At 63.6% G+C, this 42725-nt stretch carries 32 protein-coding genes; 6 read left to right on the top strand and 26 right to left on the bottom strand.

Features of this window, described 5'->3' with window-relative positions:
• Nucleotides 1-146 precede the first annotated feature (146 nt).
• The 3 genes from AC1Q6I_RS30315 to AC1Q6I_RS30305 form a co-directional block, all read right to left on the bottom strand.
• On the bottom strand, nucleotides 147-1106 hold the full coding sequence (locus AC1Q6I_RS30315; protein ID WP_102625153.1) for a quinone oxidoreductase family protein: 960 nt from the start codon (nucleotides 1104-1106) through the stop codon (nucleotides 147-149).
• A 30-nt stretch (nucleotides 1107-1136) separates the two neighbouring features.
• Nucleotides 1137-1310, bottom strand: coding sequence for a DUF1427 family protein (locus AC1Q6I_RS30310; protein ID WP_024074843.1), 174 nt, complete (start codon nucleotides 1308-1310; stop codon nucleotides 1137-1139).
• Nucleotides 1311-1399: 89 nt separating this feature from the next.
• The gene (locus AC1Q6I_RS30305; RefSeq protein WP_102625159.1) at nucleotides 1400-2164 is read right to left on the bottom strand and encodes an AraC family transcriptional regulator; all 765 of its coding nucleotides are present in this window, start codon (nucleotides 2162-2164) and stop codon (nucleotides 1400-1402) included.
• A gap of 116 nt (nucleotides 2165-2280) precedes the next feature.
• Here AC1Q6I_RS30305 and AC1Q6I_RS30300 point away from each other — a divergent pair, with 116 nt between their 5' ends.
• Both AC1Q6I_RS30300 and AC1Q6I_RS30295 read left to right on the top strand, forming a co-directional pair.
• Nucleotides 2281-2523 carry a DUF6555 family protein gene (locus AC1Q6I_RS30300; RefSeq protein ID WP_024074841.1) on the top strand — a complete coding sequence of 81 codons (243 nt, stop codon included), beginning with the start codon at nucleotides 2281-2283 and terminating at the stop codon, nucleotides 2521-2523.
• 16 nt (nucleotides 2524-2539) lie between these two features.
• Nucleotides 2540-2812 carry a hypothetical protein gene (locus tag AC1Q6I_RS30295; RefSeq protein ID WP_024074840.1) on the top strand — a complete coding sequence of 91 codons (273 nt, stop codon included), beginning with the start codon at nucleotides 2540-2542 and terminating at the stop codon, nucleotides 2810-2812.
• 61 nt (nucleotides 2813-2873) lie between these two features.
• Here the strand turns inward: AC1Q6I_RS30295 and AC1Q6I_RS30290 are convergent, their stop codons facing one another.
• The 3 genes from AC1Q6I_RS30290 to AC1Q6I_RS30280 all read right to left on the bottom strand — a co-directional run bounded on the left by AC1Q6I_RS30290 (nucleotide 2874) and on the right by AC1Q6I_RS30280 (nucleotide 4078).
• Nucleotides 2874-3044 (bottom strand): metallothionein, encoded by a 171-nt coding sequence (locus tag AC1Q6I_RS30290; protein ID WP_081329179.1) that lies wholly within the window; start codon nucleotides 3042-3044, stop codon nucleotides 2874-2876.
• Between the two features lie 88 nt (nucleotides 3045-3132).
• Nucleotides 3133-3585: a DMT family transporter gene (locus AC1Q6I_RS30285; RefSeq protein ID WP_024074839.1), complete on the bottom strand. Its 453-nt coding sequence runs from the start codon at nucleotides 3583-3585 to the stop codon at nucleotides 3133-3135.
• A gap of 4 nt (nucleotides 3586-3589) precedes the next feature.
• Nucleotides 3590-4078 (bottom strand): DMT family transporter, encoded by a 489-nt coding sequence (locus tag AC1Q6I_RS30280; RefSeq protein WP_024074838.1) that lies wholly within the window; start codon nucleotides 4076-4078, stop codon nucleotides 3590-3592.
• Nucleotides 4079-4196: 118 nt separating this feature from the next.
• Between AC1Q6I_RS30280 and AC1Q6I_RS30275 the strand changes: the two genes are divergently transcribed.
• On the top strand, nucleotides 4197-5147 hold the full coding sequence (locus AC1Q6I_RS30275) for a LysR family transcriptional regulator (RefSeq protein WP_102625160.1): 951 nt from the start codon (nucleotides 4197-4199) through the stop codon (nucleotides 5145-5147).
• Between the two features lie 23 nt (nucleotides 5148-5170).
• Here AC1Q6I_RS30275 and AC1Q6I_RS30270 read toward each other — a convergent pair whose 3' ends face one another.
• Both AC1Q6I_RS30270 and AC1Q6I_RS30265 read right to left on the bottom strand, forming a co-directional pair.
• Nucleotides 5171-6490: an Nramp family divalent metal transporter gene (locus AC1Q6I_RS30270; RefSeq protein ID WP_102625154.1), complete on the bottom strand. Its 1320-nt coding sequence runs from the start codon at nucleotides 6488-6490 to the stop codon at nucleotides 5171-5173.
• A 41-nt stretch (nucleotides 6491-6531) separates the two neighbouring features.
• On the bottom strand, nucleotides 6532-8085 hold the full coding sequence (locus tag AC1Q6I_RS30265) for a DUF726 domain-containing protein (protein ID WP_102625155.1): 1554 nt from the start codon (nucleotides 8083-8085) through the stop codon (nucleotides 6532-6534).
• Between the two features lie 460 nt (nucleotides 8086-8545).
• Here AC1Q6I_RS30265 and AC1Q6I_RS30260 point away from each other — a divergent pair, with 460 nt between their 5' ends.
• Together AC1Q6I_RS30260 and AC1Q6I_RS30255 are read left to right on the top strand one after the other, a co-directional pair.
• Nucleotides 8546-10354, top strand: a complete 1809-nt coding sequence (locus AC1Q6I_RS30260; RefSeq protein WP_102625157.1) for a monovalent cation:proton antiporter-2 (CPA2) family protein — start codon at nucleotides 8546-8548, stop codon at nucleotides 10352-10354.
• A 75-nt stretch (nucleotides 10355-10429) separates the two neighbouring features.
• Nucleotides 10430-10984 carry a DcrB/PsbP domain-containing protein gene (locus AC1Q6I_RS30255; protein ID WP_024074833.1) on the top strand — a complete coding sequence of 185 codons (555 nt, stop codon included), beginning with the start codon at nucleotides 10430-10432 and terminating at the stop codon, nucleotides 10982-10984.
• Nucleotides 10985-11240: 256 nt separating this feature from the next.
• Here AC1Q6I_RS30255 and AC1Q6I_RS30250 read toward each other — a convergent pair whose 3' ends face one another.
• Genes AC1Q6I_RS30250 through AC1Q6I_RS30235 form a run of 4 tightly spaced genes read right to left on the bottom strand, consistent with a single transcriptional unit; the run spans nucleotide 11241 to nucleotide 13938 of the window.
• Nucleotides 11241-11960: an alpha/beta hydrolase gene (locus AC1Q6I_RS30250; protein WP_102625573.1), complete on the bottom strand. Its 720-nt coding sequence runs from the start codon at nucleotides 11958-11960 to the stop codon at nucleotides 11241-11243.
• Nucleotides 11961-11971: 11 nt separating this feature from the next.
• A complete protein-coding gene (gene cobF / locus AC1Q6I_RS30245; RefSeq protein WP_024074831.1) occupies nucleotides 11972-12727 on the bottom strand; it encodes a precorrin-6A synthase (deacetylating) in 756 nt (251 codons plus the stop codon).
• Between the two features lie 9 nt (nucleotides 12728-12736).
• Nucleotides 12737-13327 (bottom strand): histidine phosphatase family protein, encoded by a 591-nt coding sequence (locus tag AC1Q6I_RS30240; RefSeq protein WP_069075765.1) that lies wholly within the window; start codon nucleotides 13325-13327, stop codon nucleotides 12737-12739.
• 47 nt (nucleotides 13328-13374) lie between these two features.
• The gene (locus AC1Q6I_RS30235; protein WP_069075764.1) at nucleotides 13375-13938 is read right to left on the bottom strand and encodes a DUF4865 family protein; all 564 of its coding nucleotides are present in this window, start codon (nucleotides 13936-13938) and stop codon (nucleotides 13375-13377) included.
• 93 nt (nucleotides 13939-14031) lie between these two features.
• On the opposite strand from AC1Q6I_RS30235, the gene AC1Q6I_RS30230 reads away from it, so the two are divergent.
• Nucleotides 14032-14898 carry a LysR family transcriptional regulator gene (locus AC1Q6I_RS30230; protein ID WP_024074828.1) on the top strand — a complete coding sequence of 289 codons (867 nt, stop codon included), beginning with the start codon at nucleotides 14032-14034 and terminating at the stop codon, nucleotides 14896-14898.
• Here AC1Q6I_RS30230 and AC1Q6I_RS30225 read toward each other — a convergent pair.
• From AC1Q6I_RS30225 to gspE, 14 genes are all read right to left on the bottom strand, one after another.
• Nucleotides 14895-15872 carry a LysR family transcriptional regulator gene (locus tag AC1Q6I_RS30225; RefSeq protein ID WP_102625574.1) on the bottom strand — a complete coding sequence of 326 codons (978 nt, stop codon included), beginning with the start codon at nucleotides 15870-15872 and terminating at the stop codon, nucleotides 14895-14897. The genes AC1Q6I_RS30230 and AC1Q6I_RS30225 overlap by 4 nt on opposite strands.
• A 51-nt stretch (nucleotides 15873-15923) precedes the next feature.
• The gene (locus AC1Q6I_RS30220; RefSeq protein WP_102625575.1) at nucleotides 15924-16865 is read right to left on the bottom strand and encodes a peptidylprolyl isomerase; all 942 of its coding nucleotides are present in this window, start codon (nucleotides 16863-16865) and stop codon (nucleotides 15924-15926) included.
• On the bottom strand, nucleotides 16862-17332 hold the full coding sequence (locus AC1Q6I_RS30215) for a YbjN domain-containing protein (protein WP_102625576.1): 471 nt from the start codon (nucleotides 17330-17332) through the stop codon (nucleotides 16862-16864). Before AC1Q6I_RS30215 ends, AC1Q6I_RS30220 begins: the two co-directional genes overlap by 4 nt.
• 20 nt (nucleotides 17333-17352) lie before the next feature.
• Nucleotides 17353-17979, bottom strand: a complete 627-nt coding sequence (locus AC1Q6I_RS30210; protein ID WP_024074824.1) for a hypothetical protein — start codon at nucleotides 17977-17979, stop codon at nucleotides 17353-17355.
• 18 nt (nucleotides 17980-17997) lie between these two features.
• A complete protein-coding gene (locus AC1Q6I_RS30205; RefSeq protein WP_069075759.1) occupies nucleotides 17998-19698 on the bottom strand; it encodes a putative porin in 1701 nt (566 codons plus the stop codon).
• 43 nt (nucleotides 19699-19741) lie between these two features.
• Complete coding sequence (locus AC1Q6I_RS30200; RefSeq protein ID WP_102625577.1) at nucleotides 19742-20446, bottom strand: energy transducer TonB family protein; 705 nt, start codon at nucleotides 20444-20446, stop codon at nucleotides 19742-19744.
• Nucleotides 20447-20449: 3 nt separating this feature from the next.
• Entirely contained in the window at nucleotides 20450-20875 is a 426-nt protein-coding gene (locus tag AC1Q6I_RS30195; protein WP_102625578.1) for an ExbD/TolR family protein, read from the bottom strand.
• Between the two features lie 11 nt (nucleotides 20876-20886).
• Nucleotides 20887-22686, bottom strand: coding sequence for a DUF2341 domain-containing protein (locus AC1Q6I_RS30190; RefSeq protein ID WP_102625579.1), 1800 nt, complete (start codon nucleotides 22684-22686; stop codon nucleotides 20887-20889).
• 24 nt (nucleotides 22687-22710) lie between these two features.
• Nucleotides 22711-24297 (bottom strand): ShlB/FhaC/HecB family hemolysin secretion/activation protein, encoded by a 1587-nt coding sequence (locus tag AC1Q6I_RS30185; RefSeq protein ID WP_102625580.1) that lies wholly within the window; start codon nucleotides 24295-24297, stop codon nucleotides 22711-22713.
• A 59-nt stretch (nucleotides 24298-24356) separates the two neighbouring features.
• Nucleotides 24357-24950, bottom strand: coding sequence for a transposase (locus AC1Q6I_RS30180; protein WP_102625581.1), 594 nt, complete (start codon nucleotides 24948-24950; stop codon nucleotides 24357-24359).
• 977 nt (nucleotides 24951-25927) lie between these two features.
• Nucleotides 25928-37975 carry a filamentous hemagglutinin family protein gene (locus tag AC1Q6I_RS30175; RefSeq protein WP_102642590.1) on the bottom strand — a complete coding sequence of 4016 codons (12048 nt, stop codon included), beginning with the start codon at nucleotides 37973-37975 and terminating at the stop codon, nucleotides 25928-25930.
• Between the two features lie 325 nt (nucleotides 37976-38300).
• Nucleotides 38301-39503: a substrate-binding domain-containing protein gene (locus AC1Q6I_RS30170; RefSeq protein ID WP_024074816.1), complete on the bottom strand. Its 1203-nt coding sequence runs from the start codon at nucleotides 39501-39503 to the stop codon at nucleotides 38301-38303.
• Nucleotides 39504-39914: 411 nt separating this feature from the next.
• Nucleotides 39915-41126 (bottom strand): type II secretion system inner membrane protein GspF, encoded by a 1212-nt coding sequence (gene gspF, locus AC1Q6I_RS30165; RefSeq protein ID WP_024074815.1) that lies wholly within the window; start codon nucleotides 41124-41126, stop codon nucleotides 39915-39917.
• On the bottom strand, nucleotides 41126-42544 hold the full coding sequence (gene gspE, locus AC1Q6I_RS30160; RefSeq protein ID WP_024074814.1) for a type II secretion system ATPase GspE: 1419 nt from the start codon (nucleotides 42542-42544) through the stop codon (nucleotides 41126-41128). The genes gspF and gspE overlap by 1 nt, the downstream gene beginning before the upstream one ends.
• Between the last annotated feature and the right edge of the window lie 181 nt (nucleotides 42545-42725).

Raw genomic sequence — 42725 nt, 5'->3', positions numbered from 1 at the left:
CGAGGGGGACGCCTAGTTCTTGCTCGCGAAAAACTCACAGGCGCCGCGTTCATTCAGGAAGCGCGCGTTATCGTTGAGGTTTTTCGCGAGCAAGAACTAGGCGTCCCCCTCGCTCCTACAGAAAGGCCTTAACTGCCCCGATCGTGTCAGGGCAGCAAGATGATTTTGTCGGCGCTGCCTAGATTCACGTCCTCATAGCACTGCACGCCATCGGCCAGCGCCACTTCGCGCAGGCCAGTCGGCAATGGCAGTTGCCCTTCATCGAAAAAGCGTCCGAACTGCTCCAGCATCACCGCGCATTGCTCGCAGTTGTAGAGCAATGAATTGATGCCCACCACCGAGCCACCCTTGCGGTACAGGGCCAGGGCCGGCAGTTGTACGTGGCCGTCCACCGGTGCGGCAATGATCGCGATGCGGCCAAACGGAGCCAGGCCGGCCACGGCGGCTGGCAGCCAGAAACCGGTGGTGTCGAAGATCACATCGGCGCCGCCCTTGAACACCGCATGAACCTGCGCGCCCAGTTCTTCGGGCTTGCCCAACGCAATGGCGTCGAACCCTTGCCCCTGCAACACCTCGACCTGGTCAGCCTTACGCACCGCCGCCAACACGTGGGCGCCGCGGATGTTCGCCAAGGCCAATGCCGCACTGCCCACAGCACCATTGGCGCCGATCACCAGCAACCGCGTGCCTTTGCCCACGCCACTGCGCTCCAGCGCATCCCAGGCCGTGGTGTACGGCACTCCCAGGCTGGCGGCCTGGGAAAAACTCAGGTGCGCAGGTTTATGCGCGACACCTTTGGCCGACACGGTGAGGTACTGGGCGTGGGAGCCGTCAGCGAAAAAGCCCAGGTCGCGGCCGGTACCCCAGACTTCCTGGCCCACCAGTGCCTGCGGACCTTGCACGACCACGCCGGCAAAGTCGCGCCCAGGTATGCGCGGCACTGTGGTGTAGGGGAAACGCCCGAGTACGTTCTTCACGTCGCTGGGGTTAAGGCCCGCGGCCTTGATCTGGACCAGCACCTCATCGGCGGCGGGCACCGGGGTGGCAACCTCGACGAAGCGCAGGGCAGCGAGGTCGCCGGTGGCGGAAAATTGCAGTGCATTCATGGCCAATATCCATCGAGGGGAAGAAAGGGATCAGGACAACCAACCGGCGACCAACTGCCGGCCCATGGGCCAGAGCTGCTCACCGAGCAGCATGCCCATCAGGCCCACCAGCGCGATGGCCGGCGGTGCGGGCGAACGAAAGTCCAGGGCGCCGTAGATCAAGCCGACGAACAGGCCGATAGCCAGGGAAATCAGATAGTTCATGGTGGTGAGTGCCTGATGGGTAGATGGGCCCAGTGTAGAGAGCCCATCGCTGAAGCATCGGCCAAGTGCTTCAGGATTTCGGCCAACCCTCAGCCGTTGTACTGCGACGGTGCCACACCGAGCTCGCGGCGGAACATGTCGCTGAAACTGCTCGGCGAATAGCCCAGGGAGCGCGCGATAGCACTCACCGACTGGCCCTGGATCAACTCAGCCACCGCCGTGGCCAGTTGCACCTGGCGACGCCATTCGGCGAAGCCCATGCCCAGGTGGTTCTGGAACAGTCGCGCCAGCGTCCGCACACTGGCGCCGGCCGCTTCGGCGTGTTGCTCGAAGGGAATCTCCAGGGACGGCGCCGCCATGACCGCCTGGCAGGCATTGATCAGCCGCCGGTCGACGCCCACCGGCATGGCGATGCGAATGGGCGAGCGGCGCGCACGTTGCAGCTCCAGCAAGGCCAGGCCGACCACCGCGTCGTAATAGCCTGCATCGCCAGTGTCCCCCTGCTCCACCAGCGTGACGATCAACTCGCGCAGCAACCCACCGACTTCGATGACCTGCACCTGGCTGTCCAGCGTCGTCGCCAAGGCTGGACGCAAGTAGATATTGCGCATCTGCAAATCCGAGACCACGCGGATGCCGTGCTCCACCCCCGGTGGCAACCACACCGCCCGCTGGGGCGGCACCACCAGCGCCTCCTGGGGTATCTCGACCCACATCACGCCGCTCATGGCGTAGAGCAACTGGCCCCAGTCGTGGCTATGGGGCTCCACGTACAAACCGCGCGGGTAGGTGCGCGCCAGGGGCAGTACGGGGACGGCGTGGTCACTGAGGTCGGGGGGCGCGGCCTGGGCCATGGGAAACACATCGTTCAAGGGTGAGCCGCCATGGTAATGACCACCGCTCGACAATCCGAGTGAATTTTTGCGGCCCACGAGGATCACTTGCTTACACCTGAAAGTTTGATGGGCCCATGAATAACGCAAAACTGTTTGTAATCGACTACACCCTGCATGGCGAACCCAAGTCATTCATCATTCGCCTGGAACAGCTCGATGCCGCTCAAGCCTGGCATTGGGCGAGCTGTGACGCCGGCGTGGGGCGCATCGGTCGCTTTGCCCGTGAGCAAGTGAAGAAAACCAGCCAGGAGCAGGCCGAGAAATTCGGCATTGAAAACGTACAATGGCGCCGCTCGGATGCGCGCGCCCAGGCTTGATCAAGGAGCGATACCCATGGATTCAACCCGGCAAGTCAACGGCAAGGCCCGGATTGACTACACCCAGGACACGCTGTTCGGGCCACTGGCCAAGCATGTCGAATGCCAAGTGAGTGTGCAGCAAAGGGCCGGATGGCTGGTGTTGAAGGTGTTCCAGCCACTGCCCGATGATCTACATGCCGCGCAAACCGTAGTGTTTGCATTGGAGGGGCGGCGCACCAGCGCCGTGGTGAAAGACAGCCACCGCCTGGCCGATCACAGCCTGCGCCTGGAACTGGAAACCCAATAGCCCAAATCGAACCGCTGAAGCGTGGGAGGAAGCAGGCCCCCTCCCACCGTCATAACTGCGCTCAGCCTTTGGCCGACTTGGCGCACTCACACCCCGTCGGCGCTGCACAGGGTTCGCCATGGGCATGGTGCTCGGCACAGCCCTGGCAGCAATAACCCTTACCGTCTTTCATTACTGCATCAGCCCCCAACACGCACTTGCAGTGTGGGCAGGCACAGGTTGCATCTGGCATGGTCAGACTCCTTCTTCATGGTCGTCCGGTGCGGCGAGCGCCAGCACCTTAAGCAGTGACTGCGGGCCGGCGCGGATGGTTCCAACCATCAATCGGTGCGGGTATTGCTGCGGTACATGAACACCAGCGCCAGGGCCAGGCAGGCCATGGCCACGATGCGGCTGCCCGACAATTCGATCGCCGGGTTGCCCAGCCAGCCGAAGTTATCGATCAACATACCCATGCCCAACTGCCCGACGATCACCGCGACAGTGGCGACCGCCGTGCCGACCACCGGTACCGCGCCGACCATGACCATCATGTACACCACGCCGAACAGCGCGCCGGTCAGTTGCCATTTCGGTACGTCCAGCAGGCTCAAGGCCTGGGCCGGCTCGAAGAAGAAAATCAACAGCGCAGTGGTCAATGCGCCCACCGCAAAGGTCAGCAGGCTGCTGCGCAATACCCCCACCGCCTGGCCCAGGCGACCATTGATCGCCGCCTGCACACTCAACACCGCACCCGCGGCAATCACCAGCACCAATAACAGAATCAGGTTCATTGCCTTACCCTCGTGCAATCAAAACAAGTGCCGCCACAATCAACGCCAAGGCGATCCAACGCTCGCCATTGACCCGCTTGCGCGCGGTGCCGAACCAACCGAAATGGTCAATCAGCACGCTCTTGCCGACCTGGCCCGACAGAATCGCGATCATCGTCATCGCGATACCGATATGCGGCGTGGCCAGGGTCAACACCACCACATACATCGGCCCCAGGAAGCCGCCAATCAACTGCCAGCGCGGCAAGTCGGTCAACGCCGGGCCCTTTTGCGGGCCGCTGAACAACAGCAGCAAATACAGGATGGCCGAGCCGACGCCGAAGATGCTCAAGGTCGCCCACAAGTGGCCCACCTGCACACCCAACGGCCCGAGCAAACCGGCTTCCACGGACAAGCCCATGCCCGCCAGGATCACCAGTGGCAACAACAGCAACCTGAGCGCATTTTTTTTCGTGGTGGCCCGCGCCACACCCTCGATAGAACTGGCCTGCATACATCACCTGCGCTTTAACAAAAGATTGGATGGCGCGCATTATCCGGTGGCCGTGCTGTGCGATAAATGGGAGAATACAGACAACACCTTTGCGCATTACGCACAACACGGGGGCACGATGCAGGGTTTGAATGAATTGAGTTTCAAGGCGCTGCGCCTGTTCGTCGCGGTGCTGGACCATGGCAGCTTTTCTGAAGTGGCGCGTCGCGAAAGCCTGGCGCCCTCCTCCATTTCGCGGCAGATCCAATTGATGGAACAGGCCCTCGGCCAGCAGTTGCTCTACCGCCACACCCGCGCAGTGACCCCCACCGAGGCCGGGCGTCTGCTTGGACGGCATGCACGCGTGATGCTCGAGCAGTTGGAAGTCGCCAGCCAGGCCCTGCAGGAACAGGACAGCGAACCCAGCGGGCTGGTGCGGATCAACGCGCCGATGGTGTTCGGCCAGCGCCACCTGTCACCGTGGCTGGGGGCGTTATGCCGGCGCTACCCGAAGCTGCAACTGGATATCCAGCAAACCGACACCTACGTTGACCCGCTGCAAGATGGCACCGACTTGCTGTTCCGCATCGGCGTGCTCAACGACTCCAGCATGCAGGCGCGCATCTTCGCCCCCCAGCGCTTTCGCATCGCCGCCAGCCCCGCCTACCTGGCCCGGCACGGCACGCCCAGGCACCCGGACGAACTGCTCAATCACCAGTGCCTGGCCTATAAAGGCATCACCGGCCAGCAGCGCTGGTTCTTCCGCCGTGACCAGGGCGACTGGACGCCCTACAGCGTCAAGGGCCCGATCACCGGCAACCACGCCGACACCCTGACCCACGCCGCCGAACAGGGCCTGGGGCTGGTGGTGTTTCCTTCCTGGCTGATCGGCGAAAGCCTGCGGGCCGGAACCTTACAGGCGGTACTGACAGAGTACGAAGTGGCAACCACCCTGGAGCCCCAGCAGATTGCGGCGTTGTGGCCCGGGAGCCGGCGTTTGTCGCTGAAGGTGCGGACGGTGATCGATTACTTCGTGGAGTGTTTTGGGGCCGTGCCGTACTGGGATCGAGGGGAGGTACCGGTTGTGTAGACCGCCCGAGCTACCCTGTTGATTCAAAACAACCACTGCCCAAGCAACCACGCATTCGCCCCGCTGATCACCGCAAACAGAAACCACGCCAGCCACCGCGTCGGCAGCCGATTGACGAACGGCCCCATCAATTGCGGGTCGCCGGTCATGCGGATCAGCGGGTACAGCGCAAACGGCAATTGCAGGCTGAGCACCACCTGGCTGAGGATCAGCAGCTTGCCAATCGCGTCATCGCCCATCAGCCACACGCCAAGGAACGCCGGGATCAGCGCCAGCCCACGGGTGATCAGGCGGCGTTGCCAGCACGGAATACGCAGGTTGAGGTAACCCTCCATGATCACCTGGCCGGCGATGGTGCCGGTAAAGGTCGAACTCTGCCCGGACGCCAGCAAGGCGACACCAAAGAGGATGCTGGCAAAGGCGCCGCCCACCAGCGGGTCAAGCAGGTGGTAGGCGTCCTGGATTTCCACCACATCGGTATGACCGGTCTTGTAGAAGGCAGCGGCGGCGAGTATCAGGATCGCGGCGTTGACCAGCAACGCCAGGGCCAGGGAGCCGATGGTATCGATGCGTGCCAGTTTGACCGCGTCCTGTTTGCTGGCGAGGTCCTTGCCGATCAGGCGGGTTTGCACGATCGAGGTATGCAGGTAAAGGTTATGGGGCATCACCGTGGCGCCGAGGATCCCAATAGCCAGGTACAGCGGTGCGGCATCGCTGATGACCGACAGTGACGGGGTGAAGCCGCTGAGCACGTCCGGCCAATAGGGTTTGATCAGCACCAGCTCGATAAAGAAGCACACGCCGATGGTCGCCACCAGCGCCAGCATGATCGCTTCCAGGCGGCGGAACCCACGGTTTTGCAGGGCCAGGATCAGCAGTGTGTCGAATGCGGTAATGACAATGCCGGTGGTCAGGGATACGCCGAGCAGCAGGTGGAACGCCAGGGCGCAGCCGAGTACTTCGGCGAGGTCGGTGGCAATGATGGAGATTTCCGCCAGCGCCCACTGGGTGCGCGCAGAGCGTGGGCTGTAGCGCTCGCGGCACAGTTGCGCCAGGTCCTTGCCGGTGGCGATACCCAGGCGCGAGCACAAGCACTGCACCGCCATGCCTGCCAGGCTGGCCAGCAGCACCACAAACAGCAGGTTGTAGCCGTAGCGTGAACCGGCCTCGATGGCCGTGGCCCAGTTGCCTGGGTCCATGTAGCCGATGGAGATCAGCAAGCCGGGGCCGGCGAACATCAGCACCCGTTTGAAAAACGAGGCCTTGGGGTCAACGATGATAGAGCCGGCAACTTCCGGCGGGCAGAACGGGGCGGTAGCGACTTTCGGCAGACTGAATTTCACGCGGTATCCCAGGCAAACACACAAGACAGAGGCGCAGCTTATCAGTCGGACGCGACCGTGCGCATTACCGTCTCCCGAGGCAAATCGAATGCCTCGACCACCTGCACCACCAGGTCCATCTCCTGATTCAGCGCCTCGCGCTCCATGCGTTGGCGAATCACGCCGATCACCAGCACCGCCAAGGTGGTAATGGAGTACGCCGGGCCGGAGAACGCACGCACACCGCTTACCACCAGCATCGCCGCCGCCAGCGCCTGGCCCACTACCGGAATCGCCGAGGCCGCCCCCCGGCGCAGGATAAACCCGGTCAGCCCCGCCAAGGCGGTGCCGCTGAGGGCCGTGGCGGCCGAACGGCCGACATCGAAACGATTGAACAGCCCCTGTTCCTTTTGCGCGGCGGCCTGGAGTTCGGCGTCGAATACTTGCCGGTCGGCGTTGCTGAGTTTGTGCTTGTACTGCTCGATCAGTTTTTCCGCGACCTGAGCTTCAATGTCGGCCAATGTAACGGTGTCCACTGGATCATCGAACGTGATCCCCAACCGCTGCGCCACGTCCTCGGCAATCTGGCGATAACTCACGCCATGGCCACGGGCCAGGTTCATGAAGCTGTCACCGCCCATGCGCTGTAGCTCGATCGCCAGCTTCAGCGGCTCGCGCACACTGGCGTCAATCGAGGCGCTGCGTTTTTGCGCCATCAACTCGGCGAGGAATTTCAGCTCTTCCGCGCGTGCCTGTACCAACGCCGGAAACAGGTCCACGTCTTCCTCGGCAAAGCGCACCTGCGCACTGCGCTGGTCGGCGCGGATCATGCCGCGCCGCTCCTGCAACAGGTCGGTGTACTGCACCACCGTACGCAACTGCGGCCAATACGCGGCATGATCGAAGCTGGCCAGGTGCACATTCGTCACCTTGGCCTTGAGCGCCGGCGTGACGGGAATCGCATATCGACCGATGCAGCGCTCGGTGTCGGGTTTCAGCGCCAGGGCCCAGTCCTTGCTGGAGTGGCAGTTGATCACCCGCCCCTTGAGCGGCGCCGCTATTTCATCCCACGGGCTCGACGTACAGATCGCGCCGCCCATCAACAGCAAATTGTCCAACGGCAGTTCGCGGGCGGTGTCGGGGTTGGCCAGCACGCTCTTGACCAGGATCCGTGCGCCGAGGGAATGGCCGATCAGGTTGATGCGCCGCACGTCCAGCGATTCGCCGTGCAGGTAGCTGGCCAGCTCCGGCAATAAGGTCTTGGCCACTTCATCGACGCGCGCCTCGACGCTTTTGTAGTGATCGAGAAAATACGCGATCGCCTTGCCCACTCCCACCGTTGCCGCTCCCAGGCCACCCCCGCCGAGCATCGAGGTAATCACGTCCTTGAAGGGCGCAAACACATTTTCCAGGAAATGCCCCGCTGGCCAGAACAGCATCAGGTTGGTCGAACCTTCGATTGCCGCCAGCTGTTCCTTGAAGTTGCCCAGTTGTTGCCGGTTGAAGAATGCCGAATAACCGTGAACGTAGAGATTGAGCACATCCCCCTGGGGCTCGCCACACAGAACGAACGTGGGCTTGCGGGTGCGGTGCATTTCATCCCACTGGTGTTGCATGGGCCGGTGACTCCTGGTGACAAGGGAGAGCGATAGTAACAAAGGGCGGGCCGCTGGAAGGTGAATCCTGACCGACGCGGCAGCGGCACGCCGCCTTGCCCCTGGCATTTTTCATTGCACGCCCCGCCGTGCGGTTCCGCTACGTGGCCGCCTTCGGCTTTATTTCCGGGCTGGCCTGGCGGTGGGGTTATACCGCAGGCCCACCCCGGCGCACGGCAAGACGCGCCGTCAGCGAAAGGAGCGATCTTGCGCTGAACGTCGGGAAACCACGGGATAATGTCCCGGTTCGCGTACATCGCACGGATGCAGCCAGGCAGCGTATTCAGGACCGACCTTCGGCGGTTTCTTCAAATGCTTCCCCCACCTTCAAGCAAACACCTCTCAAAAACACAATTTTGAAGCGGTAAAAAGCGCTCTAATAGCCGCCTGTCGATTGGTTTTAAAGATTTTGGAGTTCGCAATGCCCCATGAAGGCAACCTGTTACAAGCAGCCGTGGTGTTCCTGCTCGCCGCCGTGCTGACCGTGCCCCTGGCCAAGCGCCTGCAATTGGGCGCGGTGCTCGGGTATCTGTTCGCCGGCGTCATCATCGGCCCGTCAGTGCTTGGGCTGATCGGCAACCCGCAAAGCGTTGCGCAGTTCTCTGAACTGGGCGTGGTGTTGCTGCTGTTCATCATCGGGCTGGAGTTGTCGCCAAAGCGTCTCTGGGTAATGCGCAAGGCGGTGTTCGGTGTCGGCCTGGCCCAGGTGCTGCTCACTGGCTTGGTGATGGGCGCGGTGGCGCTGTGGCTGTTTGGCCAGGCGTGGAACAGCGCAATCGTGCTGGGGCTGGGCCTGGCGTTGTCCTCCACCGCCTTCGGCCTGCAAAGCCTGGCCGAGCGCAAGGAGCTGAACCAGCCCCACGGGCGCCTGGCCTTTGCCATCCTGCTGTTCCAGGACATCGCCGCGATCCCGCTGATCGCCATGGTGCCGCTGCTTGCCGGCGGCGACCACCCGACCAACGAAGCGCAAGGCGTGCAGCACGTGTTGCAGATCCTCGGCAGCATCGCCGTGGTGATCATCGGCGGGCGCTACCTGTTGCGCCCGGTGTTTCGCATTGTCGCCAAGACCGGCCTGCGCGAAGTGTCCACCGCCACGGCCCTGCTGGTGGTGATCGGCACGGCGTGGCTGATGGAGCTGGTCGGCGTGTCCATGGCCCTCGGCGCGTTCCTCGCCGGCCTGCTGCTGGCGGACTCGGAATACCGCCATGAGCTGGAGTCCCAGATCGAACCGTTCAAGGGCCTGCTGCTGGGTCTGTTTTTTATCAGCGTAGGCATGGGCGCCAACCTCAGCCTGCTGCTCAGCTCGCCACTGGTGGTGATCGGCCTGACCCTGTTGCTGATCGGTCTCAAGCTGCCGCTGCTGTATGCCGTGGGCCGCCTGGTGGGCGACCTCAATCGCGAAAGTGCCCTGCGCCTGGGCGTGGTGCTGGCGGCCGGCGGTGAATTTGCCTTTGTGGTGTTCAAGATCGGCCGCGACCAGGGCCTGTTCGAACCGCACCTGTACGACATCCTGGTGTTGACCATCACCCTGTCCATGGCCGTTACGCCGCTGCTGTTGCTGGTGTGCCCGAAGCTGTTCAAGCCCAGGGTCAAACCGGTGGAAGTGCCCGAGGAGTACCGCGCCATCGAAAGCGATGCACCGCGCGTGGTGATCGCCGGGATGGGCCGCATGGGCCAGATCGTCGCGCGGATCCTGCGCGCGCAGAACATCTCGTTCATCGCCCTCGACACCTCGGTGGAAACCATCGAGCTGACCCGCAGTTTCGGCGGTATGCCGGTGTTTTACGGCGACCCGCAGCGCCCGGAAATCCTGCACGCGGCCAAGGTCGACCAGGCCGAGTTCTTCGTGATCGCCATGGACGACCCGGAGATCAATATCAAGACCGCCGAACTGGTGCGCAGCCTCTTCCCGCACATGAAAATCATCGCCCGCGCCCGTAACCGCCAGCACGTTCACCGCCTGGTGGACCTGGACGCATCACCGGTGCGCGAGACCTTCTATTCCAGCCTGGAAATGAGCCGCCGCACCTTGGTGGGCCTCGGTTTGAGCCAGGCCCAGGCCGATGCGCGCATCAACCGCTTCAAGAACCACGACCTGCAAGTCCTCGCCGCCCAGCACGCGGTGTATGACGACGCGGCCAAGGTGATGCAAACCGCCCAGGAAGCCCGTGCGGAACTGGCGCGACTGTTTGAAATGGACCGACTTGAGGAAGAGTCCGACAAGGTGTAAGGCAGTGGACGAACGATCTTGCGAAATTTCTGACAGAATACCGCGCAATTTCGTTCACCACTGGAGCGCTTCCCCATGGCCACTTTCACCAAGACCGCCGTCCTGCTGGCCCTTGCGCTCAGCGCCGGCAGCGCCTTCGCCGCGGCCAAGCCGGCCACGCAGACCATCTCCACCTTGGGCGGCAAGTTCACCTTCAGCCTGCCCAAGGCCTATGCGGCCGATACCTTGCCGGCCGGCAAGGCCGAGGATGGCACCGCCGATACCCAAGGCACGATGTACGCGAACCAGACCACGAAAAGTGTGGTGATCGTCGCCGAAACCGTGCGTAACGATGGGGTGACCATCCAGGATAACGACCCGCAGTTCCTCGACGGCGCGGTCGCCGGTTTCGTCAAGGACCAAAGCGCGGCCCTGCCCGATTTCAAGAAGCAAAACGAAAAGAAACTGACCTTCAAGGGCCTGGGTCTGCGCCAGGTGGACAGCACCGCCACCCAGGGCGGCGGCAAGACCTTGAACTCCACCTTCCTCGGTGGTTCGGGCAACCACCTGCTGGTGATCCAGGCCATTTCGCGGGCGGATGATGTGAAGGGGCATGCGGAGTTGGTGAAGCAGATTACCGGCGGTAAGTAAGCCGAGCGGGCTGTTGTGGCGAGCGGGCTTGCCCTAATGCCGTTCAGTTAAGGCTTTTTTGTAGGAGCGAGCTTGCTCGCGAAGAACTCACAGGCGCCGCGTTGATTCAGGAAACACGCGTGATCGTTGACGTTTTTCGCGAGCAAGCTCGCTCCTACAGAAGGCGATGTACGCTTAACTGAACGGCATTAGGGCTTGCCACAACAAGCCTGCTCGCCACATTAAGGGGCCTTCCCTCCCACCCTTTTGACCGCGTTTACTTCAAGCTTTTTTCCAACCAGGCTTTCAGGTCCTGGATTTCCGCTGCGCTGACGGTGTGGTTCATGCCCGGATACGTATGGAACTCCGGCTTCAGCCCGATCTTCTCCAATACCTCATTCGCCCGCGTTGCCGACTCATACGGCAGTGCCTGGTCCAGGGTGCCGTGGCCAATAAAGATCGCCAGTTTGTTCAAGCGCTCATCCGGCTTGAGCTCAGCCTTGAGCACCGGCAGCAAGCTGCCACTGAGCGCTGCGATGCCGCGCACCAGCTCCGGATCACGCAATGCCACTTCGTAAGACATGATCGCGCCCTGGCTGAACCCCACCAGGAACACCCGGTCAGGCTGGGTGTGGTACTTGGCGGTGGCCTTGGCGACAAAGTCCTTGATCAGCCTGGCGCTGCTCTGCAGATCCTCAGTCACCCCATCGTAATCGCCCTCACCCGGCGTCTTGGTAAACCAGCGAAACCCGTGGGGGTCCACGGGCATGGGCGCGCGGGCTGACAGGTAGGTCCAGGTCGACGGCAGCGCATCCTTGATGCCAAACAAGTCTTCCTCGTTGCTGCCGAACCCGTGCAGGAAAATCACCAACGGCTGGTTACGCGCATCGCCCTGGGTCTGTTCCAGGTAGGACAACGGCAAGTCGGTGTGCAGGGTAGCATCGGCCTGGGCGGCGCCGGCCACCAGGGTCAGCGCCAGGGCAAACAGTTTGAGCATGGGAAATGACCTCAGGGTTTGCGCAATAAATAAGTGTCCATGATCCAGCCGTTGTCCAGGCGCGCGGCCTTGCGCACCCGTTCGATCTGTTCAGCCACGTCACTGACTTTGCCACTGATCAGGATTTCATCCGGCGTGCCCAGGTAGGCGCCCCAGTAGATATCCAGGTCCTGGTCGGCCACCGTACGGTAGGAATCTTCCGCGTCGAGCATCACCACCAGGGTATCGGCATCACTCGCCTGCCCCGCCGCCAAGCGGCGCCCGGTGGTGATCTCGATGGACTTGCCGATGCGGTTCAGCGGGACTTTGTGTTGCGCGGCCAGGGCCTGCACGCTGGTGATGCCGGGGATCACCTCGAACTCAAAGGCACAGCGGCCGCTGGCCAGGATCGCCTGCAAGATACGAATGGTGCTGTCGTACAACGCTGGGTCGCCCCACGCCAGGAAAGCCCCCACCTCACCGTCCGCCAGGTGCTCGTTGATCATGCGCTCGAACGTCTGCTGCTTGTCGCGATTGAGGTCCTGCACGGCGGTGGTGTAGTCGATGTCACCGCGCACCCGCTCGGGGCAATCGGCCTCGACGAAGCGATAGCCAGGCTCGGTGATATAGGTCTCGCAGATCTCGCGGCGCAGGTCGATCAGCTTGTCTTTGCTCTGGCCCTTGTCCATCAGGAAAAACACATCCGTGCGATTCAGTGCTTTCACGGCCTGCATCGTGATGTAGTCAGGGTTGCCGGCGCCAATGCCGATGATCAGGATGCGTTTCATGGGTTGCTCTCATTGCGGGGCGGCGATTTTGCCATGTTCGGGGGGCCAGGCGTGAGTTTCCAGGCGCAGGCGCCAGACACCGTTGAAGCGCAGCTCGGTGGCGGACAACGGCTCGACATCAATGCGGTGGAACAGCGCGATGGGATAGCGCATGACGTACAGCATCGCCGCGCGGATAACAAACGGATGGGTGACGGCCAACACATGGCCAGGCTGGCTTTCCAGGGATTCCATCCACAGCGCCACCCGCGTGCAGATCTGGTCCACCGACTCGCCGCCATGGGGAGCGCTGGCACTGTCGGTGAGCCAGGTCGTCAAGGCATCGCTGTCCAGTTGACCGATGTCCTGGCCTTTCCACTGGCCGAAATCGCCATCGCGCAGCGCCGGCTCGATCACCGCGTCGGTGCCGAACAGACGCGCGGTCTCGCGGGTCCGGGCCTCAGGCCCACACAGCAGGCGCCGGCCTTTCTTGAAGCCACCGGCCAGGGACAGCGTTGCACCTGGCCCATTCAGCGCCAGCGATTCGTCATCGGGGAAGCGCCCGCGCTTTTGCAGCGGGGTGAGGGCATGGCAAATCAATGTCAAACGGGTGGCATGCATTGCAAGTCGCTGCGACAGGAAAGATCAAGCCACCAAGACTGGCGCACTTAGCCCTGTGACGCAACGCCTTGCGCCAGATAGAGCACCTGGTAGCCCGTGCCCGGACGCTCCGCCGCCACCGGCTGGGCCGATACGGTGATGCGCACCAGGCGCCAGGCCTGCACATCCAGGGCCAGGAGCACCGCGAACGTATCGCGGCGGTCCGCCACCTGCCGGTTGCGCACTTTCTCCTCGGCCAGCCTCGCGGCCCGGTCTGCGCCCGGTTCCAGCGCCCACTCCTCTCGATACAGGCTCAAGGCGCCCTGCGCCGGCCCGCGCTGCACGTCCAGCGGCAGCCAGCTTTCAATGTGCGGTCGACCAAAGCTGTCGAGCACTTTTTGAAAGCGTTCGCCCAGCAGAAAATCGGCGGCCTGCAACGGGTCCGACCACAGGTACACCGAGGCATACAGGTTGCCCACGCCCGCTCCCTGCCCGTGCTCCTGAGCAATGAAGGCCTTGAAAATCAAACCCTCGGTGCCGTCCCATAACGGCCCCAATTGCGTCGCGCGCTGGCGAATCACGCCCATGTCGTAGTCGGCAGGCAAGCGATGTGAATACTGTTTGGCAAACATGGAAAAGCTCCCGTGCAAATTGAGGGTCCAGCTTGCGCAGCGGCGATGATTTCAACAAGATATCACCCAATATAAGTGCGATAAGGATTCGATATGACCGATGCGCCCAAACCCCTGGATATCGACACCGTGCAGGCGTTTGTGCTGGTCGCCGATTTCGCCAGTTTCACCCGCGCCGCCGAAGCCCTCGACACCTCCCAGGCCGCCATCAGCCTCAAGCTCAAGCGCCTTGAAGAGCGCCTGGGTTATCGCCTGCTGGAGCGCACCCCCCGCCATGTGCGGCTGTCGCCCCAGGGCGAACGCTTTATCGTCGCGGCCCGCGCCCTGCTCAATGCCCATGAACGCGCCCTGGCCGACCTCGGCAGTCACGCCTCCCGGCGCCTGGTGATCGGCATCAGCGACCACGTGGCGGGGCCGGACTTGCCCACCTGGCTAAGCCGTCTCGCCGCCTACGACCCGCTGGTGATCCTGGAAGTGCGCATCGCCTCCTCCCGCGACCTGGTCGGCGCGTTCGACCGCAACGAACTGGACGCCGTGATCGTGCGCAACGAAGGCGATCGCCAGGACGGCGAAGTCTTGGCGGTGGAACGTTTTGGCTGGTTTGCCGCGCCCGGCTGGCAACACAGCCCAGGCACGCCGTTGCGCATGGCGACCATGGCCGCGCCCTGCGGCGTTCGCCAGTTGGCGACACAGGCACTGGATGCCGCGCGCATCGACTGGGCCGAAGTGTTTGTCGGCGGCGGCGTGATGGCGGTGGGGGCAGCGGTCAGCGCCGGGTTGGGCGTGGCCGCCCTCGCCCACCGCGTGGCACCGGCCGGCGCCGTGGAGGTGAGTGGGCAATACGGTTTGCCCACCTTGCCCGTGAGTGAAGTGGTGCTCTACAGCCGCATCAGTGACACACGCTCCCGTGAAACATTGCGGGCCCTGAGCGCGACGTTTCGTGGGGTGTTGCAGCGTTAATCAAACCACTCGCGCCGCCCGTCGAACGTACTGACGATCAACTCGACAATCATCTGCACGGCCTCGGCGTGCTGCACCTGTGCGTTCACCGCCAGCCACACCTGGCGCTGCATGCTCTCGGCGAGCAAGCCCGGCAAGGCCACCAGCCCACGGTCGAAGCTGCTCATGTAATGCGGCAACAAGCCGATGCACGCGCCGCAGCGAATCATCTCCAGCATCAGCGAATAGGCCTGCACCTGCACCACTGCCGCCAGGCGTTGTTCCACCACGCGGTTCCAGGGCTGCAAGGCGTCGACCTGTATGTCGGGTCGCCACTGCACCAGCATGTAGTCGGCGAGGTCGTCGACACTGTCGGGGCGCGTCGTCAGTCGCGAGTAGCGCTTGGCGATATGCGGCAAGTAGTGCAAGCGCGCCAGGCGCTTCGGTGGCTCGGTGGGGAAACTCGGGCCCGGCGCGGGGCCATCCGCGTCGGAGAGCCACAGCACCACATCCACGTCCACCGCTTGCAGTGACAGTTGGCTGTCCAGGGAGATGATCTCCAGGCGCACGCTGGCGTTACGGCGCAGCAAGGCGATCAGGTCGCGGCCAAGGATGTCGTGCAGGATCGGTTCGGCCACCGCCAGGCGGATCAACGGCTGCTCCAGCACCGGCAGGCGCCGCTCATGGGCCAGGGCGACCAATTGCGCTTGCAGTTGCTGGCCGTCGCGACTGAGGACCAGGCCATTGCCCTGGTAGCTGAACAGCGAATGGTGCAGCTGTTCCTCCAGCTGCGCCAGGCGTTTGCGCAGCAGGGTCGCCTTGATATTCAGGCTGCGCGCGGCCTGCATGAAACAGCCGCAACGCGCACTGACCAGGAAGTAGCGCACCACCTCCGGCTCGATCTCGCTGGCTAATGCCAGCCAGGCGCCGCGCACCGGGTTCGGCTCGCGATAGGGTGCAGGCCCCTGGAGGCCGGACGGTTCTAGAAATGCCATGGGAGACTCCCTGTCTTGTGGGTCTTGTGCATCCAATGCGGTCGACGCGTATCACTCCAGCACGGTGTTCAGCTGTGCTCCGTCGATGCTCAAGGTGGCGGTGTTGAGCATGCCTTCGAGGTACGCCTTGGCAATCTGCTCCTGACGTTGGGCACGCAGGGCCTGGGTCAGGCGCTCGCGCAGTTCGTCGAGGGTGGCGGTGCGCGCCGGTTGCTGCGCGGTGAGCTTGAGCACATGAAAACCCGCCGCGCTCTGCACCGCGTCCGACACCGCGCCGACCTTGAGCCGCGAGACCACCTCGCGCACCTGCGGGACCAGTTGCTGCAACGGCTGCAAGCCCGAATCGCCGCCCTGTTGCGCAGTGCCGGGGTCCTGGGAAAATTGCGTGGCCAGGGCGGCAAAATCCGCCGGCGCCGCCTGGGCCTTGCGGCTCAGTTCCTGGGCCTGGCGCCGCACCGCGTCGACGCTTTGCGGGCCATCCACCGCCAGGAAAATCTGGCTGACCCGATACATCGGCGGCGTCACCCACTGCGCCTTGCCGCTGTCGTAGGCTTGTTGCAACTCGGCGGCGCTGGGGTAGTCGGCCGGCACCTGGCTGACCGAGAGCATGTAGTCGCGGAACACGATCTGCTCGGTGGCGGCGCGGGTCTGTTGCTCCACCTCCGGGCGCTGGCGCCAGCCCTGGGCGTCGGCCTGTTCGAGCACGGCCTTCTGCGCCAGGCGCGAACGCAGCCAGGTCTCCAGGGCGCCGCGGTTGCCGCGCAGTTGCTCGCGGGTTTCGGCCGGCAGGCTCGCCAGCACGCTTTTCAGTTCAGTCAGGTCAATGTGCTGGTTGCCCAGGCGTGCCACGGCTGGCCCGCCCTGTTCGGGGCTGACGGCGGGCGCCGGCTGCTGCGCCGCGACCGGGTCGCTGCCCGGGCGCAGGCTCAGCCCCACCGCCACCACCAGCAACGTCAGCGCACCGGCGCCGACAAGCAAGGTTGGCTTTTTCACAGGATCGGCGCCTCTTCAGCCACGGGTTCAGCCGCCTGGGCCTGCAACTGCGCAGCCTGTTGGCTGTATTCACGCAGGTAGACGATAAATTCCTGCAACAGGCGGTCCCACAGCTCCAGCTGGCTGCGCAGGTGCGTGGCGCCAACGCCGGCCACCACCACGTCCATTTCCATCAGCAGGAACTCGCCCTGCAACGACAACCGCGCAAAGCGGCGCGAGGCATTCCACACCTGGGCCAGGCCCTCGGGCAATGCGCCCTGTACCCGCAGCGCGCAGCTGTAGGTGAAGTCCACATAGCTGCCCGGCTCTGCCGACGGGTTGCCAAAGCGCACGGCATAGCCGATGCCCTGGCTGGCGCTGAGCAGTTGCACGATGCCGTTCTGTTCGCTCTGGTTGACCCGGTAGCCGGCCTCTTGCAACAGCTCGGTCAAACTCTGGACGGTCACGCCGGTGATCAATTCGCTCATGGGGATCTCTTCCTTGTCTATCAGTGAGTGGCAGCTGCCTGGGGCGCGTCATAACGGGTCTTGTACAAATCGTCGCCAAAGCCCTGGGCCAGTTCCTCGAACTTGACCCGCGCACCACTGGCGAAGGGCTGGCGAATACTCATCACCTCGGCCACGTCGATTTTTTCGTAGGCCGCGAGCAACTGCTGGGCCACGCCGTACATTTGTTGATTCTTGGCTGAACATTGCTGCACTTGTGTGTCACGTTCACTCAATTGTGCTTGCAGCCGCGCGCGCTCGGCCTCTTTGCCCTTGGCGAGGGCCAGCAGTTCTTCATAGGCCTTCTTGAACTTGCCGATCTGCTCGTTGCTCGCCGCCACCTGGGCCTGCGCCTGGCTGTGCAGGCTCTGTTGCTGGCCGGCCAGTTGCTCAGCCGTACCACGGGCTTTTTCCAGCTCGGCGGTCAGTTGCTTGATCTGCGCCTGGGCTTGCTTGGCCTGGTTTTCAGCGGCCAGGCGTGCAGCGCTGGCCTGGGCCTGTTCGCTTTGCAGCGCCTGCAACTGCTGGGTGGTGCTGCGCAGTTGCGTGCGCAGGCGCTCTTCCATGCCTTCGGCCGAGGCCCCGGTGGCGACCAGCGCCAACAGCAGCGCGCATATTCGCGTGTTCATGTGGCATCTCCCTGCGCATCAAAAGCGCGTGTTGAGTTCCAGTTGCATCACATCGACTTCAAACGGCGCGCCATACACTTCGGATGCGCTCAACCAACGCGCACTGGCGTAGATGTTCTTGTCGATACCGTAGTTGCCGCCAATGAAATACCCCTTGGCGTTGGTGCCGCCCAGGTGAAACGAGGAGTCGTTGAAACCGTCGGGCAAGGCGTCCGGCTGGATGTACTTGTAGCCAGCCAATACGTTCCAGTCGCCGCGCTTGCGCATCTCCAGCGCGCTGCCGAGGGTGAAGGAGACCATCAAGGCATTGCCGCCACTTTCAAACTGGCCATTGCTGTTGATGTTGTTGACGATCTCGCCTTCGCTGCGCTTGAGCATTTCGCCCTTGTCGTAGGCCAGGTTGTGGATGAAGTTACCCTGGGTGCGCAGCTTGAAGTCGCTCGGCAGTTCGCTGTCCCAGACCAGGTTGAGGTCCAGCACATCGAACTTGGATGCCAGGCCCACGTATTGTGGGTCCGGGGTGGTGGTTGGGGTGGCCGGGTTGGTGGTGTTGTTGCGCAGGTTGAACACGCTGTTGCCTTTTTGCATAAAGGCCACGCGGGTGCCGTCAGTGTCGCAACCGGGTGCGCCCTTCCACGTCGAGCAAGGGCTGGAGCGTTCACCCTCGATATCCTGGAACTGGTAGTACGCCGCGGCCAGCTTGAGGCGGTTGCTGCGGTTGATCTTCCAGTCCGCGCCGATCTGCCCACCGAACAGCCACTTGGTCTCACTGTCTTGCTTGTCGATGCCGTTGGCAGTGGCCGCATCCGAGGTGTATTCGACCGGGAACGCACCCAGGGTGCCGAACAGGCCCCATTCGTTGCTGAGCGTGTGATTGAAGATCGCGGCCACGCCGTCGAAATTGAGGTCGGTGGAGTACATCATGTCGGTGGAGTAGAACGGGTTGGCGATACGTCCCGCGGTCAGGGTCATGGCATCGTTGGCTTTCCAGCTCAGGTAACCCTGGTCGAGCCAGATGTCCTTCTTGCCAAAGCCACCGCCCAGGGTCTGGGTGGTGGACACCGGGTTATTGTCAGAGCCGGTACCCAGGCGAATACCCGCGGTCCACTCCGGCGAGATCACCGCTTTCATGCCCAGGCGCGCGCGCAGGCGGAACAGGTTCTCGCGGTCCTGGGTGGTGTTGATCAACGGCGGGAACTTGGTGTTCGAGTTCTTGTTGACGTCATACGGGCCGGTGTCATTGAGCTTGGCGAAGTCGGTGATTTCCGGGCTGTTGTTGCCTGAGAAGTAGCGCGACTCGTCACGCAGGCGGATATCGCCATCGAAGCTGATGCGCGAGACCCAATCCGGGAAGGTATTGGGCTGGGCCCAGTTTTCCTGCTTGGCGGTGGCCATCACCTCGGCTTTGACCTGGTCGCGGATCTGGTCGCGCACCGCCTGCGGCACGTACTGCACGCGCACATCCCCAGGCGCCGCCGCCGGGCCGCTGGCGACCACCGGGGCGGCATTGGCCTGGCGTGCCTGTTGGGCTTCTTTTTCCGCCTGGGCAATCAGCCCATTGGCGGTGTCCTGGGTCAGTACGCCTTGTTGCACCAGCAGGCGGATCAGGTTGATCGTGACGTTTTCCGAAGGCGCGACCGGGGCTGCAGCCGCCTGGCCGACCAGGGTCGCGATGACCATGCCGACCGCCAGGGTCAGTCGATTCACGGGGGAAATCATGTGTACGCAACTCCTGTAAAAAACTGCGAATAAGTAGGTTTGTTCAATCCGGACGCCGACCCTTGAGGGACAGGCGTACCGGCAGGGTCACTGACGCAGGAACACGTTGCGTGGCATGGGGCGTGCGCAAGGCCGCCAGCACCTGGGCGTCGGTCTCGGCGTCGCCGCTGGACTTGGCCAGTTCAACCCGCGTGACCTGGCCCTCGGCGCTCAACCACACGTCCGCCTGTACCGCGTAGGCCTTCTTGCGTAACTCCGGGTCTTCCCTCAGCAGGCGCTGAAACACGCCGGCCAGGTACTGCTTGTAGGTACCGGCACCGAGGCCACCGCCGCCACTGCCCGCCATGCCGCCGCCCTTGCCCGCGCCGATGTTGAAAGCGTCATTGCCCGATTGCGCGTCGCCGTCGATCTGCATCGGGTTGGCCAGATCATCGGCCGGCGAAGGCGGTGCTTCTTCTGCCGGCTTGACCTCCTCGGGTTCAGGGGTGGGCACCGGCTCAGGGACTTTTTCCTCGACCTTGGGCTCGGGTTCCTTGGGTTTTTCCGGCGGCGGTGGCGGCGGTGGCGGCAACGGGATAATCGTCGGCACCTTCGGCGCTTCGCGGCGTACGCCACTAATGTCATTGGCCCATTGCCAGAGGAACCAGGCCGCCACGGCGCCCAGCAGCAGGCCGGCGCCCCACTTCAGCGGGCGCAGCGGCGGCTTGTTCTTTACCGGCAACGGCGGCATCGGGATCTGTGCAGTCATGGCTCAGCCCTGGCTCGGCTTGCCGGTGACCAGCCCGACCTGGGACAGCTCCAGCCGCCGCAGCAAATCGAGCACCTCGATCACCTTCTGGTACTGCACCATGGCGTCGCCGCGCACGATCACCGGGAAGTCCGGGTTCAGCGCTTTCTCGATGCGCAGGCGTTCTTCCAGCTCGCCGAGGGTGACCGGGTAGGCATCGAGGAACACTTGGCCGCCATCGTTCACCGAGATGGCCTTGGTCTTGGCCTCGGACAACGACACCGAGGCGCTGGCCTTGGGCAAGTGAATCTGGATGCCCGAGACCTGGGCGGTGGCGGTGAGGATAAACATCACCAGCACCACCATCAGCACGTCCACCAAGGGCGTGATGTTGATGCTGTCGACAGCCGCGTCGTCATCATCGTCGAGGGAGGCATTTACGGAAGCCATGGCGATTCTCCTCAGGCCGAAACCGGCGCGTGGTGCGGAGCACGGTGCCCCGCTTCACTGAACTGGCTCTCGCCGTGCATCTCCGCCAGGCGGGTGATGAACTCGTCGACAAACACACGCATGTCAGCGCTGACTTCCTTGTTGCGCGTGATCAGGCGGTTGTAGCCAAACAGTGCGGGAATCGCGACGAACAGCCCCATGGCCGTGGCCAGCAAGGCGGCCGCCATGCCTGGGGCGATGGCGTTGATATTCACGTCACCGGCCATGGCCGTACCGAGGAACACCACCATGATCCCCAGCACCGTACCGAGCAGGCCGATATACGGGCCGCCGGCGATGGCGTTGGACAAGGTCGAGAGTTTGGAACTGAGCGCCTGGTTTTCACGGGTGCGCACGCCGTCCATGGAGCAGCGGATGGCTTCGATGGTCGCCGCCGACACCGACGACGTGTCGGCGCCCTGGGCGCGACGGGTGCGGATCTCCTTGATCGCCACACGGTACAGGCGCCACAGCGAGGAATGCGTCAGGCGTTCGGCGAGCACGGCGTCGTCATAGAACATTTCCAGGCGCGTGCCGATCTGCGCGAACTGTTCGCGAAATACCTCGTTGGCACTGCTCACGCGGCTGACCATGCGGTTCTTGCGGATCATGATGAACCACGACTGGAACATCATCGCCACCAGCACCAGGATGATCACCCAGGCGTCCGCCGGCACGGCTTTGAGCAAAAAGCCCAGGCTGCCGAAACCGAAGCCCGACTGCTCTTCATCCACCCCGTAGGCCACCAGTTTCGACTCGGCGCCCTGGGCGCTCGCGTCGGCCAGCAACAGCGCAGCCGGGCGGGCCACCTTGGAGAGGCGCAACTCATCGATGGCCCCGGCGAACGGCAGGTGCGTGCTACCGGCTTCGGGCAGGTCGGCGCCAATCGCCCATTGTGAATTCAGCGCGGGCATGGCCACTGCCAGGCTCGCGGTTTCGCGGCCATTGACATACAGCGCGACTTTTTCACCCTCGGCGGTGAACGCCAGGTGCTGCCATTGGCCAGGGTTGAGCGGCTGGGTCGACGCCGCGCGCTGGCCGTCGATCTCGACAAACGGCATGCCCTGGTTCACGCCCAGCAACAGGCTGTGGGGCCCCTCACGGCGGGCCACGACGATTTGCTCGCCGCTGGCCTGGTCCAGGCGCAGCCAGGCGCTGAAGGTGAAGGCGCCACCCGCGGCGTGTTGCAGCGATGGGCTGGCCGGCAACAGCAGCGCCTGGCCGCCGAACTGCAAGGCGCGGCCGATCACACCGTCGATGCTGGTGCCGGTGGCGTTCAGCGCGGTGTTGGCATAGGCCGTGGTGTCACGTGGCGGCGTCGCATTGGCCCCGTCAAAGTGGTAGATCGCGGTGTAGTTCGGGTCGAAGGTCAACTGGCCGTTCGCCGTGGCCGGGGCCTTCTGGTTGCCGTAGTACATCCACAGGTCCTGGCGTTGGCCGCCCTCGACCTTGGGCACATCGACCCAGATCAGCGCCATGCCCATCAGCGGGTCGAAGCTTTCAATCTGGTGGTTGAATACCGTCTTGTCATCGGCACTGACAAAGCGCAGGTCGCTGCCGTCATCCTTGACCCCGTCAAAGGTGAAGTTGCCGGTGTGCAGGCGCACCAACAGCGCGGTACGGCCCAGGGCCTGGTTGATCGCCGCGCCTTGGGCGGTGGTGTCCACGCTGATCTGTTTGCGGTAATGCCAGTCGTCTTGCCACCAGGCATGGGCAGTGGCCGGGAGCGCGAAGCCCAGGCAGATCAACAGGCTCAGGATTAGGCGTTGCATGGGAAGAGTCTCCGGGGAAAAGGGTCAGAAAGTCGCCTGCACACTGAAGTGCAGTCGCGAGTCCTGTTTCTGGGTGTTCGGTCCGTCGAGCAGCGGGTAGCCCCAATCCAGGCTGCCGGACAACCATTTGCTCAAACTGGCGCGGGTGCCCAGGCCGACACTGGCCAGGCTGTATTCGTCTTCCTGCTCGGGCAGCGGGTCATGCAGGCGCAGGCGCGCACCTTCGGCGAACGCATAGAAGCGCCACTCCTGTACGTAGCTACCGAGGAACTTGGCCAGGGACGGTGTGCGCAACTCCTGGGAGAGCAGGAAACCTTCATCCCCGGTGCGCTCAGCCGCCAGGTAGCCGCGCACCGAGGTGGCGCCACCGGCGGAATACTGCTCGTTGGACACCAGCGGCCCCGAGGCCAACTGGAAGCCGGCCTTGCTCGCCGACTGCCAATCGTTGGCGAAGGTGTAGGTGTAATTCAGGTCGCCCTTGAGCACGGCGAAGCTGGCACTGGCCTTGTAGCGCTTGTTGTCGAACGCTTTAGCGTCGCTGCCATAACCAAAAAATGCGCGGGTGCCGACGATCAGGTTCAAGCCCAGCCCCAACTGGGATTGCTCGGTGTAGCGATAACCGTTGTAGCCAAAGGTCAACGGTGCGTACTTGAGCGGTACCTGGTCGCTGCTGTTGCCGAACCTCATCTCCTCGTCGAAATCCTTGAAGTCGATCCCGAACGAAAACGAATTGGCCCAGTTGCCTGCCGCCGGCAGGTTGTAGATGGCCGATACCCCGTAGGAGTGGCCCTTGCCCAACACGTTGCTGCCGCCGATGGTGGCGATGTTGCTGTCGGACTGGTAGCCGGAGAACTGCAAGGTCCAGCGCTCATCCAGCGGGGCACTGTAGGAACCCGACCAGACCTTGGCATTCGAGCTGTCCTCGGGGGCGGTGAAGTAGGTCAGGGAAATGCTGTGGCCCAGTTGCCAGAGGTTGTCGTAGCCCAGGGTCGCGACCGAGCGCAGCTTCTCGGTGTCGGCGCTGTAGTCGTTGTTCAGGCCGAGACTGGCGTGCCAGGGGTTCTGGTCTTCCACCTGCAAATCCACGTCCATGGTGCCGGGGCGCTGGCCTTCGCGAACCAGCGGCGTAACCTGCCGACCGGCGCTGCGGTTGAGCCCGGCCAGCTGGCTTTGCACCGAGGTGAAATCCGGCACGGCGCCCTCTTTCAGGCCCGGCACTTCTTCGCGAATTTCCACGGGTGAGTAATGCTTGGCCCCAACGACGCGCACGCGGCCGACCTTGGTTTCGCTGACTTGCAGGAACACGATGCCGTCATCGACCTTCTGCTCGGGCAGTTCCACAAACACCGACTGGTAACCCCGTGCCTGGTAGATCTTCTGCAACGCATCGCGGGCGCCTTCGATATCGCCCAGGGTCTTTTGCGGGCCGAGAAATGGGTACACCGCTTCCTCGATCGTTGCGGCATCGAGCACGGTATTGCCGCGCACGAAGTACTCGTTGACGTCCACCCGGCGCGCCGGGGCTTCGCCCTCTTCGGCCAGCACCGGCTGCGCGAAGGCGCCCAGCGTCAGGCAGCACAACGCCAACGTTGACTTGAACAGATGCTCCACACAGCCCCCTAAGTGTCTAAAATATTGCGCCGTCGCCGTGTGTATGGCGTTTGGCCTGCTCAATTGCGGATGGTCGAAAGCTGGCTGTGCCGGGCCAGCCAGGTGTGCAGCAGCGCGAAGTTCAGGGAGAACTCCTGCATGTGCAGCAAGGCGCCGCCAAACACGTCACCGATGATGGTCTGGATCAGCTGCACCGCCCGAGGGTTGTTCAGCAAGGTGGCAATGTCGCGTTGCAGGACGTGGAGGCCCCACACCTTCTGGTGCAGGTCGAGGCCGACGAACCAGCGGAACAGCAGGTTGTAGTTGAGCTGCTCGTGCAGTTGCTGTTCGCTGGGCACCGAGTACAGCAGTTGCAACAACAGGATCTGCAGCACGGTGCGCGGTGCGATCAGCATCCCCGGTGTGGGCTGCAGCAGGTCGGGGTGCCGGTCGAACACCTCGTCGATCTGCGGGCGCAGCAACACCAGCGAATGGCTCGCCGGGATGTAGCTGGAGACTTCCTTCAAGGCGCCCTGCCAATCGTCCTGGGAGACGATCCACACCCACGGTGCGCCGTAGCGGTACACCGAGACCGGTTTCTTGCGCGCGGCTTCGACGATCTTCGACAGGCGCTGGTCGAGCTCCTGCATGCCGACTTTCGAGTAACGTTCCATAGTTCCCATTTGCCCCACTCCTGGCGTCCTGCTGACGGCTGGGGGGGTGATTTGTGGTCGCCTCCAGCGCGTTACATAGGCAAGACGGGGATGGGGGGGAGCTACCGAACTTTTGTCATGAAAGCTTCATTTGGGATTGGGTGGGGGGCAATTTTTTTGGGGGGGGGGTTGGGGGGCGGGGGTTCCGTGTACATATCCGTTTCTGCGGTAACGGCGGCTGGCGGTTCCGCCCTTACGGCGGGTCACTTTTGGAAAAGAGCCCCAAAAGTAACCAAAAGGGCTCTTGCCCCACCACTCGGCACCTCGCTTAGGCTCGGTGTGCCCTCACTCCGGCTTGAATCCGTGGGCCGCCGTCATGGGCCATCCCTGGCCCAGGACGGCTAACCCGGCGTCCTGCCGGGTTACCCACGGATTCAAGCCTGCGTTCGGCCAGCGTGGTTTAACGGGGCGCCTAAGATCAAGATCAAAAGCCAGAGCAAAAGCAGAGCAAAAGCAGAGTGAGGTCTACCTGACTTGCAGAGATATCTGATCTATGAAGATCCAATTGTGGGAGGGGGCTTGCCCCCGATGGCGCCGGGTCAGTTAACAAATAAGTGACTGACACACCCTCATCGGGGGCAAGCCCCCTCCCACATTTTTACCGAGTACACCAGCCACAACACCGGTCGGCTCCAAGGCTACAAAACCCACAGCAAAACCAGGCCGAGGTCTACCTGACCTATGGAGATCTCTGCCCTGTGGAGATCCAATTGTGGGAGGGGCGGTGCGACGATTCGACTTGCCCCCGATGGCGCCGGGTCAGTTAACAAATAAGTGACTGACACTCCCTCATCGGGGGCAAGCCCCCTTCCACATTTTTAACCGAGTCACCAGGCACAAATCCGGTCGGCTATCAGGCCGCCGCGCCAACAACCCCAAAAAAACGGGGCGATCATTGATCGCCCCAAACGGTACATCGAGAGGTCCTTTCTAAGTCGTTACAGCGTGATCTGCTTGCGCTCTTCATCCGTCAAGCGCGCACGCGCCTGCTCACTCAACGGTCCGGCGCCCAGTACCTGCACCGGGCTGTTGGGGTTATAGCCGGAGGTTTTCTGCTGTTCCTGCGGCTCGCGCTGTACCGGCTCGGAGCCAAAGCTCAGTACCTCCACCGTCACGATCGACGCCCTGCCCTGCTTGGCCGCCGCCTGCTGGCTGCGTGCGGCACCCTCCGCTGCCTGGGACGCCGCCGCCCCCGCCGCGCTGGCCGAGCTCATGGCGCCGGTGTTGACGGTGGCCGTCACCGGCACTCCGGACGATTTGCCCTGGGTCTGGATGTTGGCCGCGTTGACCACGCGCAAGGCGGCGATGTTGACGTTGCCCGACACCCGAATGCCCGCCTCGCCCGCGTCGATGGTGCCCAGCGGCGCGATCAGGTCGATGTCCCCCGCCGGCACTTCCAGGATCGGGTTCAACGTGGCGATCCCCGCCCCGGTGCTCGGTACCGATGGCGACAGGCCCACGTTGCCCCAGTTGTCATAGACGCGCTTGGGCGGTGTGTACACCACGGTGGTCTTGGAACCGCGCCCGGCGTTGATGTCGCCCTGGGCGGTCCAGGCCATGATCGAACCGCCGAAGGTGGTCATGATGCGGCTCTGGCCGAGCAGGATACTGCCCAAGGAATACAGCTGGATATTGCCCGAGCCCTGAGTGATCACACCCGCCGTCGACGGAGGCGCCGCGCCTTCGATGCCGAAGGTCTGGTTGCCGCCTGGGGTGAGCATCTGGATCGAGCCACCGAAGTTGGTGTGTACACCCGCGCCGCCGAACATCGTGATATTGCCTTTGTAGCTGATCGGGTTACCGGCCACGTCGGTCTCGGGGAACAACCTGGCAATCGCCGCACGCCCACGGACATAGCTGCCCTGGCGTACGCTGCCGTCCTGGTTGTACTCGCGGCCGGCGGCCTTGAGTTCGGCGAAGTACACGTCACGGGCGAAAACCCGCTGTTGTTCGACCGGCAGTGCGGCGTAGTAGGTTCGCGCCTGTTCGCTATTGCCGACGAAACCGAAGCGTTCGGCCAGCCAGGAGACCAGTTCGTTTTCGTAGGTCTTGGCGATTTTGCCGCCCTGGATCGACTCCCCTGGCTGGGCCAGGTTAGCGGGGTTCAGGTAGGCCTCGACAAAGCCGCGGTAATCCGGGCCGTTGGGGCCTGCGCCGGCTTGCATCACGATGCTCGCACCAGGCCGGGTGTCGCCAGGAGCCACGGCCCCCAGGCTGGTGATCGCCACTTGGTCGTCCATCAGGATATTGCGCCCAGCGGTCACTTCCAGGGTGCCGGGGCCGGCGACATTGAAGCTGCTGTAGAGGATGTCGCGACCGGCGCTGGCGATGGAAATGTCGCTGGCGCCGTTATGCACGAACAGGTTGCCCGCAAAGGTGTACTGACCGGTCGTCGGGTCCCCGCCCGTGGCGCCGCTCAGGAGAGTGCCGCTGCGGACAATATCTCGCCCGGCCAGCATCCGTACCGCGCCAGCGCCCTCGTAATAGGTCTGCCCGAAACGCGCGTCATCCGAGCCGGTAATGGTGATCGCACGCCCACTGTTGACCGCGAGCAGATCGCCGCTCAGCGCATAGAAACGTGCAGGCTCCAGAGCATCACCCCATGACGTACTGGCGGTGTTGGGACCGAAGGCAAACAACGGGTAGGAGATGCCCAGGCGGGCAATATTGCCGTCGATAGAGACATTCCCGCTGCCCACGTCCGGGCGCCTGCTAATAAAGCCCTGGAAAGCCGGATGCAGGATGCTCGCCAAACTATTCGGCGCCGCGCTGGAACGGCTGATCGTCAGGTCACCGCCGTAGATCGAATCCCCCGCCAGCAGCTGCAACTGGCCGTTGGTCGACGGTGCCAACACCAGCGCCTTGAGCTCCGGCCAAGGTGCTGTGTTGAAGGATGAAGCGCGGCCGTAGTACAGGCTGCCATTGGCGGCGACTGCACGTAATGTCGCGGGATACACTGCTGCCATGTCCGACTCTGCGGTATCGGTCAACGGCGTGAGATTGCCACCGGCCGAGAACAAGTCGATGGCTGTGCGGTTGGTCCACAGGCTGAACCAGCTCTGCCCCAGACCGCTGACCCCATTATTCTCGTAAGCCAGGATATTCATCTGCGGTGCACGGCCAGGGTCGGCCACGTCCTGCAGCACCAGGTCACCACGGGTGGCCAGGCTGAAGGTCGCATCCCCCGGAAACAGGCTCCAACCACCGGTCGCGGCCGCAGAAGTCGAGCGGGTCGGATCGTAGGCGCGGATTTCGCTGGGGCTCTGATCCTTAGGCTGGCTGCCATAACGCAACGTCAGGCTACCCAGGGCGCCACCCGTCAGTTGTACATGCCCACGCAGATCCACCACCGCGCCATTGAGATGCTCCAGCGCCGTCTGGCTGCCGGGGTTCACCGCCCCACCCACCCGCACGTTCAGATCGCCGCCGCCGGTGAGTTGCAGGCTGCCATCGGCCGCGACCCGCCCAGTACTGCCTACCGCCAGGACCAGGCCCGTGCTGCGCGGGCTTATGTTGCCAGCCAGGTTCGCCACAGGCTTGAGCATCCCCGCATCGCCACCGACCTCGACATTCAGATTGCCGCCGCCCAGGGTGCCGAACCCGGTAAAGCCCACCATCCGATCCGCTAGCCCCGCTAACGGCACCTTGGAGCCAAAGTTGATCCACCAGGCGGTGGGTTGCGCCTGGCTGCCGCTCAAACCATTGCCTTGACGCCAGAGCCAATTGCCGACGTTGACCGAATCCACCTCACCATCGGTAGTCACCGGCCGCCCGCCAGTGGACCTCGCCTTGCTGGTAATGTTGCCGGTCAGGTTGCCACCGACCTTCAACAACACATTACCTCCCCCATCCGGGAACCAGGCACCTTGCGGGCTACCGGCGGTGGCAGCGGTGGGACTGCCGGCGGTGTAGACGCCGAAGAGCGATTCCATGCTTAAATCACCCGCGGCCAGCAATTCCAGGTCCGCCGTACCGGTGCGGATTACGCTGAAACGCGCGCTGCTGCCCACTATCTTGCTCGGGCCGAAGACACCGTAATGGCTGTCGGCCAGGCGCAGATCACCGGCACCGGCCTGTGGATGCGCCAGCAGCATCCGGCTGTTGGCCGCCTGGGTATCGGCCCCACCCACTAGGCGCATCGACCACGACTGGGAGCCCTCAGGCAGCATGGGCGCTGCGGCCCATAGACGGTTCGGATAGTTTGGGTCCGGCACTCGCAACTGTATCGACTTTGCGGCCCCCGGAAATTTAAAGTTGACGCCCTCCGGCAACCGCGCACCACGAGGCAGTTCCTTGGTGCCAAAGAGGGTCACGGAGGCTACGCTGGGCAGCGGCACGCCAGCAGGCCAGGTCATCTGCTTGACTTCGGTCAGACTGACCAACACGTTCCCGGCATCCAGGATACTGTCAGCCGGGAAGGTCACCGCTGTGCTTAACAGGGTGCCTGCCGGGTACAGCACACTCCCTGTCGCATCGCGCACGGCGCCCGCCAGCACCGTGCCGGCCGGAAGCACCAGTTCCTCAGCGAGGGTCACTGCGACCGGCAGCCGGGTGCCAGCCGGCAGGCTCCGCGCTTTGATCGGCAGGTCAAAGTTAAGCGTAGTGCCACCTGGGAACGTCGTACCGTCCGCCAGAATCACACCGTTGCGCGGTATTACCACCGCGCCGCCGGTGTAATCGAGACCCGCACGCAGTACCCAGCCGTTGTCATCCGCCGTCGCTGCAGGCACTGCAAAGCCGTCATTGATGCTGCCGTAGATATTCAGGTTACCACCGGCGCGCAGCGTCAGGCTGCCCGCCTCGGTCACCGCACGGGTAGGCGATTTCAGGCTGGCGTAGCGATAGCCGGACAGGTCCAGGTCGCCTTGTACCACCAGGTCGCCATCGGCGGTTTTGCTGATGATTTCTACGCCGGGACGCAGGTGGAACGTATCGCCGTAGGTCGCATTGTTCAGACCGGCCAGCTTGTTCTGTACCAGGTTGGTGTTACTCAACGCCGCATCGATGAACGTGGTGTTGAGACCGTGTATGTCATCCAGGTATTTCTGGGTGATGACCTGATACGGCCTGCCGCTGGCGGTCGTACCGGTCCCGAGCGGCGCATTATCATAGGTGGCCATGCCATTGAGGGCGATCGAGCGCGCGCCCTGGATCGTCAAGCGTCCACTGGCGTCGATCGCGATGTCATCGGCACCCAGGCGCGGCGCATTCAGTTCCAACGTGCCACGGTTGCGCCCGTCATTGGCGGTGGCGGCTTCGGTACCATGGCGCAGGTCAATTCGCGCCCCATCGGCCAGGGTCAGTTGGCCGATGCCGGAACCCAGGACCACGATGGCGCGGTTCGGCGAATCGATGATCTTGCCGTAACTGTCCACGCGCAATTGCGTGCCATGGGCGTCAAGCACCGCAGTGCCGTCCAGGGTCAGGCCGTTCTTGCCAGCCAGGTTGATGCTGCCGACGCGCTCGCCACTGGCGTCCACCCGGCCAGTCACGCGCAACGTGCCGCTGTCCACCGAGACATCCACGGTGTTGGCCTTGACTCCGTCGCCGATGATCAGGTCGCCCTGCTTGAGCTGGAAGCTGCGCGCGCCAAAGACCTGGCCCTGGTTGAGACGCTGGTTGAGGGCGGTGAACTGGTCACTCAAGCTGCCGCTGCCACCCAGGTGCTGGGCCTGGACTTCCACCGCGCCGGCCAGGTACGGCACCAAGGTGCCGCCGGCATCGTAATAACCGCTGCTACCCGCAAGGATCTTGCCCGCCAGGTCGACGGTGCCGGCCGTGCCGCCCACCGCCACGGCGCGTAGCTTGCCCGCCTGGTTGTACTGCGCCGACAAGTCGATGGTCGAGCCCGCGGCCTGCTGCACATTGCCTGCGCTACTCTCCAGCAGCACGTCGCCCCCCGCGCTGTATTTGGTCAGGTCGTTGAAAACGATGGAGCGACCGGACACATCAACCGATGCGTTGTCGGTCAGCACCACGTCACCACGGGCGCCCAGGGTGACCTTGCCGCTGGGCAGTACCACCGCGCTGGCCAGGCGAAGGCTGTCGCCCTGCAGCGACAGCTCGCCGCCCAGGCCTTCCACTTTGCCCACCGGGCCTGCCGATGCGCTGATGTCGATGGCGCCACCCGCGGTGATTTTATTCACCGAGCCGGCTTCGCCGGTCATCAGTGGCGTGAGGATATTCAGGTTGCCGCCACTGTAGGCAAAGCCCTTGAGCGCGTCATAGGCACCTTGGCTCTGGTACACCGAAAGGCTGCCCTTGTGGTTGGCGGTGATGCGGTCGCTGGCATTCAGGTTGACATTGGCAAAGCCCAGGGCGAGGCGCTTCAACGTTGCCGTGGTGCTGGCTTGGGCAAACTCGCCATAACCGAACACGATGCGTTCGGCGTTGATATCCAGGCGCCCGCTGCCGGTGCCCGCACCACCCGCCACCACCATGCCAGGGGCTGCCTCGGCGCCCTGCCAGATCAGGTTGGCGGTATGGATGGTCGCCACATCATTCGCGCCCCCGGAACCGTAGATCGCCGGGGTGGAGAGCATCAGGTTGTTCAACAGGGACTTGCCGGTCACCGCATCGTAGGTGTCGAGGGTGGCGGAGCCGTAGAAATTGAAGCTGTCCCGCGCCGACAGTTGCAGGGTTTCCAGGGCCGGAGCGCCAAATTGAGTGTCGCCGCGCAGCAGGCGGTCGAGCACTTGCTGGGTGAGGGTCAGGCCCGCTGGCAAGCGATTCCCCGCCGCGGCGTCGGCCAGCGCTTGCGGGCTGCCAACGTTGATGCTGGTCAGCCCCAGGTTGAGGTGACGGGTGCCATAACGCACCTGATCGCCCATCTGCAGGGTGCTGTCGGTCAAGGCGACAATGCTGCCTTCGGAGTACAGGGCGGTCTGCCCAGTGCACGGCGCGTTGTTGCATACCCCCAACTGGATGCCGCGGCCGACATCCGGTTGCGCCGCTGCGACCACATTGAGCAAACCGTTGGAAACCGCCAGTGTGTTGGCCAGGTTGTAGATGAAACCGTCACGCGCGTCATAACTGGCCTTGCCACGCCCGATAGTATTGATGGACGCCCCCTGCTCCACCACGATGGAACCGGTGGAAGCCACCAGGAACACTTCCGGCGCCGCCAGGCTCGCGCCCTCTCGCAAGACGAGAGCGCCAGTGGTGCCGTTGGCAAGGGTTATGTAGTTGCCCGCCTGGCCGTAGTTGACCACTGTCGTCCCCCCGATCATCAGGCGCGCGGCACCCAGCGAATTCAAGCTGTCGGCATCCACGGTGATACCGTTGAAACCACTGGTGGCGCCCCGGCCGGCAGCCACGATTTCGAGGTCGTTGCCTAGACCGCTGTGGTCTACGTTCATCAGCGCAACGGTACCCCCGTACCCCCCTTCAGCGGCCTCGAAGCGACCATTGCCCTGGAACGAAAAAGCATCCGCCCCGGCCCCCAGGCGCAAGGCCAGTTGTAAGGTCTTCGCATCCACAGGCAGCAATGCCCGTGGGACACCGAGCCGCGCGGCATCGGCTATGGCAAATTGCGCGTAGCTGGTTTCGTTGTACTGGGAGTAACGGCGCAAGGTATCGGCGGAGGTCAGGATCACTTGGCTCGCGATGCTGTCGCTGATGCCGGTGTTGGCGATGGACAGCTGCCCGGCAGTGGACCATGAGCCGTTGCCCATCAGTTGGGCTGCCCCTTGACTGCCAAGGCCGGCCAGGCCGTTGATTTCCACCCTGAACGCCCCCGGCATCAGGGCATAGGTGGACGGCATCAGCGTATAAGTGCCCGCCGCCAGCCCCGGCACACCAGCACCGATCGTGATCTGCTGGCCCACAAGCGGCTCGACGGCCCCACCCTCCGGTGCTACCGGGGCGTAGCCCGGTTGCGCGCCGGGCACAATCGCATAGACCGGGTTAGTGCCCAGCCCCGGCAACACAAAGCCACCATTTGCGCCGAACTGCACCAACGGGTTGTAGCGCGCATCCGTGGAGCCGCCGCGCCCGGAAATGAACCCGGCCCCGAGCAGCTCGCCACCGCCGGACAGATCAACGGTAGCACCAGGCCGCACCAACACCGACTCACCGCCCAACGTCATGCCGACATTAAGGGTGCCGTTGAGGGCTGAGCCTCCTTGGCCGATGAACGTCACCGTCTTGCCGTTGTACTTATAAACCTGCCCATCCACCGTGCCGCCATAGGGCAGCACCAACCCCTTGCCACTCACCGAGGTAAGGCTGCCGGGCAGCAATTCGACACGACTGGAGCCCAGGCTGCCAATTTCGATCAGCCCCAGGGGCGCGCGTATCACCCCGCCCTGCTTGATGGTAGGGCCGCCCAATTGCAGGCGACCGAACGCCGAATACGGCGTGGCGCTCTGGCTGTCACCGGTGCGTGCAATGGTCAAGGTACGCGTCGGGTCGTAGTTGAAGCCGGTGCCATTGTTGGTGAGACCGTCCAGGTAACCGGCGATCACCCGCGCCCCGACTTCGGTCGCGGGGTACAGCTGTGCGGCACTCAGGGTCATGTCCCCCCGGGTCATCAGTTGTGTGCTGATGCCCTGGGCAATCACGTTTGCATCGGCACCGGCCAAGAAGCGCAGGTCGCCCTGGCTCGTCAGTTGTACATCGTCGAAACCGCGACGGTCGACAGTCACCAGGCTGCCATCGGCCAGCGTCAGATCACTCTTGTTGCCCATCAGCACATTGCCGCGCACATCGATCAGGTTGCCACCGGCGTTGAATACCGCCTGACTGGCGCGTCGCGACATGCCTGAGGTCAACACCGGATGCAGGTATTGGTCCTTTGTGGGATCCAGCGGCGCAAGGATGCCCGCCAACAACAGGTAAGGCGCCGACAGGTTGATACGGGCATTAGCGGCAGCGTTTTCAGTCAGGCCCATGGCGCCGCTGTACAGGCGCAGGCTCTGGCCCATGTTCAACGCCACGTCGCCGTCAAAACTCAACAGGCCGTTGCTGAGCAAAGCCAGGTTGTCAAAACCACCAGCGCTGACCTGATCCACCCCAAGGCGGCCATGACCGTATTCCAGGCTCGCAGCCGCGGCATCGGCGGTACCCGGTAAGAGGCTGTCTTGATGGACTTGACTGATCACCAGCTCGCGCACATTGAGCACCCTGTCGGTGACCGTGCTCTTGGCGTAATACGGGCTTTCCAGCGCCAGCGACAAACTACCGCCCGCCGCCCCCGCACCACCGGCCCGGGCGACAACGCTGCCGTCCAGGTACAGGCCATTGTTGGAGGCCAAGCTGATGCTGCCGCCCTTGCTCGCGACCAACACCCGGCCCTGGCCTGGAATGTCCAGCGCCGCCTGGGCACCCGAAGCATCCAGGCGCGCGCCCTTGCGCACCACCACAAACAGGTCGCTGGCCTTGGCAATGCCGGTCGCCAGGTCGATATCGCCGCCGATGCTGATCTTGCCGCCACTGCGCACCTGACCGTAGACACCCCCACGATTGTTCACCGCCGTAACCGCCCGCGACGCCACGTCGATCAGCGCGTTCTCGCCCACCCAGATCGAGCGGCCATGGCCAACGGCATTCGTCGCTTCGGAGCTGCCCACCGTCAGGCCGCCGAGGCTGACGCTCCCGCCCCAGGCATTGAGAGTACCGTTCATCGTCAGCTGGCCGACGCTGCGCAGGTTGATGCCCTGGCCGGGGTCGACATTGATCACCGCGCCTTGGCCTACGGTCAGGGTCGTGGTGGCCAGGTCGGCCGCAGTGGAGTCCTGATGACCCGCGGTCAAGCTCAAGCTGGCACCCAGGCGCTGGTTCAATACGCCTTGGGTCGGGTTTTCCTGGTACAACGCTGGCGTCCAGCGCTCAAGGGCAGCGGCCGGGTCGCTGCCGCTCGAAACGCCGGATGTCTGTTCGCCCAGACGGTAGACCGGCGTAGTGACATCCACCTGGGTGCCATCGGTGACAAGCAGCCCTTCATTGCCGGTAATGTCATAGGCCGAGAAGCCCTTATTGAAGAAGTCGCCGGCCAGTTGCAAGGTGTCGGCGGCCGGCGCCGTGGCGCTGTCGCCTATCTGCACCTGGCGCGCCTGCAACGCCAGGGTGCCGCCGCCGCTGACGCCATAGCCACGAATCTCGCCGTCCAGCGCCAAAGTGCCAAGGGCCGCCAGGGTCACGTCACCGCCCTTGCCGCCAGTGAGGGTGCCATTCACACCCAGCGTGCCACCGGAAGCCACGTCCACCACACTGCCCGTCGCCAGGTTGACATTCACGGTGCTACGCAGCGACACCTTGCCGCCGTTCACATAGGCCACACCGGCGGTATTGGCTGGGTCCAGCAGCAGGTTGTTCCAGCGCCCGGTGGTGTCCAGCCTGACCCCGCCGGCGACGTCGACAATACCGCCCCCCGCCAGGATCGTGTCACCCAAAGCCCCGGCTTTAAGCGGGTCGACCTGGCTGAGAATGTTACCGGCATTGATGCTGCCGCCATGGGCCGTGAGGTTGGCGTTGAGGTTGACCCCTGGCCCGAACAAGGTGATATCGCCGCCATCCGCCACCGTGAGCGCACCGTTGACGGTGATCTGCTGCGTGGCACCGACTTTGATCGCGCTCAGTGAGTAGCCATTGAGCTGATCGCTGTCGAGCACCAGCTTGCCTTGGCGATCCGCCGGCAGTGCGGTGCTGAGGTCCAGGCCCTCGGCGATCTTTTGGGTGTTGCTGTCAATCAGCACTTCGGCGGCAGTGCCGTTCAGGGCATAGCGCAGGGTGCCGGTGGTCTTGTTATAGACCGGCGTGTACCCGCCAATGATCAACTGCGCGCGCTGGGCCATGGCCTTCTGCGACTGCTGGTAACCGTCGAGGTTGAGGTTTGGCGCCTGGGTCTGGCGATCGCCCTGGAAGACGTCACTGATCAGTTGCCCTTCCAGCACCGCGCTGGTGATTCCGACCACCAGCTTGCCGGCATCGCGGCCCACGGTGTAACCCGACTCGTAACGGCGTTGCTTGGCGATCATGGGGTTGTAGTAATACTCGGTCTGGCCCCAGCGTTTACTGGTGTCTTCAAACCCCTTGTAGAAACCGGAATAGAGAATGTCGCCCGGCGCCCTGGACACTTCATACAAGCGCCCATCGGGGCCCTTGAGCCAGGTCTGTTGGATATAACCGGCCTGCACATCCACGGTGCCACCCGACAGGTTGATCTGCGCGCCCTTTTGGGTCACCACGTCCTTGCCGGTAAAGGTCACGGTACCGCCCTGGGCCATCCACTCACCCACCGAGTGGCCCTGGGTGCCGAGGTAGCCACCGACTTCCAGCAAGCCGCCGGCGGTGTACCAGCGATCCGTCGCATAGCCGTTGGTGCCGGCGGGCACAAACACCAGCTCGCGCAGGTCGACCCACACATCGTTGTTGATCAACTGCCCGCTGTCACGGTTGACCGGCGCATCGCGCTGCTCGTTGCCCTGCACGTTGATCTTGATGTTGTTGGCTTCCATCGACACCTTGACGCCTACCGCACCGGACACGTCGATCATCGCCCCATCGCGCACCAGGCTGCGGCCGGCGGCGCTTACGGCGACCTGGCCGCCGGTCGCCAGGGTGATCGAGCCCTTCTGGAAATCCACGGTGCCGCCGCTGACGATCTCGATACGCGATTGGTCGGTGCGATCGGCCACGGCGCTGAGGTTGTTGAACAGACCGGTGATCAGGTTGGCGGGGGTGCCGTCGAGCTTGGTCAGGCCATTGCTTTGCTGGCTGTTCAGCGCAGTGCTGCCACTGCTGTCCAACAGGATCGCGGTGGTGCTGCCCTCTCCCAGGGTCACACTGCCGGTGGTGTCGGTGGCGGAATTGAGCAGGTGAATCGTGCCACGGGTGTCCACCGAGGTGCTGGCCAGGGCCACGCCGTTTTGCTGCACCTGGTGCCCGGTCAGGGTGATATCGCCGGTGGAGGCCATGATCAAACCGCTGTTGCTGACCTTGCCGGCACTGCTGCCAGTGTTAAGGCTGGTCGCCACTTCGTTGCCACGGGTGGTGGAACGATCGTTGCCGGTGGTGCCGACCCCCTTGCGGATGTAAAAACTGTCACCGGCCGCCAGGGTGGTCTGCCCCTTGGCGGTGCTGATGGTGCCGGCGTTTTCGACCTCTGAACCGAGCAGCAAGGCATAGCCGCCCGCATCCGTCGAGGTGGACGGGGTGTGGGTCTGGATCAGCGCGCCGCGCTGTACCTGGACCTTGCCCGCTGCGTCGGTGAAGGTCGGCTGGGTGCCGGTGCCATCCACGTAAATACCGCGCTGGGTGAACTGCTCATCAGTGATGGTCGCAGCGGCGGCCACGAGATTGCGCACGTTGACCTGGCTGGTACCATTGAAGACCACACCGTTGCGGTTCACGATCATCACCGTGCCAGCCCCCTTGATCTGGCCCTGGATCTCGCTGGGTCGCGCATCAGGATCGTTGACGCGGTTGAGTACGGCCCAACTGGACTGCTGTTGGAAATCCACGGTGGTGTTGCGCCCGACGTTGAAGGTCTCCCAATTGAGGATCGCCTTGTCAGCCGTCTGTTCGATGCTCACCGTGGTTTTGCCGCCAGATTGGCTCTGGGTCGGGCCCTTGGCGTTGGTCCAGCCCTGGGTCAGGCTGTTGTCAACTTGCAGGCCGCCCTTGCCCAGGCCATCGGGAATCGTCGACACCTGGCCAAACGCCGCCTGGCGCCCTGCCGCTTGCGCCGCCTGCTGCGCTGCAATCGCCGCGACACTGGTATTCAAGTTGCTGATCGAGCGCGCCATCTGCTGGTTGACCCGCGCTTGCTGGTTCAGCGTTGGAACCCCCGGCACCTGCCCGGCACTGATCCGCGCCGCCGTCGCGGCCTGGGACGCGCCTTTGTCGGCAAACCAACCGGAACTGAACGCCGTGGCCGCCTGGGCATTGCCTGCCACCATCAACAAGGCAATGGCGTGGGCCAAGGGCTTGAGCCGCAGGACCGTCTCTTGGGCTTTCAGGTTAACCGGCGATTTGCAGCGGACCATCGGGAATCTTCCTTCTTTATTGGCGCCCAGGGGCAAGACAGGCTTGTGTATGAGGGTTAGGCGGTTGGCGGGGGGCGCGACTGAACTTCTGTCATGCAAAGTTCATAAAGGACTGGTAACGGCCCGATAAGGACGACGCACAGTTTCTGTAGGAGCGAGCTTGCTCGCGAAAAACGTGAGGACGCCGCAGGCATTCAACAAGCCCGCGTCATCGTTGACGACCTTCGCGAGCAAGCTCGCTCCTACAGAGGAAATCGCAATGCAAAAAATCAGCAACGGCACAGGCCGTTGCTGATCAGGTGTTGCGGGTCGGTGAAAGCTTGGGTTACAGCGGACGACCGATGCCGTTGCAAACGTTGGTTTTGCCGATGCTCAACGCGCTGCTTGCCGTCACGAAGTTATCGGTGATGGCGGTTTTCCAGTTATCTGGCAGCGGTACGAAACGGTTGGCCGTGATGGCGTCGTCGTTGTTGTTGGTGTCGCCAAAGTGCTTGGTGAAGAAGGCACGCACTTGGCTGGTCTGGGTAGCGTCGGCGTAGCACTGGCTGAAGATCAGGTTGGTGAAGCCGAGGATTGGGTAGCCCGAATCCGGGTACGGCTGGACACCGGCCACGCCTGTTTTACCGAACACTGGAACCCAGTTGTCCGGGTTGGTGACATCGAGCGGAGCGCTCGGGTCGTTAGGTGGCAGAACCTGAGCAATGGCGTCGGAAACATTGCTCGGAGCTGGCGATACGCCTTTGATGCCCTTAGCCGTGTTTTTACCAACACGGGCAACCTTGGTGGCGTCGTCCAGACCGGCCAGCGTAGACGCAGCGAAGTCAGGGCTCATGTAGGTGATGCGGCCTTCAGCGACAGAAGTATCGTTCACGGCATCCATCACGCCCTGGCTGCCAGTGGCGGCAACAGCGCCGGCAGGCAGGCCACCGGTGTAGCTGGTGCCGAAGGTGGTGGTGATGTTGAAAGTGCCGGTCTCAGTGCACTTGGCGTTAAGGAAACGCGTGAACAGCTCGGTGGTACCGCTGCTCTCGCTGCGATAGACAACCGTGATCGGGCCAGTACGGCCAGCGCCCGAAATCCCGCTCCAGTCAGTGATACGGCCGGAGAACACACCACACAGCTCTGAAACGCTCAGGTCAACCGCGTTGGCACCGCTCTTGCGGAAAGGAATGGCAACCGAAGTAGCCACCGAAGGCACCTGGATCAATTTGCCCCAGGTAGGTTGTTTGTTGGTGGCGTAGGTCGACAGTTCAGTCGCAGTCAGCTTCGAATCGCTACCGGCCCAGTGCACGTTCTTGTTGCTCACGCCAGCCACGAACTTGGTGTAATCGTTGGTCAAGAAGGCTGCCTTGCCATTCCCGCTGCCCACACCAATGTAAGGGGCGAAACCGGCAGTCAGCACACCGGAGGTCTGGTACAGCTTCTGTGGCAGGGTCGCACCACCGCCGTTGATGTCAGCCATTGCAGCCTGTGCCGAGCACAGTGCAGCGAGGGTCATGGATACCGCGAGAACGTTGCGCTTAAACATGAAGAATCTCCTTTCATCGTGTTTGTACGTTTGGGGTAGATGGCTCTTGCATGACGCCATGGCTTCGGTCCCAAGCCGTGTGTCGGGGGTGGCGAGGGGTGAGGCCATGGGTTAGGAATTTGGCAGCTTCCGATGACAGCAAAACGAAAAAACCTCGGGAGGAAGGGCTTGATTTTTAAAAAGATTCTCGGGTGTTTTGGTCATGCTTTTGAGCGGTTTGGCGGCAGGTGACAGCGGGGTTTCAGCGTGGGTTTCGTCAAGGCGGCGCGGGCTGTGGCGAGGGGGGTGGATGTGACGGAATGAGGAACCCGAGGTTGAGGGCCGGCGATAGCGGTGGGTCAGTCACCTCAGTTGTTGCTGACACACCGCAATCGGGGGCAAGCCCCCTCCCACATTTTTGACCGCGTGGAGTCAGGTCACCAGTTGGTTGATCTCGATGATCGGCAACAGCACCGCCATCACGATCACCAGCACCACCGCGCCCATTACTACGATCATCAACGGCTCCAGCAACGCGGTCATGCCCATGGCACGCCGTTCGATGTCCCGCGACAGGGTCTGCGCGGCGCGTTCGAGCATCGGCGGCAGCGAGCCGGTTTTTTCGCCGCTGGCGATCAGGTGGATCAGCACCGGCGGGAAGACTTTTTCCACCGCCAGTGCAGGGGCCAGGTTGACGCCTTCGCGCACCTTGGCCGTGGCATCGTTGACGCACTGGCTGAGGCGCTCGTTGGACAGGGTTTGCCGCGCCGCTTCCAACGCACGCAGCAACGGCACGCCGGCACCGCCGAGGATCGCCAGGGTCGAGGCAAACCGCGCGGTGTTCAGGCCCAGCACAAAACGCCCGATCAGCGGCAGGCGCAGCACCCGGCTGTGCCAGTTCAACCGCGCCACCGGGTCGCGCAGGTACAGGCGCCAACCCCAGAAGCTGCCGACGATGCCGCCGAAACACAGCCAGCCCCAGGCGCGGATAAAGTCGCTGGCGTTGAGCATCGCCAGGGTCAGCCCCGGCAGGTCCTGGCGCGCCTGGGAAAACGCGCTGACCACCTGCGGCACCACGTAGCTGAGCAGGAAAATCACGATGCCGATCGACACCAGCCCCACCACACCGGGGTAGATGAACGCAGTGAGGATCTTGCCGCGCAGGTTGTTGCGCTCTTCGATGTAGTCCGCCAGGCGTTCCATCACCTGGGCCAGGTCACCGGACTCCTCCCCCGCCGCGATCAGTGCGCGGTAGATCGACGGGAAGTCCCGTGGCCGTGCCGCCAAGGCATCCGCCAACCGCATGCCGCCGCGCACATCGGCACGCACAGCGGCCAGGGTCTGGGCAATGTGCTTTTTCTCGGCCTGCTCCACCGTGGCGCTCAGCGCCGCCTCCAACGGCAGGCTGGCGCCGAGCAGGCTCGCCAGTTGCCGCGTGGCCCAGGCCAGGTCGTTGTCCGACAGCTTGGCGCTGAACAGGCTGCTGCCGGCAGCGCTTTGCTGACTGCCTTCGACCTGCACCCGCAGCGCGGTCAGGCCACGGCTGCGCAGCACGGCAAACGCGCCGCTCTGGCTGTCGGCCTCCAGGTGCCCGGCCTCGACTTTGCCGCTGGCATCGGCGGCTTCATAGCGATAGCGATTCATCAGGCGTCCCGTGTCACGCGCAGGATTTCTTCGGGCGCGGTGGCGCCGCTGCGCACCCAGCGCTCGCCGTCTTCACGCATGCTGAACATCCCCGCACGGCGTGCGGCCACGCGCAAATCCTGCTCGCCGGCGCCTTGGTGGATCAGGCTGCGGATATCGTCGTCGACGCAAAACAACTCATGAATGCCGGTACGCCCGCTGTAGCCGATCTGGTTGCACTGCGCGCAGCCCACCGGGCGCCAGGTGCCAGGCGCGGCGGGGTCTTCCTGCTTGCAATGCGGGCACAGGCGCCGCACCAGGCGCTGGGCCAATACGCCCAGCAGTGACGAGGCCAGCAAAAACGGTTCGACGCCCATGTCGATCAGGCGGTTGACCGCCGACACCGCGTCGTTGGTGTGCAAGGTGGCGAGCACCAGGTGGCCGGTGAGCGAGGCCTGCACGGCGATTTGGGCGGTCTCCAGGTCGCGGATTTCGCCGATCATGATGATGTCCGGGTCCTGGCGCAGGATCGCCCGCAGCGCGAGGCCGAAGGTCATGTCGATCTTGGCGTTGACCTGGATCTGGCTGATACCCGGCAGGTCGTACTCCACCGGGTCTTCGACGGTGAGGATATTGCTGGTGCTCGCATCCAGCCGCGCCAGGGCCGCGTACAGGCTGGTGGTCTTGCCGCTGCCGGTGGGCCCGGTGACCAGCACGATGCCATGGGGCTGGCGAATCAAGGTGTCGAGGCGCGCGAGCAACTGCGGCTCCATGCCCAGGGTCTCCAATTGCAGACGCCCGGCCTGCTTGTCCAGCAAGCGCATCACAACGCGTTCGCCATGCCCGGTGGGCACGGTCGACACACGAATATCAATCGGCCGCCCGGCCACGCGCAGGGCAATACGGCCGTCCTGGGGCAAGCGTTTTTCGGCGATGTCGAGCTGCGCCATGATCTTGATGCGCGACACCAGCGCGCCATGCAACGCCTTGCGCGGCGACACCACGTCACGCAGGGTGCCGTCGACGCGGTAGCGCACCACGGAATGGGTTTCATACGGCTCGATATGAATATCACTGGCCTCGTCCCGCGCGGCCTGGGTCAGCAAGGCGTTGATCATGCGGATCACCGGCGCACCGTCCTGGGTATCGAGCAGGTCGGTGATCTCGGGCATGTCCTGCATCAGGCGGTCGAGGTCGACTTCGTTTTCGGCAGCGCCGACCACAGCGGCGGCGCTGCCTGTATCGGCATAGGCGCTGGCGAGCAGGCCGTCGAGTTCGTCATCGCGCACTTGCTCGAGGCGGGCCTGGCCGAACTGGCGATGGACTTCGCTGATGGACCAGCCGGGGGTTGAGGGGCAGACGGTCAGCAGCATGCCCTGCTCGCTGGGGCGCAGGAGGATGCGTTGGGATTTGGCCCAGGCGTAGGGCAGAAGGCTCATGGGGTGGGCCCTTTTTGGGGGTGGGCGTGGGCATATCCGTTGCTGCGGGAACGGTGGCTGGCGGGGGGGTGTACATATCCATTGCTGCGGTAACGGCTACTGGCGGTTCCGCTCTTACAGCGGGTCACTTTTGGAAAAGAGCCCCAAAAGTAACCAAAAGGGCTCTTGCCCCACCACTCGG

This window comes from Pseudomonas sp. MPR-R2A5 (assembly GCF_058793055.1).
Note: the sequence above shows the minus strand (reverse complement) of the source record. Positions and strands in the feature narration are given on the sequence as shown.

Coding starts and splice junctions, on each gene's coding strand:
- AC1Q6I_RS30315 (WP_102625153.1), bottom strand. CDS start 1,106: ATGAATGCACTGCAATTTTCCGCCACCGGCGACCTCGCTGCCCTGCGC.
- AC1Q6I_RS30310 (WP_024074843.1), bottom strand. CDS start 1,310: ATGAACTATCTGATTTCCCTGGCTATCGGCCTGTTCGTCGGCTTGATC.
- AC1Q6I_RS30305 (WP_102625159.1), bottom strand. CDS start 2,164: ATGGCCCAGGCCGCGCCCCCCGACCTCAGTGACCACGCCGTCCCCGTA.
- AC1Q6I_RS30300 (WP_024074841.1), top strand. CDS start 2,281: ATGAATAACGCAAAACTGTTTGTAATCGACTACACCCTGCATGGCGAA.
- AC1Q6I_RS30295 (WP_024074840.1), top strand. CDS start 2,540: ATGGATTCAACCCGGCAAGTCAACGGCAAGGCCCGGATTGACTACACC.
- AC1Q6I_RS30290 (WP_081329179.1), bottom strand. CDS start 3,044: ATGCCAGATGCAACCTGTGCCTGCCCACACTGCAAGTGCGTGTTGGGG.
- AC1Q6I_RS30285 (WP_024074839.1), bottom strand. CDS start 3,585: ATGAACCTGATTCTGTTATTGGTGCTGGTGATTGCCGCGGGTGCGGTG.
- AC1Q6I_RS30280 (WP_024074838.1), bottom strand. CDS start 4,078: ATGCAGGCCAGTTCTATCGAGGGTGTGGCGCGGGCCACCACGAAAAAA.
- AC1Q6I_RS30275 (WP_102625160.1), top strand. CDS start 4,197: ATGCAGGGTTTGAATGAATTGAGTTTCAAGGCGCTGCGCCTGTTCGTC.
- AC1Q6I_RS30265 (WP_102625155.1), bottom strand. CDS start 8,085: ATGCAACACCAGTGGGATGAAATGCACCGCACCCGCAAGCCCACGTTC.
- AC1Q6I_RS30260 (WP_102625157.1), top strand. CDS start 8,546: ATGCCCCATGAAGGCAACCTGTTACAAGCAGCCGTGGTGTTCCTGCTC.
- AC1Q6I_RS30255 (WP_024074833.1), top strand. CDS start 10,430: ATGGCCACTTTCACCAAGACCGCCGTCCTGCTGGCCCTTGCGCTCAGC.
- AC1Q6I_RS30250 (WP_102625573.1), bottom strand. CDS start 11,960: ATGCTCAAACTGTTTGCCCTGGCGCTGACCCTGGTGGCCGGCGCCGCC.
- cobF (WP_024074831.1), bottom strand. CDS start 12,727: ATGAAACGCATCCTGATCATCGGCATTGGCGCCGGCAACCCTGACTAC.
- AC1Q6I_RS30240 (WP_069075765.1), bottom strand. CDS start 13,327: ATGCATGCCACCCGTTTGACATTGATTTGCCATGCCCTCACCCCGCTG.
- AC1Q6I_RS30235 (WP_069075764.1), bottom strand. CDS start 13,938: ATGTTTGCCAAACAGTATTCACATCGCTTGCCTGCCGACTACGACATG.
- AC1Q6I_RS30230 (WP_024074828.1), top strand. CDS start 14,032: ATGACCGATGCGCCCAAACCCCTGGATATCGACACCGTGCAGGCGTTT.
- AC1Q6I_RS30225 (WP_102625574.1), bottom strand. CDS start 15,872: ATGGCATTTCTAGAACCGTCCGGCCTCCAGGGGCCTGCACCCTATCGC.
- AC1Q6I_RS30215 (WP_102625576.1), bottom strand. CDS start 17,332: ATGAGCGAATTGATCACCGGCGTGACCGTCCAGAGTTTGACCGAGCTG.
- AC1Q6I_RS30210 (WP_024074824.1), bottom strand. CDS start 17,979: ATGAACACGCGAATATGCGCGCTGCTGTTGGCGCTGGTCGCCACCGGG.
- AC1Q6I_RS30205 (WP_069075759.1), bottom strand. CDS start 19,698: ATGATTTCCCCCGTGAATCGACTGACCCTGGCGGTCGGCATGGTCATC.
- AC1Q6I_RS30200 (WP_102625577.1), bottom strand. CDS start 20,446: ATGACTGCACAGATCCCGATGCCGCCGTTGCCGGTAAAGAACAAGCCG.
- AC1Q6I_RS30195 (WP_102625578.1), bottom strand. CDS start 20,875: ATGGCTTCCGTAAATGCCTCCCTCGACGATGATGACGACGCGGCTGTC.
- AC1Q6I_RS30190 (WP_102625579.1), bottom strand. CDS start 22,686: ATGCAACGCCTAATCCTGAGCCTGTTGATCTGCCTGGGCTTCGCGCTC.
- AC1Q6I_RS30180 (WP_102625581.1), bottom strand. CDS start 24,950: ATGGAACGTTACTCGAAAGTCGGCATGCAGGAGCTCGACCAGCGCCTG.
- AC1Q6I_RS30175 (WP_102642590.1), bottom strand. CDS start 37,975: ATGGTCCGCTGCAAATCGCCGGTTAACCTGAAAGCCCAAGAGACGGTC.
- AC1Q6I_RS30170 (WP_024074816.1), bottom strand. CDS start 39,503: ATGTTTAAGCGCAACGTTCTCGCGGTATCCATGACCCTCGCTGCACTG.
- gspF (WP_024074815.1), bottom strand. CDS start 41,126: ATGAATCGCTATCGCTATGAAGCCGCCGATGCCAGCGGCAAAGTCGAG.
- gspE (WP_024074814.1), bottom strand. CDS start 42,544: ATGAGCCTTCTGCCCTACGCCTGGGCCAAATCCCAACGCATCCTCCTG.